The following is a 50,884-nucleotide window of genomic DNA, read 5'->3' as shown; positions in this document are numbered from 1 at the left end:
CGACCGGCTCCGGGCGCGCATCCAACGCATTGATCTCAAAGCAGAACCGATCCCCCCTCATCCGGCCTTCGGCCACCTTCCCCCGCGAGGGGGGAAGGCCGTTTCGCACCGGCACTTCCGGCTGGCTCATCCGCCGGCAAACGAACCGCCACGGTCGTCCCGACGCTCAATCGGCTCTCCACGGCGATCTGGCCGCCGTGGGCCTCGACCAGTCCCCGGCAGATGGCCAGGCCGAGGCCGCTGCCTCCCGTCTCACCGGATCGCGCCGGGTCGGCGCGGTGGAAGCGGCGGAAGAGGGAGGCAAGGTCGGATTCGGAGATGCCGACCCCCGTATCGATCACGGCCAGGACCGCTTCATCACCCTCACGAGTGGTCGTGACCAAGACCCGGCCGCCGGGGCGGTTGTAGAGGATCGCGTTGGCGAGCAGGTTGGAGGCGACCCGCGCCAGGCCGTCTGCGTCTCCCATCACTTCCACAGGCTCGATGGCCGTCTCCACCGTCACGTCGCGGCGTTCGGCCAGGGCGTCGAGCAGTTCAACGGCCTCCTCGACGACGGCGGCCAGGTCGACGCGCTCCCGCTTCAATTCAAGCTGGCCGGCGTCGGCGCGGGCCAGGGTCAGCAGGTCGTCGACGACTCGCTTCATCCGCCCGGCGGCACGGCCGCAGGCCGCCAGCGCCTCGCGGTACTCGGCCGTCTCGCGAGGCCGCGACAGGGCCAGCTCCACGTGCGTCAGGATCACTGAGAGCGGCGTGCGCAGCTCGTGGGAGGCGTCGGCCGTGAACTGGGCCTGTTGCTCGAACGACGTCTCCAGACGGCCGAGCATCTCGTTGAGGATCGTGGCCAGCCCCTCCAGTTCAGCGTCGACGCCCGCGGAGTCGATCCGCTCGGAGAGCCGCCGCGCGGTGATCCGGTCGAGCGTCGCACTCATCGCGCCGATCGGCCGTACCGCACGCGATGAGAGCCACCAGCCGCCGACCAATCCCGCCGCGAAGACGGCCAGCCCCGTTAGCGCCAATCGCAGGCCCAGCAGTCGAAGCCCCGCCAACTCCCGGTCGATCGAGCGGCCGACGAGGATCCGCGAGCGTTCGGGCCCGCGCAGCGACAGTTCGTGGAGCATCCCGCGCTGGCGGGCTCGCCACTCGTGGTGGGGACGCATCGTCTCGTCGGGAGGGGCGTCGACGTCGGGGGGATCGGCGAGAAGGATGCTGCCGTCAAACCTTCGGATCACGAAGTAAGGCTCACGGCCGGGCTCGGCGTATCGCGCCGTCAACGAGGCCGGCAGCCGCAATCCTCCCAGAGGCCCTCCGCGCAGGGCGCCCGTCCGCAGCACGCCCTCCAGCACGCGGGCCCCGGAGAGCAACTCGGCGTCGATCTCGTCGAACTTCGCCCGACGCGCCAGGAGGTAGAACGACGTGCCGAAGCCCGCCACCACGACCAGCAGGATCAAGGCGTGCCAGGCCTGGAGCCGCCAACGGAGCGATCGCGACCGCATCAGCGCTCCTCGTGTTCGATCATGTATCCCTGGCCGCGACGCGTGACGATCAGGTCGCGGCCCAGCTTCTTGCGGAGGTGAGAGACGTGGACCTCGACGACGTTGGAGAGCGTGTCGTCGTCGTCGCCGAAGAGGCCGTCGTAGATCGTCGAGCGTGAGACCAGCCGGCCCCGGTGATGGGCCAGCAGTTCCAGCAAGGCGAACTCGCGGGCCGTCAGCGGCACGGGGACGCCGGCGCGGGTCACGGTCTTCGTGGCCACGTCGATCGCCACGTCGCCGATCGCGATCACCGCGTCGGCCAGGCCGACCGAGCGGCGGATCAAGGCGCGAAGCCTCGCCAGCAGTTCGGCCAGCTCGAACGGCTTGACCAGGTAGTCGTCAGCGCCGGCGTCGAGCCCCTCCACCCGATCGCCGACGCCGTCACGCGCCGTGAGGATCAGCACGGGCGTCTTCCGGAGGACGCGGAGCCGCCGGAGGACCGCCAGGCCAGGGAGGCGCGGGAGCATCAGGTCGAGGACGATCGCGTCGTACTCGGAGGCGGTCGCCTTCTCCAGCCCCTCGGCCCCGTCGGCCGCCCAGTCCGTGGCGTAGCCCCCTTCGCGGAGCGCCTGGACCAGGCCCCGCGCCAGGTCGGGCTCATCCTCGATCACCAGCACGCGCACGTCGGATCGCCCCCCCGGTTCGTCGGTTCGCCGATCCGATCATCGGGCCTCGACGACCGTCGATCAATCGACCACCCGGAGGACGTCGTTCTTCTTGAACACCATGACCCGACCACGACCGCCGGCGGCGCCGAACTCGACGTGCAGGTCGACGGTCACGCCCAGCGAGGCGTCTTTGGGCACGGCGACCTCGGCGAGGATCACGTCTCCCTGGCGCTCGATCTTCGATGCCTCATAGGGCCCGAACTGGACCCAGCTCGGCTTGCCCGGGGGGAGCCCGCCGCGGGCCGTCTGGGGGTCCATCATGATCCGGATCGTGTGGGACTCGCCGCGCTTGACCGTCCCGGGCGTGACCGACCGCACCCCGGCGTCGACCCGGCTGACGCCCTCCGCGTTGTCCTCAATGGCGCCCGAGGGCATCCGCGCGAGGTGCCGATTGTTCGACGGCTCCGGAACGCCGGCGTAGCCGCCGATGAGGTAGGGGAACCGACCCGGCGTAACGTGGTAGTGGTAGCCCCGCGAAGGGTCCTCATGCCCGTTGCAGACGTCGAGCGCCCGGTCGCCCGTCAGGTCGCGGGCCATCTTGCCGGCTTCCTCGTAAGGCCCGTGGAGCGGGAAGCCGTCAAAGGCGAAACCCAGGATCGGCGAGTGGCCGCGGCCCTCGTCGGCGAAGGGGGTCTTCACGCAGCTCGGGTACTTGTGGTAGTGGTACACACCCTCCTGCTGGGGATGGCCGCAGCAGGCGTCGAGCCAGATCTCCGAATACCCCGCCAGCGCGTTCATCCCGCCGGCCTCGAACGGATTGAAGAAGACGACCCCGTTGATGGCCATCCCGATCTCGCCCCCCGGGACCCGCGTGATTCTCGACGCCCTCTTCGGTTCGAGCGGAAAGGCGAAGTGGAAGTCCTGGACCTCGATCCGGTTCGGGTTCCGGCTGTTGGGGAAGATCGCCGTGGGATGGTCCGGGTAGCCCTGGCTGTCCACCCGGAGGAACCGCCCGTCGTGGCGGATTTTCAGGTTGGCGATCCCGTCCTTGTTCGAGTCCTGCATGTGGTACGAGAAGAGGTCGACGTAGAGGTCGCCGTCCTTGTAGTAGTACGTCGGCGACTCCCCGCGACGGAGATACCACCTGCCGCCGACGGGCTCCATCCCGTCGGAGGAGGCGACGGTCGGCGACGGTCGTGCGGGAAGACCATCGCCGCCGAGGGCCTGCACGCCCGTCGCGACCAGGGTGATGATCCAGAACCAGGCGCCCAGGCGCGGGAGCGTGCGGTCGTTCATGGGATCCCTACACAGTAAACATCGATGATTTGTTGATTTGTTCGTAAAATCTCGTCAAGGGCGAGCGGGTCACTCGGGCCGCCTCGGACGCTGTGGGATCGTCTCGTCGTCTCCTCGCGACCGGCGGCCCTGGGGGCCTCGGGGAGGGCCCTCGCCGCCGGGCGCGCCGCCGCCTCCTTCAGGTCCCCGGCGCATCGACTCCTCGCACTGCGCGATCTGGTCGCGGGTCAGGATGGAGCCGAGCCTCGTCCGCACGTCGGCCCCCAGGGCCTGGAGTTTCATCTCCTGGTCGGGAGTGAGTCGGACGTCCTGCCGGACGAAAGGGGGCAACACATCGCCGAGCCGAGGCTCCGGTCCGCCGGGACCAGGGCCGACCCCCTCGCCACCTGGCCCTCTCGGGCCGCCGAAGCCTGGCCCTCCTGGGCCGCCAGGGCCGCGACGCCCGGCACCCATGCGCGGACCTCCGCGACCGGAGCCCGCGTCGGCCGCCGGCCGCAGCTCGGAGCGGTCGATGCGGCCGTCGCCATCGCGGTCGAGGGTCTGGAGAGACTCGGAAGCTTTGCGAATCTCCTCGGCGGAGAGGACGCCGTCGCCGTTCAGGTCCAGGGCCTCCGCCAGCGGGGACCGTTGTTCGTCCATCCGACCGCCGCCAGGGGGACCGTCCGGCGGCCCTCCGCCGAAACGAGGGCCGGCCGGCCTCTGTGCGAAGGCCGCGGCCGAGGCGAGCAGCGACAAGAAAGCAGCGAACGTCAGGGCTCGCAGCAATGCGCGAAGCTTCATCGTGGCGTCTCCTGATCCGATTCCCGGCCCTCAGCGTCGGGTCGAGATCATCCTAGGAGAACCAACCTTAAGGGAACGTGAAGGGCAGGGGGCCGCCGCGCATTTTTTTGGCAAACGCGACGGCCTCCTGTTTCATTCGATCAACCGACCCAGTTCGACGGGATGATCTCGTCGCGAGTCTGGAGGTGGGCGGTCAGGTCGTGGGCAGCCAGGCCGTCGCGGAGGGCGAGGAAGCCGGCCTGGGCGGCGACGACGTCCGGGAAGCTGAGCCAGCCGACGAACTGGCCGTCCTCGATCCGCGTCCGCGCCGCCAGCACGCTCGACTGGCCGACGCCGTTGAACGTGTCGATGACGTGGCGAAGCGTGTCGCCCAGGTGCGCGTACTCGGCCGAGCGCGTCACCAGCGAGCGCCGGGGCCACGAGACGACCATGCAGACGCTGAGCGTCGGCCCCTCGTCACTCGGAGCGCCGACCGCCTCGGCGACCTCGAACCGGATCCAGATCAACTCGACCTCGACCGTCTGGAAGATCCCCGGCGGCTCGGCCTGCGCGGGCTCGGTCTCGGGCTCGGCTTCCACGTCCGTATCAGCCTCGGCGGTCGTCGCGCCGCCTCCGCCACCGAACGGGAATCGTCCCTGGCTGAAGAAGGAGCCCGAATCCGTCGTCGGCCGCGGCGTCCAGGGTTGAGCCGTGGAAATCCCGCTCGCAGCGACCTCCGACGTGGACTTGAGCACCTCATAGGCGCGGGCGACCATGCGGAAGGCCCACTCGTCGCCGCCGAGATCGGGGTGATGCTTCTTGGACTTCTCGCGGAAAGCCTCGTGGATCTCGTCCTGCGAGGCCGTGGGCGAAACCCCCAGCACGCCGCGGGGGTCGAACGGAAAATGGTGGATCATGGGAGCCTTCGTGATGGAACCGACCCTCGGGAAACCGTCGTCGGCGCGAGAATCGCCACGTACCTTGCAGCAATCCCCACGCCAGTCATTCGTCGCCGGATCGGAATCTTAAGATTCTCGGCGCGACGCCTCCCCCGTGATCGGTCCTCGCGGCGGTGCTATCCTGCGGGTCGGGCCGCCGAAGCCGGCGGTTCCACCGAACCCTCACAGGGAGGCATCCGCCATGCGGATCCATTATCAGGCCTGGTGGGCGGCGACGGTCGCCGCCCTTGCGATCGCCGCGCCGACGGCGAAGGCCGACGTGAAGACGGCCGACGTCGCCTCAGGGCCGATCGTCGTCGCGGCCGACGCCCCGCCCGCCGAGAAGCGAGCGGCCGAGGAGTTGCGGGACGCCTTCGCGCAGGTCGCCGGCAAACGTCCCGAGATCGTCGCAACGCCCCCCGCCGCCGGCTCACCGGCCGTGCTCGTGGGCAAGGCGTCGGGGCTGAAGACGGACGGCCTCGGTCCGGAGGACTTCACGATCCGCGTCGCCGACGGCCGCATCGCCGTCGCCGGCGGTTCCCCGCGCGGGACGCTTTACGGCGTCTATTCCTTGCTGGAAGACGAGTTCGGCGTCCGCTTCCTCACGGCCGCCTGCACGAGCATCCCCGCCGTCGACCCTTCGCGGACGATCGCCGACGGCGAGCGAACGTTCCGTCCCCGGTTCTCCTGGCGGTATTCGTACTACCGGGCCAACATGGACCACCCCGAGCTGGCCGCCCGCCTGCGCAACAACGCCGTCGTCGGCGATCCCGCGCTGGGGGGGAAGTCGTCGTGGGAATTGATCTCGCACACGGTCAGCAACTGGATCCCCGTCGCCAGGCTGGGGAAGTCTCACCCCGAGCTGTTCAGCCTCGTCGACGGCAAGCGGCGAGCGAACATGACCGAGGACCACTTCGGCGAAGGGGGGACGCAACCCTGCTTCACCAACCCCGAGGTCAAGCGGCGGATCATCGAGGGCGTGCTGGCCGAGCTTGAGAAGAAGAACCAGACCGACGGCGTCGTCTCGATCAGCCAGAACGACAACCAGCAGTATTGCCGATGCGCCGACTGCGCGGCGATCGACGACCGCGAAGGTTCGCACATGGGTTCGTTGCTGGCCCTGCTGAACGAGGCCGGCGAGGCCGTGGCGAAGGTCCGGCCGGGGGTCTGCGTGGGGACGCTCGCCTACCAGCACACCCGCAAGCCGCCGAAGACGATGAAGCCCGGCCCCAACGTCGCGATCCAGCTCTGCTCGATCGAGGCCTGCCAGGTCCACCCGCTCGACGACCCCTCGTGCGAGCGCAATCGGGAGTTCTGCTCCGACCTCGACGGCTGGTGCAAGATCAGCGACAAGGTCTACGTCTGGAACTACAACGTCGATTTCGCCAGCTACAACCTGCCGTGCCCGAACCTTGAGATCATCGGCGCGAACGTGAAGTACCTGGCCCGCAACGGCGTCCGGGGCGTCTTCATGCAGGCCTCCGGCGACGGCCGTAACACCGAGCTTTGCGACCTGCGGAACGACCTGATTTCGCGGATGCTCTGGGATCCGTCCCAGGACGACCGTCGCGTGATCGACGAGTTCGTCGACCGCTACTACGGCGCGGCGGCCGGCGACGTGAAGGCGTACCTGCGACTGATCGTCGAGACGCCCCGCGCCAAGGGAGTACACCGACACTGCTTCGGCACGGCGGCCGACTATGGGTTCGACGAGTCGACGGGCCGCGAGGCGCTCGCCCTGCTCGAAGCCGGCATGAAGAAGGCCGAGTCTCCGACCGTCCGCGACCGCGTGGAGAAGCTGACGATCGGCCCCCGGACGATCCTGCTGGAGAAGCCCTTCGCCCGCTGGATCCGCGGCCATCAACGCGAGATCGGCGACGGGTTGCTCAAGGAGGCCCCGCCGGAGGCGTATCGCGGCTGCGAAGAGCAAATCCGCGAGCTGTTCCGCCTCTACGACCGCCACGGCGTCGACCGCTTCTCGGAGCGGATCTCCGCCGCCACGCTGAAGGCGACCCTCCCGGCCTCGGTGGTCGAGCCGATCAAGGAGGAATGAATCCTCCGCGCGCGATCGGAGCCCGCCGTGAGGCGGGCTCCGTCGATGGTTGCGGAAGAGAGGCGGTCCGCCAGAGTCAGCTGACCATGGTGCTCTGGTTGAAGATCGCGCCGTTCGGCCCGTAGATGTCGGCGTCCGAGAAGTAGTGGCCCGGCGACTTGCGGATCGCGGCCTCGCCGTTGAGAACCTTGTAGCTCAGGTAGCTGACGACGGTCGAACGGATGTCGCTGTACAGCGCCTTGTTGTCGGCCGGCGCGTAATACTGGAGAGCATCGTTCACGTAGCTCACCAGGCCGTCGGTGCGCGAGTACGGAATCCGGCCGACCTGCTTGCTGACCTGGCTGCTCAGGTGGCTGTAGTCGGCGTCGGTCCCCTGGCTGCGGCCGAAAGCGGTCGTCGCCTTGTGGATGTTCACCAGAATGTTGTTATACGCCCGGGTCGTCAGAATGGCCTGCGGCGGGACGTACGTTTGCTCGCCGCCGGGGAGCGTCACGACGATCCCGGACGCGTGATGCGCCCCATTCAGGACCAGCCGGTCTTCGAGACGACCGTCGACCGTAGGCACGAACGCGTGCTTCTTCGTGTTCATCAGATGTAACTCCTGAGCTGTCGAACGAGGTCGGTGTCACGAGCGTCCAGCGATGGCGTGATCGTCGATGACGCCGAAGAGAGTTGCTGTCTCCTAGGAAACTCGCAGGCTCCCCGTTCGCTAGATTCATGCCAAACCCGTCAAGCCCGCAGCCCCCCCCACTTTGAACCTGCGGGAATCCACAGAATATCAAAGCCGGGAGGAACCGAAAGGACCTTCTGGCAACATCCTTAGAATTCTTACAACCTCTCGAATCAATTCAGACCCTATGGCCGTCCGCATTTCGACGAATCTCGGCGCATCCTTGCGCAGGGCGAGGAAGCGAGTGGAACAAGGAGGAGGAGGCCGGAAGCCGTGGGCGATGGGCGTTGTGCGGGACGTCCATGTATACTGTCTGAGATCCGGCCCCTGGGCCGGGTGAGGGGAGATCGGCTCCGCACCGAGAATCGATCCGTCGGATGCGCGTTTCACTCCGATCGTCCGTCGGGAAAGGTATGGAGCCAGGGGAGCGAGGGACGTGGTGGACTATTCGACCTGGTCGCGGCGGGTCGTCGACCTGGCCGGAGCATTAACGAGGCTGGGGGCGGCGGCGGAAGCGGCCGGGATGCCCTCGGCGGCCTCGGCGACGTGGCACGCGAACCTCTACCAGAAGCTGGCGCCCCAGGCGTCGGACGCGCCCTACCTGATCGTGGCTGTGGCCGGCGGGGCGAACATGGGGAAGAGCACCCTGTTCAATCACCTGGTCGGCTTCCCCGCCAGCCGCGTTCACCACAACGCGGCCGAGACCAAGCACCCCGTCGCGCTTCTGCCTGCGGGCTTCCCCGCGCGTCACGACCTGGCGAAGGTCTTCCCCGGGTTCTCGCTCCACCCCTGGACGTCCGAGGACGACGCCGTCGCCGAGGGCTTCCCCGACGGCCTGGTCTGGCGCGAGGATCCCTCCGGGGCGCAGCCCGCGAACCTCGTCCTGCTGGACACCCCGGACGTCGACGCCGCCCTGCCGAACAACTGGCGGCTGGCCGAGATGATCGCCCACGGGGCCGACGTGATCATCGCGCTCCTGACCCAGCAGAAGTACAACGACGAGAAGATCCGCCGCTTCTTTCGGGTCGCCGCCGAGGCCGACAAAACCGTGCTGGCGGTCGTCAACATGGTCGACTGGCCCGAGGACCGCGAGCACTGCCGGGGATGGCTGGAGACCTTCCGCAAGGGGACCGGCGCCGAGCCGCTGCACGCCTATGCCGTTCCTCGCGACCGCAACGCCGTCCGCGATAACCAGTTGACCATCCATCCGCTGACCCCGCGGGCCACCGACCCCCGCGCCGACCTCGCCGAGCTTCAGTTCGCCGAGATCAAGATCCGATCGCTGCGCGGGGCGCTCCGCCAGGCCCTCGACCCCGACGCCGGCATCCCCGCCTATCTCCGCGACCTGGAAAAAGCCTCGGACGAGAGCCGCCAGGCCCGCGCGGTGATCCATCAGAAGGTGCAGACGCGGATCGACCTGCCCCGGCCCCCGGCGCACATCGTCGGCGACGAGATCTGGCGGTGGTTGGAGCCGCGCCGGACGTGGTTCGACCGCAAGGTCCACGGCGCTTACGGCGCGCTCGGCCGGGCGGTCTCGAAGTGGATCCCCGGGAGCGTCGAGCCGGCCGAGGACGAGGCGCGGTTCCTCGCCGAGGAGAAGACCCAGCTCAACCGGGCGTTGGAGACGATCTACGACGACCTGGAAGCGGTGTACCGCGTCGGCGCCCCGGCCCTCCGCAAGGAGCTAGAGCCCCTCATCGCCGGCGACCAGCGACGGCGGGCCTTCGAGGAGCTTCAGCGCCGGCTCGACGCCGCGCCGCTGGCCACGGCGTCTTACCGCGCGGTGATCGCCAGGCGGCTGGAGTCGTTCGAGGCGGAGCACCCCAAGATGATGCGGGCGATCGAGTGGGGCCTGGTGGCGACCGCCGTGGCGCGGCCGGCGTTGACGATCGGCATGTTCGGCGCGGCCGACATCGCGGCGGGGACCGTCTTCCAGGCCGGCGGCCACGCGATCGGCCAGGTCTTCTTCGACGTCGCCGCCGGCTCCGCGCTGACGGCCGGCGGCGAAGGCGCCATCGCCCGCCTCAGCGGCCCCGCGCGAGCCCTGATCGGCGACCTCTTCGCCGCCTTCTACCGCGAACGCGCCGAGCTGCTCGCCCGCGTCGTCGACGACTGCGTCGTCGGCCGCCACCTCGACCACATCGACCGCCTCGCCAGTCTCGGCCGCAGCCCGGACTTCCAAACCGCCTACCGCCTCGCCGCCGAACTCTCCCGCGAGCTGGCGGCCCTGGATGAGCCCGTGCCGGCGACCGAAGGCGTGGCGTGAAAACCAACTTCGACTGAATCAGCAAAAGCGCACTTCAACGCACATCTGGATTGCCATTCAGGCAACCACCGCCTACACTTCTTCGAAAGCGCAGTGCAATACACTTTTCCCCACGAGACGTTCAGCGTGGGTTGAGAAGTAAATAAAAGCGCATAGCAGTACGCACGCCGACAGAGGAAAAGCCCAGACGTGTCTCGCTCAATACCGCTGGAACACATTTCCAGGCAGTGTTGGGGTGCCATGGCCACGCTTGCGTGGCCATGCGATCGGCGATGGTCGTGCAACCGTCCCACGGCGGTTCATGGCCACGCAAGCGTGGCCTTGGTACCCAGGTCCGACCCTCTTTGACGGTGTCGAGCGGGGGGTGTCAGAATCCATGACGAACCACGAAATAGGGGAGAGGCTCCGCCAGCGGCGGAAGAACCTGCGCCTGCGTCAAAGGGACCTCGCCGAACTCGCCGGGGTGACGCTGCGAGGCCTGACCGACCTCGAGAACGGCCGGGCGAATCCGACGATCAACCAGCTTGCCAAGATCGCGGATGTCCTGGGCCTGGAACTGCAACTGGCGGAAAAGTCGATCGATGCGTCAAGCTAACGTGTACTGCCGGGGAGTGTTCGCGGGCGTGCTGACCAAGGGCCACGCCGGCGTCTACCGCTTCCAGTACGCGCCGGGCTATCTGGTCGATCCCAGGCTCCCCGCCATCAGTCTCTCCTTCCCCAAGCGGGAAGCCCCCTTCGAGTCATCGATCCTCTTCCCGTTCTTTTTCGGATTGATGGCGGAAGGAGAGGACAAGGCGTTCCAGTGTCGAGCCCTGAAGATCGACGAGGACGACCATTTCACGCGGCTCCTGAAGACCTGCGAGGTGGAGACGATCGGAGGCGTTACGGTCGAGGAGGTGGCCTCGTCATGACGCGGTGCCCGGGCTGTCTCAAGGCCGATCAGGCGACCTTCTGCGCCCCGTGTCGCAAACGACTCTTCGACGGCAAGAAAGTCCCCTTCGAGCTACCCTTCTCGCGCCCGGATTACGATCGAGCGAAGCGCGAGGACGTTTCCGGACGGATGTCGATATCGGGCGTCCAGACCAAGATTCCGCTCGCCCTGAGAGACGGCAAACTGGAGATGGCGGCGGCGGGTGGACAGTATATCCTCAAGCCCAGGCCGCATGGGTCGTTCGATCGGCTGGACATGGTCCCGATCAATGAGCACCTGACGATGCAGATCGCCCGCCGGGTGTTCAAGATCGCCGTGGCGGAGAACGCGCTGGTATCCTTCAGCGATGGGGAGGTCGCGTACCTCGTACGCCGTTTCGACGTCCAGGCTGATGGCAGTCGCTTGCTCCAAGAGGATTTCGCCCAGATCGCGTCCAGGTCCGAGGAGACTCACGGCAAGAACTACAAGTACGACTTCTCCTACGAGGAAATCGGCCGACTGATCCGACGCTACGTCCCCACGTCCAAGGTGGATCTGGAACGGTATTTCGCGCTGGTGGCCTTCAACTACCTCGTCCATAACGGCGACGCCCATGCGAAGAACTTCTCGCTCATCAGGAGCAACCTGACCGGCGCGTACGCCCTGACTCCGGCTTACGACCTGCTGAACACGCGGTTGCACCTGCCGGGGGAGTCGCAAACCGCCCTCGATCTGTTCGCGGATGGATTTGAGACGGAGAGCTACAAGGCGAACGGCTTTTACGCCTACGATGACTTCGTGGAGTTCGCCCGGAGGCTCGATCTCGTCGAGACCCGTTCCAGGCGCATCCTCGAAGCCTTCATCGCCAAAAGGCCCGACGTGTTTTCCCTCATCGATTCCTCGCGGCTTTCGGACGAGTGCAAGGAATCGTACAGGAAGCATGTCGACGATCGAACCAAGGCCTTTTCCTATTCTTACTCCGATTCGCGAAGATAGGTGACCCTGCCAATGGCCGACCGATTCACCAAGGCGGATTGGGAGCGCGAGCATCTGCTCGCCGGCTTCGATCGTCTGCACCAACGGCTGACGGCCTGGGCGAAGGACGCGCCGGTTTGGCCGCCCTTTGAAGAGGCGAAGGGGCTGGTCGCTCGGCTGGACGCTCGGCTGTGCGTGCCGGAGATCGACCTCGACCGCGCGCTGGTGGTCGGGTTCATGGGCGGGTCGGGGACGGGGAAGAGCACGCTCTTCAATGCGCTGCTGGGAAGGCGGGTCAGCCGGGCGGGGAAGGAGTTCCGGCCGATGACGCGACGAGCGGTCGTCGCCTGCCATCCCGACGTCGACCCTTCGTTCCTCGGGCTGGGCGAGGACTCCATTGAGATCCATCGCCTGAACATCCCCTTGCTCGAACAGATGATCCTGATCGACTGCCCTGACCCGGACACGCAGGACCCGGAAGACGGGCAGGGGGGTGAGCGGCATCTGGACATCCTCCGCGCGGTGATGCCCCACTGCGACGTGATGGTCCACACGGCGACCTCGCAGAAGTACAAGTCGCACGTCGTCGGCCAGGAGCTGAAGCGGAACGCGCCGGGGCGGCAGATCCTGTTCGTCCAGACGCACGCGTCGGTCGACCACGACAACCGGCCCGACCTCCGCCGCTACCTGGATACGCTCGGCCTGCGCGTGCCGGAGGTCTTCCGCCTGGACGCCGCCGAGGCCCTCAAGGCCCAGGAGCGCGGCGAGCCCGTTGACGCAGACTTCGCCAAGTTCCGCGACCTGCTGGAGCACGAACTGGCCAGCCGCGCCCGGCACCGGATCCGACGCGCCAACCTGCTGGGCCTCTACGGCTGGCTGCTGGGGGCGATCCGCACGCCCGTCGACGCCGGCATGGCGAAGGTAGCCAAGCTGGAATCCGCCATGGCCCACGAGCGCGCCCGGCTCTCCGCCAAGATCGCCGCCAAGATGTCCGAGCGGATCGACGCCAACCGCCGGCTCTGGCGGTCCCGGGTCCTGCGGCAACTCAACCAGACGTGGGGCGCGGGCCCGCTGGCCTCGCTGATCGGCCTCTGGTCGGCGGCCGGGACGCTGATCCGATCGTTGATCCTCCTCCGCGCCCGGACGCCCACGCAGGCGATCCTCGCGGGCGGCTGGACGGCCGTGTCGATGGTCGGCGAGAAATGGCGCGAGAGCCGCGCCGCCGCCGCGCTGACGGCCGAGGCCGACCTCGGCCTGACCGAAGGCGACCTCGCCCACGCGCGGACGGTCCTGCAAGGCTACGAGAACGAGGCCCAGATCCGCCCCGCCCCCGGCGACGACGGCGGCGACTTCTCCGCCGAGCAGCTCGCCACAGTCGCCGTCGACGTCTACCGCCGGCTCGACGCCGAGATCAATGAGGTCGTCGAGAAGCGCGTGGCCCGCCTGGCCGGCAAAACCACGCACCTCGTCTTCGAAGTCCTCTTCGCCCTGCTCCCGGCCTGGCTCGTCCTGCACATGGCCAAGAATTTCTTCTATGACCACATGATCCAGGGTTCGCAGTTGCTCGGCCTGGACTTCGTCTTCCAGGCGCTCTTCTGGTGCCTCCTGTGGGGCGTGGCGATCGGCGCGATCCTGCTGCACCGGCTCAACCGGGGGCTCGACCAGGACCTGAAGGCCGTCGTCGAGCGCCTGGCGAAGGCCCCGCTGCTGGACTCCCTCTGCCGAGACGCCGCCGAGGCCTGCGCCTCGGTCCGGACCCACGCCGAGGCCCTCTCCGCCCTCGACCGCGACCTGACCGACCTGGAACGCCGCGTGGGAGGCGTCGTCGACCTGGGCCTGGGCGCCCTCCGCGTCGAACAGCCCCCCGCGGAGGCGCTGGTCTTGCGCAAAGCGGCGCTGATCTCAGAGCCGGCTTCCTGAGCCGTCATCCCCGCGCCGCCACCTGACAACCCGCCACTTTTCTTGAGCCCACTCACACACCGGACGAGGAGCTGACCTGGGTGCCATGGCCACGCTTGCGTGGCCATGCGATCGGCGACGGTCTCGCGGTCCTCCCACACCGGTTCATGGCCACGCAAGCGTGGCCATGGCACCCGCGCTGATCTCGGAGCCGTCCTGAACCGTCACCCCCGCGCCGCTCCGGTAAAGCCGCCGGCGACGAAGCCGGCGGCCAGCGCACCGATCTGCCACGAACGCTCGACGGTCGAGGTGTCGTTCCACGTCGGCCCCCAGAGGGCGAGCATGATCGGAACCGCGAGGAACGAACCGACGACCGCCCCCCGGAACATCGGCGCGAGGTCCCATCCCCGCGCCTGCTCCAACCGACGGACCACCCACCCCGCCGACACCCCCAGCAGCAGACTGATCGCGCCGCCGATCAGGAACTCGCCCAGCCCCACGAACCAGGGCGACGCCAGGCCGGCGAGCGGCCCCAGTGGTCGGAACCGTCCCAGCGCGATCCACCGCGCGATCATCCCCGAGACCGGCACGGTGACGATGGCCGTCGCATAGTGGAAGCCCTCCATCCGACGACGACGGATCACCCCCTCGAAGAAGATCCAGAGCATCACCGCCAGCAGCGGCCCGAACGCCCCCACGTACCCCGGGTTCCGCCCTCGCAGGAACGCCAGTCCGAACGCCACGAGTCCGACCCCGGCCATCGCCGCGCCGATCCCCATCCGCTCGGGCTCCTTCGACGGCCGCTTCCGGGAACTCACCCTGGGCATCTCGTCTCTCCGCCACTCTGACATCCGTCGTGGAGCATCACTCTACTCCCCTCGTCCGACATCCGTCAACGGACGCTCGGAATCGTCGACCGCGATCGACTGGACCATTGCGGCAGCGGGCTGGGCGCGATATTACGAAACGGAATTTCGTATCACCGGCCTGAGCCTCCCTCTCCGGAAGGGCTTCGTCATGCGTCGAGTCCGCGGGTTCACGTTGATCGAGTTGCTCGTCGTGATCGCCATCATCGCGGTGTTGATCGCCTTGCTGTTGCCGGCGGTGCAGGCGGCGCGAGAGGCGGCGCGGCGGATCTCTTGCGTGAACAACCTGAAGCAGATCGGCCTGGCGTTCCACGGCTATCACGATGCCCACACCAAGCTGCCGATGGGCTACGTCTTCGCGACGAATTACAGCCGAGGGGGGTTTGGCTGGGGGGCGATGATCCTGCCGGGGGTGGAGCAGCGGGCCCTCTTCGATTCGGCGAATTACAGCCTGCCGCTCTGGAACGGGGTGAACTCGACGACGGCGACGACTCCGATCTCGTTCTACCTCTGCCCGTCGGACGAGACCTCGCCGGGGAAGTTCCTGGAGCGCGACGGCTTCCGCTACGCCGATTCCAGCTACGTCGCCTCGTTCGGCCCCGGGAGCATGGACGCCGACCCGACGGACCGTCGGGGCCTCTTCCAGCGCAACACGGTGGTGAGCTTCAGCGACGTGACCGACGGCCTCTCGCAAACGCTCGCGGCCTCCGAGCGGCACAACGGGACGTTCGCCGTGGAGATCGGCTCGCACGACCACTTCGACGCCGAGACCGTCTGGATCGGCGCCGTGAAGGAGGAACCGGACGACGACCACGCCCACACGACGCTCTTCCAGTCCAGCCACGTCCCCAATTCCCGCGACATGAACGACCAGGACGCCGCCTGTCGACACCCCGGCGGCATCAACATGCTCTTCGGCGACGGCTCCGTCCGGTTCCTCAAGGCGTCGATCAACCTGTCCATCTACCAGGCCCTCTCCAGCCGAGCGGGGGGCGAGGTCGTCGGGGCCGACGCCTACTGACGTGAAGCGACGGATCTCGGAATTCCGAAGCGGGGTTCAATAATCGCGCCGCGGCGACGAAGCCACGAGCAAAAGGAGGGTGCGATGATGAATCCCCCAACGTACGCGGCATCCGATCGACGAGATCAGATACTCACGCGGGCTCTGGCAGTGATCCTCTTCGGCCTGGCGGGGCTGATGGGGTTGATTCTGGCCGTCGGCACGGCTGCGTCGCTGGCCTCGGGCCGGTGGGGGATCCTGACGGCCGTCGCCGTGGTCGGCCCGATTCTGGTCCTTGCCTTCTGGGTCGCCAGGCTCCTCTGGGCGAACCGCCCGATCCCGGTTCCGCCGTGGGTCGTCGGCGTCTTGTTGATGATCTGCCTGCCGATCGCCGCCGTCCAGTTCGCCATGGCGGATCAGTGGCTCGTAGCGACCTTCATCCTCATCTACGGAGTCCCGGCGCTGCCGCCGATGTTCGCCATGGTTTCACGCAAGACCGCCAAGCCCAAGCCCAAGCCGAAGGTGTTCGACGACCTCGCGTGAGCGCTCAGGCGTCAGAGACTCGTTCCAGCACGGCCCAGTAGTCAGGCAGGCCGTCCTCGACGTCGCGGCGGGCTTCGCGAGCCTCGCGATAGGCGGGCAGGAGCGAGACGACGAAGGCGGGGAGGACCATAGCGAGGCTGACGGGGAGCGCCGTAACGCGCCACTCGCGCCAGCCCATCAGGGCCAGGCCGATCATGCCGGCGATCGCCCCCAGGCTGCCGATCGGCAGCAGGAACCGCCGCATGATTCCGTCGAGCCAGACCGCCGCGCCGGCGACCCGCCCGCGCAGGCGGTCCTCGACGATCCCCTCGGGATAATCGGCCACGAAAAGCCGGAGCCGGTACGTCCCGGGCGGTACGTCGGCGTACTCGCCCATGTGCGGGTGTTTGGCCAGGAACGAACCGTCGTCGCGGAAGCCGTACTCAATCCCGGCGAAGAACAAGCGGTTGCGGACGATCAGTCGGTCCGCCTCGTCCACAAGCCGGAGGAAGTCGGCGACATCCTCCGGCGGCTCCTCGCCGACGCAGAGGCCCAGCGAGTACGAGCCGTTCCCGCCGGGCTCCAGCCGGAAGAGCCTCCCCTCACGGGCCGCCTCCTCCAGAGTTTGCGCCGCCTCGCCGCGGGTCCTCTCGTCGAAATCCTCCGGAAGGGCCTGAGGATCGAACAGAAGCATGCCGGCGGCGTCGGTGCCGCCCTTGAGAATGTGGATCATCGACCACCCTTCGGCCCACGGCTCTCCGCCTGGGCGAACCACTCGCCCAGGGCGAGGCGAAAGCCAGGGACGACCTCGCCGCCCTCGAGCACGTCGGCCGCCGTCAGCACCACCGCCGGCGCTGTGGGCGAGCCGTACACGCGAACCTCGCGCTTGCGAGGGTCGACGAGCCAGACCAACCGCACGCCGGTTCGGAAATACTCGTCGAGCCTTCGAGCCATTTCGCCCGGGGTGTTCGTCCTTTTGAGAACCTGAACCGCCAGGTCCGGGGCCACTGTGAGGCATTCGCCCCGGGCGTTCGATCTGGGATTACGTTCCCAGGAGATGAAGGACAGGTCCGGCTGTCGGACCTGTTGACGCCCTAGACGAACCGGCCCGTTGGGGCCCATGACCATCCCGAGGTCATGCTTCAGGACGTGGCCGTACAGGTAACAGCACAGGAGGGCTGTCCAGCACGACTCCTCCGAACCCGTCGCCTTCTCAACCAGGACGCCGTCGATAAGTTCATACAACCGATCGTCACGCCTCTCCGCCGCAATCCGGTCCCGCTCCGTCGCCATGCCCGGAAATGGATCCAGGCGCACGCGCTCAGCGGGAATATCGCCGAGGCGCTTCAGCAGGTCGGCGACGGTCGCGAATCGCGGCGTCGTCTTCTTCGAGGTGGAGACCGGCATGGGCGTTCCTCCGGGCGACGGACGGGGAGTCCCTGGATTCTGGCCCGGAACCGCCATGATGGCAAGTCGTCCCTTCTCCCCTCGGGAGAAGGTGCCGCGCAGCGGCGGATGAGGGTCACCGGAGCGCGGAGGGCATGTCGGCCTTGCTAGCGGCAAACCCAGGCCATGCGTCCAGGTCCGACGACCCTCACCCGGCCCTTCGGGCCACCCTCTCCCGGCGGGAGAGGGAACCAGAGGTCGCAGCTTGCAAGACTCACCCAAACCAGGGGCGTTCGCGCTTCTGGCTGCGTTTCAGGGCCTTGACGGCGATGCTGACGTCGTCGGCGACCTGGAAGTCGAACATGCCGGCGATGATGAAGTCGGCCCCGTGGGAGTAGGCGAACTGGAAGCCGACCTGGGGCGTCAGAGCGCCGGCGGCCATGACCTTGAAGGCGAGCCAGGGCTTATTGGCGGCCTTCATGACCTCCTCGGTGCGGGTCGGGCTGACGCAGAAGATGTTGTCGTGGTACTTGTCGTGGTCCTGGCTGTATTCGCGATACCAGCACCACTCGTCGCGAGCCTCCGGCGGCGAGGCCGACCAGTAGGCGTCGGGGTGGAACGTCTTGACGTAATAGTCGGGGTTCCAGCCTTCCTTCTCGCTGGCGATCGTCGTCTCCAGCGAGTGGCTCCCCACGCCGGCGGGAACGCCCGCCGCCTTGATCATCTCGACGTACTTCGCCACCACGTCGAGCTTGCCGTTCATCACGCAGCGGTCGGTGAACATGCCGTGGGTGTAAAGCGCGGCCACGCCCCGACCCACCATCTCCTGAATCTGGTCCTTCACCCTGACCGGGTCGTTGAAATCGGCGTCGACGCAGAGGATCGCCTGCATCTTGCCGCCGTGTTCTCGGTTGTACTTTTCGATATAAGGATAGCAGCCCGTGTTGAACTGGACGGTGTTGATGCCGGACCTCTCGGCCAGGGCCAGCGTCTCGAAGATCCGGTCGTCGGTGTTGTACTCGCGGAGCAGCCGCGAGACGTAGAGCAAATCGCGGCTGTGCGCGAAGCCGCCGACGAGGTTCCCCCCCATGATCAGCCGGCTGATCTCCAGCTTGCCGAGCCGGCCGCGGGGCAGGGGATCCCCCTTGTAGACGGGCCGCGCCGGCGCGTCGACCTTCCCCTCGTCGACCGCCGCCCCCAGGATCGTCTCCTCACGACTCAGCGCCGCCCCGGCGCCAGCCGCCCCCAGGAGCGTCGCATTCAAAAATCGCCGCCGATCGGTGCGGTCCGCCATGGTCGGACCTCCATGCTGCAAGCGGGTGGGGACGAGCCCCCGGCGCAGCCTCGCGTCGCGAAAAGCCCGTTTCCCACAGCATGCACCATGCGACTTCACCAATCAAGACGGTTTTGTCAGAAACAATCGACACAACTCACCAGTGATTCGCTGGAGGGGTTTTGTAGGGCGTATGCCGGTAGTACTTGGGCCGGCTGTCCAGGCGCACGTGCAGCCAGGAAACGCCGAGTCCGGCGGTGCTCAGCCACAACGGCACCTCCCCCAGCCTCTCCAGGACGCTCGCGCCGACCTGTCGCCAGAGTTCGTCGACCTGCGAGTCGTCGGCGGCCTTCATGAACCTCGCGAGGTGGGCGAAGTCGCGGCCCGACCTTGGGCAAGGAACGATGAGTAGGGAATCTCCTCCAAGGTTTGAGAAGGCGACGACGCTACAGTCGCTGGTGAGGTGCTCGGCGAAGGGACTGGGATCCGGAGTCAGCCTGCGGAGGAGAGGGCTCTCAACCAACACACACTCAAAGGGTCGCGAAGACGTCGTCGCCGTTACGGGTGGGCACTCCCAGCAGTACGCATCCATGGGCACGCTTCGGAGCGCCCCAATCCACGCCTCACGAAACGCCTTCTCGTTGGAAAGCCGCGTCAGCATGTCGCCGAAGGACAGGTCGACGCCGTCCTGGCCTGTGATCCGCCAGCGTACCAGATCCGCTCTGGGGCTCTCGCTCTCCAGTCGCCACACGATTTCATCTCCCCGCGCGACGCGCCCGGGCGCGGGCGAGAGTCCCCCAAACGTCCAGCGGGATCAACTCGCCGCGCTCGATTTGCTCGAGTCCAATCCGCACCTCTTGCCGGAGACGCTCAAGACACGCTTCGCGGAGGCGGTCGCGGTCTTGGGAAGGCTCTCCATCATTCTTATCCGGCGTCGGGGAGGCGGTCACCAGGTTCGCTCCGATGCAGGAGGACCGTTCCGGCGAGGAGAAATCGGACGATGTCGCCGTGTCGTCCTACTATACCCTCGTGAGCGCCGCCTTCGGCGGTCTCGCCGACGGCCGTCCTTGATGCGCCTTCGTATTTATTCGCACACTTGACGGCGACCGTTCGTACACCTACTAGATTACTACGGTAGCGGGTCGAGCATAGGGAAGGGAGGAGGCGAAAGGATGGCGGAACGACAAACACTGCCGGTGCTGCCTTTGCGGGGCACCGTGATTTATCCGGGGCTGACGGTGCCGATCGGAGTGGGTCGGCCTGGTACGCTGCATGCGATCGAGGCGGCGCTGAAGGAGAACCGGGAGGTCTTCGCGGTCGCCCAGCGCGAGAACGTCGACGAGCCGACGACCGACCAGCTTTACACGATGGGCGTGGTCGGGAAGATCGGCCAGGTCCAGCGCGGGCTGGGGGGCGTCCAGCTCTTGCTCCAGGGCGAGCACCGCGCCGTCGTGCTCAACTATCACGACGATCAGGACTATCTCACCGCCGACCTCATGCCGATCGCCGAGGTCCCGCCTCTCGACGAGAACGACGCCGCGTTCGCCGCGTTGTACAAGGAAACCCGCGAGCGGGCGATGGAGCTGGGCGAGCGTCGCGGCCTTCCCGACGAGGTGCTGCACCAGGTTCTCGACTCGGTCACCGAGCCCGGCCGGTTCGCCGACCTCGTGGCCGGCTACGTCGAGCTGCCTGTGGCCGACAAGCAGTTGCTGCTGGAGACCCTCGGCGTCGAGGAGCGGCTGCGCCGTGTCCTCATCCAGATGCAGCGCCAGATCGGCATGCTCGCCGCGCAGGCCGAGATCAAGTCGCAGGTGCAGGAAGAGCTGGGCGAACGCCAGCGCGAGATGTTCCTGCGCGAACAGCTCAAGGCCATCCAGAAGGAGCTGGGCGACGACGACCAGTCGCGTGAGATGATCGAGCTGCGCGAGAAGCTCGGCAAGCTGGAACTCCCCAAGGAGGGCCGCGCCGAGGTCGAGCGCGAGCTGGGCCGACTGGAGCGCTCAGGCCGCGAGTCGATGGAAGCGCAGGTCATCCGCACCTACCTGGAGTGGATCGCCGAGCTCCCCTGGAACACGCGGTCGGACGACGACCTGGACCTCAAGCACGCCACCGAGGTTCTCGACAACGACCACTACGGGCTGGAGGACGTCAAGGACCGCGTCCTGGAGTTCCTGGCCGTGCGCCAGCTCCGCGCCAAGAAGGTGGCCGAGGAGGTCGAGACGTCCGGCGAGTGCGCCGCGTCGAAGCTGAAGGACGCCAAGGAGACCGCCACGCCGTCGCTGGCCGCGAAGGTCGACGACGACAAGACGATCACCGACGGCAAGGAGGCGAAGGCCAAGGCGATGGCCCGCGGCCCGATCCTGCTGTTCGTCGGCCCGCCGGGCGTGGGAAAGACGTCGATCGCCAAGTCGATCGCCCGGGCGCTGGGGCGGAAGTACGTCCGCGTCGCACTCGGCGGCATCCGCGACGAGGCCGACATCCGCGGCCACCGTCGAACGTATGTCGGCGCCATGCCGGGCCGGATCATCCAGGGCCTCAAGCAAGCCGGGACCAAGAACCCCGTCTTCCTGCTCGACGAGGTCGACAAGCTGGGGATCTCCCACCAGGGCGACCCCGCCAGCGCGCTGCTGGAAGTCCTTGACCCGGCGCAGAACGATACGTTCACCGACAACTACATGAACATCCCGTTCGACCTGAGCGAGGTGCTCTTCGTGGCCACGGCGAACTTCATCCAGAACATCCCCGGCCCGCTTCTGGACCGGATGGAGGTGGTGGACTTCGCAGGCTACACCGAGCGCGAGAAGGCCGAGATCGCCAAGACGTACCTGATCCCCCGGCAGCTTGAGGAATCGGGCCTGATGGACTCCGGCGTGACGTTCAGCGAAAAGGCCGTGGCGGCGGTCGTCAGCGAGTACACCCGCGAGAGCGGCGTCCGCCAGCTGGAACGCCAGATCGGCGCCGTGACCCGCAAGCTGGCGCGAAAGCTCGCCGCCGGCCAGACCGTCGACCTGACCATCGACGCGGACGACGTCCACGACCTGCTGGGTCGGCCCCGGGTTCACCCGGAGCACGTCAGCGAGGGGCCGGAAGTCGGCGTGGCCACGGGCATGTACTACACCCCGGCCGGCGGCGACATCATGTTCGTCGAGGCCGCCGTCCGCCGGCTCCAGTCCGGTCGCAAGCCCGAAGAGGGCGACGGGACCTACGCGGGCCCCGGCAGCGTCGGCCTGATCCTGACCGGCCAGCTCGGCGACGTAATGAAGGAATCGGCGCGGGCCGCCGTGACCTACGCCGCGACCAACGCGCGGGCCCTGAAGATCCCCGACGACCGGACGGGCCCGATCGAGGTCCACATCCACGTACCTGCGGGCGCCATCCCCAAGGACGGCCCCTCGGCGGGCGTGGCGATGGCCTCGGCGATCGTCTCGGCCCTGACCAACCGCCCGGTGCGCAGCGACGTCGCCATGACGGGTGAGATCACCCTGCGAGGCCGCGTCCTGCCGATCGGCGGCGTGAAGGAAAAAGTCCTCGGCGCCCACCGCGCCGGGGTCAAGGAGATCATCCTCCCCAAGAAGAACGAGGCCGACCTCGAAGACATCCCGGCCGACGTCCGTGAGGCCTTGGTTTTCCACTGCGTCTCGAACCTCGACGAGGTCTTCGCCATCGTCTTCGAGCCGTCGTCCTCGCCAGTCGAGCCTCGGGTCCTGGAACCCGTGGGCTGATTCCAGACGCTTCCGATCGTGAAGATGCCAAACCGGGCGAGAGCAGGGAATCCTACCTGCTTCGTCCGGTTTTTTCGTTCGCAGATTCAAATAAGCGGTTTTTGCATATCCAAACTACTATCTTGGATTCTGGGCCAGGGCCTGCTACTCTCCGGGGCATCCCAATTCCCTCGCATCCTTTCCGGAGACAGATCATGATCCGCATCGTCGGGACGTCATTCGTATTGGCCCTCGTCCTGGCCGCCCCCTCGGTCTCTCAGGCTGCACTGATCACGTACTTTGCGACCCTGAGCGGGCCGGCCGAGAGCCCGCCGAACGCGTCGCCCGGCACGGGCTTCGCTCAGGTGGATTTCGACCTGGCCGCCCACTCCCTCCACATCTCCGTCACCTTCAGCGGGCTGTTGGGCACCACGACGGCCTCGCACATCCACGCCGCGACGACCGTGCCGGGAACCGGGACGGCGATCGTCGCCACCCAGGTTCCGACGTTCAGCGGCTTCCCCCTGGGCGTGACGTCCGGCACCTACGACCAGACGTTCGACACCAGCCTCGCCTCGTTCTACAACCCCGCCTACGTCACGGCCAACGGCAATACCGTCCCCCTCGCGGAAGCGGCGTTCGCGACCGCCCTGGCGGAAGGCCGCGCCTATCTGAACATCCACACGACGTTCGCCCCGGGCGGCGAAATCCGAGGCTTCCTCGCGCCTATCCCTGAGCCCTCAAGCATCGCCCTGCTGGGGTGCGGCGCGATCGGCGTCCTGGCCCTCAGCCGTCGCCGCAAGGCCCGCGCATAAGCGTCTAAAACGACCGAAACCGTCCATCAGTCGAGCCGGATGGGAACGGGCCCAGCCCGACCGATCCGGCTCTCTCGTTTCGAAGTCGTTCTGGATCAAGCTTGGCTCTTGGAGACCTCCTCGCCGCGATTCGCGTCCTACGCTTTGAGCAGGACCGTGCGCGATGCGGTCGCGGTCGAAGGTTCATTCGAAGAGACGCTTGTACCATGATGAAAGCCATCTTTCGATCACTCGCGGTCGCCGTCGTGATCCTCGGTTCGGCGAGCGACGTTGCGCTCGCCTGCACGCGGTGCGTGTATCTCGGCCCCGATCACGGGGTGCTCGTGGCCCGGTCGTTCGACTGGATGGAGGACACCCGGACGAACCTCTACGCGCTGCCTCGGGGCGTGAAGCGGGACGGGGCGGCCGGGTCGAACTCGTTCTCGTGGACGAGCAAGTACGGCAGCGTGGTCGCCACGATGTACGAGATCGCGAGCGTCGACGGCATGAACGAGAAGGGGCTCGTCGCCAACATCCTGTACCTGGCCGAGTCCGACTACGGCAAGGCCGACGGCTCGAAGCCGACCCTCTCGATCAGCCTGTGGACCCAGTACGTGCTCGACCAGTTCGGGACCGTCGCCGAGGCCGTGGAAGCCCTCCGCAAGGAGCCCTTCCGGGTCGTCGCCCCGATCCTGCCCAACGGCAGCCCGGCGACCGGCCACCTGGCGATCACCGACCCGACCGGGGACACCGCGGTCTTCGAGTACATCGGCGGCGTCCTCAAGATCCACCACGGCCGGGAGTACCCGGTGATGACCAACTCGCCGACGTTCGACAGGCAGCTCGCGATCAACGGCTACTGGGACGCGATCGGCGGCGACGTCATGCTGCCGGGCGGGATCCGCGCCGCCGACCGTTTCGTGCGGGCGTCGTACTTCATCAAGACGATCCCGCCGATCTCCGATGAATCGCGGGCGCTCGCGACGATCTTCAGCGTGATCCGGAGCGTCTCGGTCCCGCTGGGGATCACCACGCCGGGAGAGCCGAACATCGCCAGCACGGTCTGGCGGACGGTCCACGACGCGAAGGACCGAACCCTCTACTTCGACTCCGCCACCAGCCCGACGGTGTTCTGGGTGAAGCTCTCGGAAATCGACTTCGCGGAGGGCTCTCCCGTCAAGAAGCTCACACTGTCCGATGGGACCACGTACAACGGCGACGCCTCGACCTCGTTCCGCAGGTCGGAGCCGTTCACGTTCCTCCCCGCCAAGGTCGACTGAGCGCCGTCCGTCCGATTCAAGAGCGGGCGCGGAACCAGTCGTAGACGTGGGAGCAGTCGCCGAACGTCTTGCGGGCGGGGAGCCCGCCGGGGCCGACGTGGTCGAAGTGGTCGCGGACGACGGCCAGCCGGGTTGGGTCGACGATGTGGCCCGGCTGGCGGCCGGCGGCGACGGTGGGGAGTCCGTCGCCGGCCTGGTTCCAGCCGATGAGCATCCAGCCCCGGGGCGTCAGCAGTCGTCGGATCGTCTCGATCGTCTCGGCCTGCTCGACCTCGGAGTCGATCCCGAAGCCGAACGGGCCGTTGGCCAGGACGACGTCGATCGAGGCGGGGTCGAAATGCTTGTCGGCCTCGCGAACGTCACCCAGGACGTGGCGGCCGGGCCGGGCCAGCGGGACCACGTCCGGGTTGAAGTCGATCGTCCAGTACTCGCAGGTCTCAGGATAGAACGTGTGGTAGTGCTGCGTGTAGGTCTCGACCCCCACATCCAGCACGCGCCGGGGGTCGAGGGCGACCACGGCGGGAAGGATGGACTTCTCCATATAGACGCGGTCGGGGAAGTCGGCGACCGAATCTCTCCGCAGCAGGCTGATCCCGCGATTGCGCAGGCCCTGCGGGATGAGCGAGCGGACTCCCGGCATGCGGCTGATGCGCCGAAGGATCTGATAAGCGCCCATCCGCACTCCCCCTGGACTTCAATCTGCACCGTCGCCCTGTCGACGAGATTCACGAACCCTCGCTCACTCGGCCGCCGGGACGGGCTTGCCGTCCTTCCATTCCACGCGAAGGCGAGCCAGGCTCCAGGTTTTGCCCTTCGTGTCGTTCCCCTGATAGAAGAGATATGTCGACCCGTCGTCGTCGACGAAGACGCCGGGGTGGCCGGACTCGGAGGAGTTCCACGAGCCGGGCGGGCCGTTGGGGAGGAAGGGCTTGTCGCTCAGGCGCTGGAAGTGGACGGCGTCGTCGCTGACGGCGACGCCGATCTGCTGGGGGGCGTTGTTGAACGCGCCGGCGTAGAACATGAAGACCTTGCCGTCACGGGTGCAGAGCGACGCGGCCTCGATGCACTTGCCCTCCCAGGGAAGTTCCGGCTTCAGGAGCGGGCCGTCGACGCTGAGGTCGGTCCAGCCGCCGCTGCCGAACGAATCCGGGCCGGCAGAGGTCGCCACTCCGAGCATCTGAATCTTCATCTCGGGGTCGCGGGTCGCGTAGTAGAGGAAGTACTTCCCCTTCCACTCGAACAGCTCCGCGTCAATCGCCCGGCCGACGCTCCAGGCCCCGGTGGGGTGGAACACGGGGTTGCTCTTGTCGCGGTCGAAGTGGACGCCGTCTTCGGAGACGGCGTGGCAGATGGCGTCGCGGGCGCCGTTGCCGTACGTCTGGTAGAACAGGTGGAGCCGGTCGCCAACCACCCGCGCCCCCGGCGCGCAGATCCCGTTGCGCTCGACCTCCTGCTCGGGGAGGATCTCGCCGACCTTCTTCCAGCTCTTGAGGTCGTCGCTCTTCGCCACGCCGATCGACCACCCCAGCGCGAACCCCTGGGGGCCGGCCTTCATCCCGGGGAGCGAGTAGTACATCCAGTACGCCCCCCGGAACTTCACGACCGAGGGATCCTTGGCGTACGGCTTACCCAACCGCGAGTCGTCCGAGAAGACGATCGGCGACCCCGGAGCAGGGGCCTTGCCGTCCTCGGCGAAAGCCCGCCCCGCCGCCGCGACGAAGGTCAGGGCGACAATCAAACGCCGCGTCGTCATGATCGACATCATCTTCCTCGAACAAGTCCATAACGACCTTCCCCCCTCGCGGGGGAAGGTGGCCGGGAACCGGCCGGATGAGGGGGGGATCGGCGTCGCGTTCAAGGCGAGCATTCGATGGCTATCGAATCCCTGGAGGGGAAGACGGATTTCCCTGAAGGTCCCCGCAATTCGTGGCTGTCAGGAACGTGCCGGTCGTCAACCTCAGGCGAGGGGATCGTCCGCTTTCGAGGCTGGCTTATCCCGGTCCCTACGCCACATCCAATACTCTCTTAGGCCCAACATCGTCCCGACATTCATCACCGAGGGACCCAGGAATGCACCGAGCCTCTTGGAACCGCCCAAGACATCCACAGCAATAAGGCACGCGGCCCCGAGGACAGCGCCAAAAAGGGTCCAACCGATCATGCGAAGGATCAAGACCCTGATCGGCATCACGTCCACCTCGTCAAGCCAGGAGATCGTCCGTGATCGACCTCGTCTTGATCGTCCTTCGAGACCGCAAGCCCATTCGACTCAGGAACGCCGCCGCCGTCAGGCCGCAGAAGGCCATCGGCAGAACCTTGGATGAGAGAATCGAGGGACCGCCGATGGTCTCCGCCGCCCCCTGAAGCAGGGCGCAGCCCAACCCGCACGCGATGCCGACGACGGCCGCACAGGCCACTCTGTACTCAGGTGCGATATAGCCCGAAGTCGGCCCGGTCGTCTTCATCGGCGGCCCCTCATGGGTTCTCAGCTCTCCGCGCCGATCGGCCGGACCCAGATGTTGCGGAAGCGGACGGGGTTGCCGTGGTCCTGAAGGACGATCGGGCCCTTGGGACCGTGCTTCTGGTAGCGGCCGAGGGCCCGGAAGGCGACGGAGCCGATGATCTCCGCGTTGTTCTGGACGACCACGCCGTTGACGATCACCGTGACGTGCGCGGGCTTGTCCACCGAGCCGTCGTCCTTGAACTTGGGGGCGGTGAAGAGGATGTCGTAGCTCTGCCACTCGCCGGGCGGGCGCAGGGCGTTGACCAGAGGCGGGTGCTGGCCGTAGACCGCGCCGGCGTGGCCGTCGGCGTAGGTCGGGTTGTTGAAGTTGTCGAGCACCTGGATCTCATACCGGCCGAAGATCAGGACGCCGCTGTTGCCGCGACCCTGGTCGTTCCCCTTCGGCGGATTGGGCGCGGTCCATTCGAGGTGGATCTGGCAGTCGCCGAACTCCTCGCGCGAGACCAACGAGCCGACCCCCTTCTTGGTCGCGACGGCCGAGCCGTCGACGACCTCCCAGGTCGCGTCGCCGTGGTCGCCGCGCCATTTCGAGAGGTCCTTGCCGTCGAACAGGACGACGGCGTCCGACGGGGCCTGTCCCACGGTGGCGCCCGGGGTGACGACCGGCGGATGGGGACGGTCGGCGTCGTGGACCCGCCACTTGTCCCCGGGGAGATAGGGCGTGTCCTTGTAGCCGGGCTTCTTGCCCTCTTCAATGGCGAGGGCGCCGGCGACGAACGTCGTGGCGACGAGGGGCAGGGCGAGCAGGCGGCGGGGAGGCATGGCGGAGAGTTCTCCGGTCGGTGAGGGTCTGCCAGATCGTTTCTGGGGCGATCGAATCCCCCGGATCAGACGGCTCAAGCATAAGGGGGGAGTCGACCGACTGCAATTTCGACGCCCCTCTCGACCCGCAGCTCATTCCGCGACCGGGAGGACCTCGACCCGGCCGTCGGCGTACATGCGTCTGATGCGGCGGCCCCCGTCGCCGGCCGGATCGTTCGGATCAGGCTGCAATGGAACGACCGAGATCTCCATCACCTCCCAAACCACCGTCGTTCTTCGCCACCATGACACCCCCGCCATGACGACGGCCGCAAGCGCCACCAAGCCGAGCAGCGTCCTCAATCGCGGTCGGAAGACTCGCATGGTCGGTCTCCAAAACGGATCGCGCTTTCGCCGGCGCTGTTGTCGAGGCGTGATCGCACAGGCCGGCTCCAAGCATAAGTCGGAATCCGACCCGCCGCAATTTCCCCGACCCGCCGACTCGCAAAGCCGCTCATCAACCGACGCCCCCACGGCTTCGTTCGCGCGCCTTTTCGTGGCTCCCGACTCCCCGTCGACGACCGATGCGGCCAAAGCCATCACCCCTCCCACGCCCCCGATGCGCCGCCCGCCGCCTTCACGATCGGCTTCGCTTTTGGGTTCGCTCGCCGTCGCATGGAGCCCGAGAACTCAACACAAAACACGCTCGTCAAACCACTTCCGCCGATTCCAAATTTTGGCTCCGTTTGACGAGAAATGGACCGCCGCTCCCACTCAACCGACCGCGGATCTGGGGCGGGCGTCGCGCCGACGTCGCCGCGGCCATACCGTCGGCCGCGATCTCGCAGCCGGCGAGCATCGGGTTCGTTCGCGCAGGTTTTCAACCTGCACGCGCCCGCCGCCGTAATCCAACCGAGATGCCAAAGAGCCTTCGCAGCCTGACTCTCTATTTGAAGTTTACCCTCCGATTGCTTTTCCTTTCCGGCGATCGCCGTGATTTCGGGGAGGCTCGCTGAAACTCGTTTCGGGAGGGGGAGAGGGCCGCACAGGACCCGCACGAAGGGATCGTCGAAACGATCATCCGTGAACCCATCGGCAACCCCGATCCGTGGCGATCACGACGACGTCGCCGCGAGCCGCTCCGTCACGCCAGATCTCCTCAACCCGCCACGTCGGCAGCGACGCGCCAGAGGCGTCCACCAACCGTAGATAGCCCGCGCGACGCCATGCGGAGCGTCATAAGCGGATCACGCGCGCCGAGTTCAATCGCAACCTGCGCGCACCACGCCATGGTCCGGCTGAAGGGCTCGTCCTGGACCTGCTCAAGATCTCGTGTTCAATGATCACGTTCGACGCGAGGCCCTGCCGTGGTCGAAGGCGCCGCGCGAGGTGGTTCTGGACAACGCCGCCTTCCACGCCAGCGGGGTGGTCCGGGCGGCGCGGAAGGCCTTGGCCGACGCGGGGATCGACCTGTGCTTTTTGCCGCTGTACTCGCCGGAGTGGATTGAACCGGGTCGAGCCCGTCTTTCGCGAGGTGAAGCACCAAGAGATCCCGGCCAGGAGCTACACCACGCGATCGGGGCTCAGGACCGCCGTCGAACAGGGCTTCGCCAGGTACGGCCGATCACTCATCGTGAAAGTCACAAGCATCAACGTCCTTCTGCTCAGCTTAAGATCTGGTGCGAGGTGCCTGTAAGCCTCGGGCTCGCCAAGTTACTTTTTGAACGTTTTCCGAAATTCTTCTGGACGGAGGTGAGTTCGGCGATTCTACTAGGCAGCGTCTTTTCGCCTATCTAGGATCACATCCTCATATCCCATTTAGACCGTGCGTGTCCAATCGTTGCGAGCCTGCTACGAGGGGTCGTACAATGACGAGTGCAAATGCGATCGTCGAATTAATGAAGGTCCCGCCCGAAGACCATGATCTCGCTTGGCTCAAGAGGAGCCTTCAGGCGGCCGTACAACTCGAATTCGCCACGATCCCCCCCTACCTCACGGCGCTGTGGTCGATCAAGGATCTCGACGGCGATGTGGCCCAGACGATCCTGGGGATCGCGATCGACGAGATGCGGCACATGGGGATCGTCTGCAACCTGTTGGCCGGGCTCGGCGAGCGTCCCAGAATGGCCGAGCCCGACGTCGTGCCCGCGTACCCGACATACTTGCCGGGCGGTGTCCATCCCGACCTCTGGGTCACGTTGAGCGGCTTGTCCAAGACCTCGGCCGAACTCTTCACGCATATCGAGCTGCCGGAGAATCCGCTGGCGCTCGTCGACGAGACATTCCCCACCATTGGCGAGTTCTACGACGCGATCTCGGCCGCATTCACCAGGCTGGCGCCGGTCCTTTCCGATGCCAATCAGGTCGAATCGGCGACCCTCGATCTGACGAAATTGACCCAGCCCGATGAGATCGCGTCGGCGATCGCCTTGATCAAACATCAGGGAGAAGGGTCGGATGATTCGCCCGACAGCCCCGATCCCTCGACCTTCGCCCACTATTATCTGTTCAAGGAAATTGCGACTGGGCGCCATCTGGTGAAGGACGCAGCCACTGGAATATTCTCGTTCACCGGCGATCCAGTCGCCATGCCCGACAGCTATCCCGTGGCCGAGATCCCCCAGGGCGGTTATCTGAAGGCCGACGTTACCGCCGACGTCTGGGAAAAGCTGGACGCCTTCGACCACAAATATTCGGACATGCTGCGGACGCTCGAATCGGCCTGGTCGTGGACGCCGGGCGACCCGTCGCCGAGCGCCCGGCTCTCGGCAGCGGTCAGGCTCATGAGGAAGCTGGAGGAGCTCGCGGTCGACATCGTCAGCATCCCGATTCCCAACGGCCAGGGGAATTACGGGCCCTGTTTCCGGCTTGTCGACGCCTGATCGGACCGACTCGCGGTCCGATCAGGGCCGCCCTTCGATGTGACTAGGGGGTCTGGAAATCGGCGACGATGCCATTGAGCTGGGACCCGTTCGACTGGGCGGCGGGTCCCATGCCGAACTTCGCGAAGGCTTTCCAGACGCCCACTCTGGCCGCGTCGTGCTCCGGGGGCGAGAGCTTGCCCGCGACGAGTTGATTGTCGAGCGCGGTCAGGATCGAGTCGCGCATTTCGAGGAAGCTGGGATTGGGCGGGGCCAGCTTCAGCGCGTCGACCACGAGTTGAAGGCCGAGCGAGTCGCCGATGTTGCGATTCATCTCCCTCAGAGTCGCGCACCAGATCTCGCCGACGTTGTGCTCGTCCCTGGGCTGGCCGGAATTCGGATCGGCGGCGTAGCGCCCTGCGCCAAGCTTGCCGAAGTGATCGGGGAAGGCGCTGTCGTAGGGAAAACCGCGAATTCCCTGGGCTCGGCCGACCACCCAGTCGCCGACCACGTCCTTCTTCAGGATCGTGCAGGCGATGTAGTCGCCCCAACCCTCTCCCATCCCGATGCTCTGGGGCGCCTCCAGGGCCGACGTGTTCTGAGGCCCGGCGACGAGCCGGTTAGTCACCCCATGAGTGAATTCGTGGAAGACGACCGAAGCGTCGAAAGCCGTGTGTCGATTCGTCGAGCTGACCAGCCCCATGTTCATGATCGGGTTCGTCCCCTCGACCGGCGTAATCATGTTGGCGGTCCCCCGCACAACTCCACTGTGAGCGCGGGCATCGACGGGGTCGCCTCCGATTCCCCCGCGACCGAACTTGTCGGTTTGGAAATTCCCATCGGCTTCGCGGAAATGAAGCAGATAGAAAAAGTCGTGGATGAAGCAGTTGAGATAGAAGATGTTTAGAACTTTCTGCTCGTCGCCCGTGGGGCTGGCGGGGTCGAATACGACGTCTCCGCCCTGGGGTAAGCCCTGGAACGATGGGCCGTTGACTCCAAGATGAGCGCGGACGCAGTTTCCGATCGTGCGGTCGGACGCGACCCAGGGATCCGGAAAGCCGTTGGGAAGACTTCCGGGCGGTGGAGCAGGGAGCGTCAAGTCGGCCAGAGGAATTGGTAACGTCTTCATCTGACGTGGCGTCGATCCATCCGGGAACACGACGTTCGCCCGAAAGAGGGACTTGACCAGGTCCTTGCAGTAGAGGATCTCCCCGTTGTCGGCGTCGACGATCGTGCGGAATTGCCCTTCGTAGCCCGGCATGGTGACGATGATCTCCCAGCCGAGCAGCAACCCGGTCGCCGCGGGGAACCAGATGAGGTTCGCCTTGAATTCACTGCCGAAGGGCCCGGCTTCGAGCACGCAAGGATGATCCGCTCGCGACGCGAACATCGCGGTCACCTTGGGCTGAAATCCCTGCACGTCGACCTTGGGATGATCCATGGCCTCGCCGAATTGATCCTTCTCGCCCATTTCGTCCGGGGTGGGCTCCGCAACGTGCTGAGCGGCCTTGAGCACGGCTTCTTGAACACTCAACCGGGGAGCGACCGGCAAGGGCTGATCGACCGTGATCGTATCGCCCACGGTGTCGGTCAGCGTATCGTTCGGGGAAAATCGGACGGTCTGCGCCGCCTGGAAGATCGGGATCCCCTTGTAATGCTGCTGGAGGTAGACCGCGGTCGCGCCGGTGCTCGTCTTTTGGACGTTCGGGTCGGGGACGTACTCCGTCGCCTGCGTCGGGGCGAAGCCCAGCGCCGGGCCGATGTCCTGGACGTAATCGAGCGCTCGCTTGATGTACTGGTCCTTGGTCGGCGTTTGGCCGGTGGCGACGATTTTCGACGGATTGCCCGTTTCATGGCTGAAGGACTCGATCGCTATAGCCTGGTTGACGGGCATGGCGTTCGAGATATCGGCGGCCTTGGCGTGGAGGTCTTGCCTCCGTGCTTCCGTGAGTCGAGTTGCAAGTCGATTTCGCAGGTCGATTTCCCGTCCCATGACACTGGTCCCCTTCAGAAGAAGACGACCCGGGAGATCGCGATTGAAAACATGGGAATCGCCATTCCCGGACCTGGTGAATCCTTGGATCGTCTCCAAGTCCTCGATGCCGCGAAGCGAGCCGTCGAAACGGATCGGGGCGCGGTCCGCGAACCGGCCCGCTCGACGACGACGGAGAGTCAGCCTGGATCCTGGCGACCCAAGAGGCGTGCGAAGAGGGCGGGCGCATCTCCCCAGTCCGAGAACGCTGGGGTGATCCCCGGTCCGGCTCCGAACCGAATGGCGGTCATTCCGAACGCCCTGGATTGCTCAAGGTGTGCGATCGTCTCGGTCACGAACGCGCACTCGGATAGCTGCGCCTCGACGCCCGATCGTTCGAGCGCCAGTTCGAAAATGCGGCGGTCGGGCTTGTTCACGCCCGCCCTGGTCGAGAGCGTCACGCGCTTCGCGAACGGCTCGAAGAAGCCGGCCAAACCGGTCGCCGCGAGGATGCCCCGATACTGCTCCTCCCTGGCGGAGATCGTCGCCTCGTTCACGGGCGGACCGGCGGCGAGGAAATCGGAGACGAGGCCGAGGGTTAACCGTTGTCCGCTCTCGGTGTCAAGCTGGCCGATCGCCTGAAGCGCCTGGATCGAGCCCGGAAACGGGGTCATGTCGTGGATTAGCGTCTCGCCCAGATCGAAAAATGCAATCCTGAACATGCGGTATCTGTCCCAAAAGATCGGAAAGCACTCGCGTGGGTCGTACTGGTGGTGACCGGCGTCCCGTCAGACATGTACACGGGCGCGGCCCCCTGGCCGATGTGATCGATAGCGTCGACTAAAGCCGTCGAGCTGATGGCGAGCCAGCAGTCGACCACCGCTTTGTTGTACGTGGCCCTCCCGCCTGCGCTTTCACGAAACCGTTGTAGTCGGCGATGTTCGTGGAGGTCGCGTCACGGATGCCGCTGGCGACGAAGACGAAACGGAAATGGTCGCCCGCCTTGAGTCCCGCCGGGGTCTGGAGCAAGAGGGACGACTGAGTCCAGAGGTCGACCCCGATCCGCCCGCCTTCCCGAAGAACGCCCCGCGGCTTGCAGGCCATGAACCGGTTTCGTGGATTTTAGAATCTCGGGGAGCCGACATTCAAGTGACTTCCGGTCTTATCGACTGTTTTTTCAGCATATGGCGATTTTTGGAATTCGCCTCCGCGTTTCCAAGAGCGCTCGGTGCGACTTGCGAGTCCATGACGATCGCGCACCGACAGGAGGTCGAGATAGGGATTTGGCGGGGTGTGCGTGCGCATGCCGCGGCGCGAGGTCAATGGGAGCGCTCTTGCGTCCCGCCCTTGTCCTTCATCAGCCCCTGGAATCCGCGGATCGTGTCCCTGGCGCGGTTCTTCATGGTCCGTCGGATCATCAGGGCGTTCAGGATGGCGCCGCGCCATCCCTTCGGGTTGTAGAAACCCCGGAGGACGACGTGCGTCCGCGATCCTTCCGCAGGTTCGACGATGATCTCCGTCAGGAAGTCATCGATCAGTCGACTCAGCCCCCAGGAGTCGGCCGTGAACGCGACCGTGGATCGCCGGAATGGGACGTGGTCGATCACCTTCTCGACGCACCAGCCCCGTTGCGGGCCTGTCGGGATGATGCACTTGTATTCCACGCCAGGCTCGCGCCGGCCGACGCCGGACAGGAACTCGACCTGACGGACGACGGGATGATACTTGGGGATGAGCGAGAGATCGTCGAGGGCCGCCCACGTCGCTTCAAGCGACGCGTTCACGACCCCGTCCACCTCCCATTGAAGCCGTTGAGTCGATGCCATGTGAGCGATGCATCCTCCTGTGGCCGACCCTCTCGCGCCTCCAGCGGTTGACGCTGAGATTACATAGAACGCCTGGCGGCGAGACGACCGCTTCAGCGTGAGGTTACGACGCCTCGCCCCGCGCTTCGGGGCCGTACCATAGGCCCAGGCCTTCTCGGCTGCGGTACGACTCAGGGCCTCGGATCACGAATCGGAACAGGACGGACAGGGCCCGTCGAAACGTCATCGTGCTCACCTTGCGGTTGGACGTCAGGACCGTCTGCCGAGGGATCACGAACCGTCCCCGCCGCTTGAGCGCCTTGACGAAGGCCGCGTCTTCGGCCGCGAAATACCGCTCGCAGAACCCGCCGACGGCCTCGAACTCGACGAACGAGATCATCGCCTCCCTCCGCCTTTCGCCGCCCGCCGACCTGTGACCTCGACGTCGCCGGAAACCACATGCCGCGGGCCGGGTCGGCCGCGGCGCGAGGCTGGGCGATTCGCTCACTGCGGCTTGACCACCTGTTGCATGCCGTTCTTATTGACGAGTTTCATGGACGTATCATCTCCTCGCGCGAGGATCTGAACGTGGGTCGGATTCGATGCGCCGCCCAGGCTGACCCCCGACCCGTCCTCGGTCGCCGCGATCTTGACGTTGGGAGCGCCCTTTGAGTCGATAAGTCGCAGAAGCACCGTCTCCGGATAGCCCGTCGTGCCGTCCGGCATCTTGACGTTCGGGTCCGCCGGGAAGATCTTGATCATCGCACGGACGCGCCCCTGTTCGTCGACGATCTCCAGCCCCCGGGCGCGGAGCACCGGCGCGACGTCTTGCGTCGAACTGGCCCCGACCAGGACCGACGTCAGGATGAGCAGGTTGAGCACCGTCAGCCCGATGGTGAATCGTGAAGTCTTCATGGTGCGTGAGCCTCGCGGATGGCCTCTGATGTGGTAGGTGACTCGGTCGCCGCTCCGATCGAGAAAGCTCGGCGGATCGAGCCGCCGAGGCGAATGAGGATGTCGAGAAGCGCCGTGGCAAGAGGTTAGGCTCCGGCTTTCGGATGTAGGAGCCATCCGATCGAAGCGGCAACGAACGCCGCGACGACTCCGACCAACAACGCCCTGGGCAGGGGCGACCAGGGGACGAGCGACGCCGTCAGCGCCCCCACCGCGATGCCACACATCACCAGGACGACGACTCGGCGATCGGGATTCATAGGACGCCTCCGAACCGCATGACACCGATGACAGACGTGGCACGAGATTTAGACGACGGCACAAACCTGGCGGCTCTGGACCGCACCTCGGCGTCCTGATCGGCCACGATCAAGGCGCCTTGCTCAGTTGGACCTCGCCGAACGTCATGAAGAGTCGCACCGCCCCCGCCGGCCCGCGATACGCGCCTTGCGCTCCGGCCAGCATGCAGGCCAACGCCGCTAGATCTCAGCACTGATTTTCCGGGCACTCCAGCTTCGGCCTCGTGAGCACATCGTAGCCGTGTTCTTCCCCGTAGGATCGAACTTTCCGGGCATGCTCGGTCAACGACGCCTCGATCGAAGGATTGGCCCAGCCCCATAGCCAGGTCCCATCCTGGGTGTTGTAGCTGCCGACAAACTGCACCGGAGCCGTGGCGATCATCCCCTTTGGCGAGGTGAAGACGATCGTCCCCTCGCTTTGATCGACGCTCCAGGCGGCCTGCCCGATCTGCCACATCCCGTCATGGGCGGCCGTCAGGGCTTGCAACCCGGCCGTCGCCTTTTCGATCTGAGGTTGGAGATCCGCCGGATAGGCGACCTTCTGCTTCCCGCGACCAAAGACCTGATCGAAAAGACCCATCGTTCCACCCCTGACCAGCATCGCCTCAGTCGATTCGACAGCATCGACTCCCCATGAGATTGATGGAATCGATGGATGGCGCTTCCACCCGGCCGAGCAGAATGACGCGCGCCAGGGACGACGTCAAGGGTGGGGGGCAGGCTCGATTGAACGCGAGTCTGGGCTCGTCTTACGCGACGGGCGTCTTCGGGCGGATCTCGAATAGCGAGCGGGACCGAAAGAAGCAGTCGTCGAACTCCATGAAGAAGTTGACCTGTCCCAGGAGCACGGGGACGGCATCAGTTCGAGCCCAGGCGAAGATGAGCCGAACCGGGGGGAACTTCCCGACCTGGACGGTCGCGACCAGCGCCCTGGCTTCGCACGTCGCGAGATTGCCGCTCAGTGTTACGGGCGTCGCCTGCTGCTCCCAGACCGCGCCGAGTTGCTCGCCGATCGAATAGGGCAACACATTGACGGTCGCGCCGGTGTCCAGAAGGCCCGACACAGCGACCGGGTTCGGCCCGATCAACGTCATGGGAAGCATCGGCGCCAGACTGGCCGCGCCCAGGCTCGTATCCCGCTCGACGAACGGATACGGCTCCGCGGCGATCGTCACGGCCGTGCCTTTTCGGCTTCGAGGACGTCGAGGAGCACCGCCGCGGCCTGATGGGCGTCGAAAGGCGACCACACGGGGTACTTCGCCTCGGACGCCAAATGAGCGGAGTCGTCGGCCTCGGCCAACTCGGCCGCGAGCACCTGGATGAGCCGGAGCTTCTCCGTACGCGACAGGCTGCGGGCGGCAGGCAGCAGTTCCGCGAGCGACATCACATCCCCCTGACGAAGCCCGTTTTCGACGTGACCGCTTTACCGATCTGTATGGCGAGTTCGCCCGCCATCCAACATATCCGGCACGTCAGACAAAGCCCAGTCCATGAATGGCCCCATCGGCGTCGATGTCCTCCTGCTTGGCCCACCGAAAGTCGACCCTCCAGGATCGGTCCCCATGGAGGTATTTCCGGAACGCTGACCGGACGACATCCAGGCCCAACAGCCCATCGCCCGCGTGCCATCCGCCCTCGGCCTGATCGTCGCGATAGCCAAGCCAATAGCTGCCCGAAGCCTCCTCGTTCGCCGCACAGTAAATGTAGGTGTGTGGCGCTTCGTCGAGCACCGCGTAGAGGATACCTTCCACGAGATTGGCAAGGATCACCTCCTCGGTGGGCTCGGGGAAGACGCGAGACTGCTGCACTCGGGGGTCGACCACCGCGAAATCCATGCTCGCCCTCTCTCAGAGCGAAGCTCCAGCCGCTTGACTTTGATTTGACAGAGTCGACTCCGTCCAATCCCGAGTCGAATTCTGTCTAACGCCAGGGGGACGGTTGAAATCAATGGATGCACGCGACAAGGACCATGCCGCGCGGTATTGGCAGCGTCAAGGGCCCAAGACATGGATAGATCGAGTCAGTTCGAAGAACAAGGGGGCCGCCTCAGGGGGCTCATCACTCGAAGTGGTTGAGCACTTCCTGGACGAGATCCAGGCCGACCCGAGCATCTGGACGCGCCGGCTTCAACACGCCGAGGAATGACCCGGCTCATCGCTCGAAATGGATTGGCCTCATGAGGTCGACGAACGCGACGGTCGGGTCCGCCGCGACGTCGATATAGACTCAGACGGAGCGACCTCCGGATCCGCCGGACGCCGCGGGGCGAGGCGTACGACCGGCCAATCGCCCAGGGCGTCGCGCTCGCGCAGATCGGCCACCATCGCCTGGATGTCGTAGCCGAACGATCGCGCGTAGGCTTCTCTCGCCGATCGTACTTCACGCTAGACGTCGTCAGTCATCGCTGGGCCCTCCGGCCGGCAATTCCTCGGGCGTGCAAATCAGCGGCGCTTCGAAACCGCTCTCCCGGCAGCTCGCCTCGATCCGTGGCCGCAGGATCACGTTGGCGATATGGGTGCAGTTCCAGGTGAGGAGATAATCCATGCCATGCACAGCCGCGATCGCGATGTGCAAGGCGTCCGCCGCAGCCCGCTCCGGCAGCGGCACTCCTCGCACAAGCGCCTCGGCCAAGACGGCTGCTTCGGAGGTCTGCTCCAGGAGGAGGATGCCGGCTAGCGCCGCCAGGCGATCCGCCGCGGCTTGCGGGTCGCCCGCCTGACATTCCTGCACGACCAGGCGCGACGAAAACAACTTCGAACTCGCCTCGATGGGACCACCACTCCCGCGTGAACTACTGGTGCGCAGCCCGAACCAGATCCCGACTCGGCCAGGCCGTCAGATAGCTGGGCACCATCGTCTCGACGTACACGCGGGGCTGGGACATGCCATCGACTCGGAAGACCGGATCGGTCGGTCCTTCTACCTGGAGATGGAACCGCCGCCATTCAGCATGCCCACCCGGCCCCGCAAAGCCCAGCACGACCGAAATGACTCGGCCATACAAGCCGAGGGATCATGGATTCAAGCGAGAGCCCGACTTAACCATGTCACCCAAAACAACCATCTTAGGTGCGTCGCCACCGACGTCCCGACGTCAGCCCGTGGCCACCGACGTCACCTGTGGCCACCGACGTTACTTGCCCATCCCGCAGGCCCTTCTTGGGTGCGTGGCCGTCCGACCCCCGCCCCCCCTACTACTGGGCTGGGCCCTGCGGAGTTGTAGCACGGCTACGAAGCACGCCCAAGTCCGCCAACCAGTATTCGATGACCTCGGGAAGCATGATCGGCCAGAGAAATAAACCGTGGACGACCGTTGTTAGGCGTGGCCATTGCACTTCGTCCTCCGGCTTGGACGTGAGTCGGGAGTAAAGCTCGTAGAGGAAATAGAGCAATCCCGATGCTGCGCCGACGACTCCCCAGGTGGCCAGGGCGGACCGCCAAGGCAGGACGAACAGCATGATGAAACCGATGGCGAAACAGGCGAGCAATCCGAAATTTCGCCAACCTCGAATCGGACCACTGAACAGCGAAAAGAAGGTGGTCCAACCAGCGGCGATCATGAGGATGGCGAGCCAATAAATGCTGATGAGTTCCATCGCGGAATCAAACCTCTATCGCTACCGCCTGACTTTGATTCGACCGAAACGACTCCCACCAACCCCAAGGCTTATTCCGTCTGAAGCCGATGGGCGGAATCGCCGGATGAAGACCCCACCCGACGAGGAGCATGACGCGTGACGAGGGCGATGTCAATGCTCCAAAGCATGGACACATCGAGCCATACGGACGAAACCTCGAAGGGCCTCGGGGCTCGCGCGGGGCCTCATCCCTCGTGGCGGTTGAGCACTTCCTGGATGTGGGGGCGAAGCATCTTGGGTGCGTGGCCACCGACCTCCCCCCTGGCCACCGACGCCACCTGGTGCGTGGCCACCGACCTCACCCCCCGAGCATCTGGACGCGCCGGCTTCAACAAGACGAGGAATGAGCGATCACCCCTTGTGTCGACGCTCACTCGGGGTCGCCGTTCGCGAGCGGGTCTGATACGACGAGTCCCGGCACCGCCGCGAAGTCCTTGATGTTGTGGGTGAGCAACTCCCGCCCGAACACCAGCGCCGTCGCCGCGACCAGCGCGTCCCCCAGCGACATCTTGCGAGTCTGCCGTATCGCGACGGCCCGCGGCACCACTGAGTCGCTCAACGACAGAACCTCCGCCGCCGCGAAGAACGCCTCGAAGTGCGCCCGATCAGCGGCCGAGAGTTTGTGGTAGCCCAGGACCTCTACGACGCTGACGGCCGAGACTGCCAGAGAGTGGGCGGCGATGAATCGACGAAGCCCAGGGTATTCAGGTCGAGCGGCGTAGATGATCAAATTGCTGTCGAGGATCATTCATCACGGCCGGGCAGGGGGCGTTCGGCCCGGACCTCGCGCTGCCACTCGTCGGGCTCACTGAAGCCCGAGGGGCCGCCGGCCGCCGCGAGTGCCTCAAGCGCCGCCGCCATCGCCGGGCCGCCGTTCGTCGTCGGGACGGGCACCAGGAGCGTGACATACACCGGGACGTCCCCGGGCGGGAGCGGTGGTGGACCGTCGCCCCAATCGAGCTTGCCGTCGCGCAGGATAGCCGGATAGGTCGGCAGCACGGGCTAGGCCCTCCGATGATCTTGGGTCGAATTGATATCGTATCCGGCCCCGGTTACGGCACGCAATGCTTGTCGCAAGCCACCCATTTGAACCAGGTCGATCAGGATATTCCCACAAGGCCCGAGAGCACCCAATACCATCATTGGGGGTGCGTGAGACGCAAAATCACCCGACGTCGATGCAGCCTCAGACGGAGCGACCTCCGGATCCGCCGGATGCCGCGGGGCGAGGCGTACGACCGGCCAATCGCCCTGGGCGTCGCATGCTCGCGGATCAGCGCAAGGTCAGGCGTCCGAGGCGAGCACATCGGGGACGGAGAGATTGAGGTCGCGATAACGCTGGCGAAACTCGCCCCGCGTCAGGCCCGGCTGGACTTCACCCGGGGACTCCAGGACGTAGAGGACGTCGCGAGGCTCGACCCGAGCGTTCACGAGTTGTCCCTCGAAGATGGCGAGGTCGCCGAAGGACAGGGCCACCACGGCGGCCTGCAAGAACTCGGCAGGAGGTCGCTGCTGCAACGAGTCGGTCGATGCTTCGGGGATTGTGGCCAGACCGTCGAGCACGATCGCACGATGATCCGCTGCGAAGACAGCCTCCACTGCACAGCGAATCGCATCGGAAACAGGCATGGATTCTCTCCCTACCTGATATGGCCTAACACCGAAGCCGTCCCCGTGGCCACCGACGTCCCAGCGACATCTTGCGAGCCCGTGTGCTCGTACCTCAGCGCTTGTACTCGGTCTCGTCCTTCAGTTTCTCGACCTGGGCTGCAATGGTTCGATAGATTGGTACGACATCGACGTCACGCCCGTCCTCGACGCGTTTCGAGATCATGGTCGTCGGAAAGACGATTACGCTCGTGTTCGGATATTGCAGGGCAAGATCTCGCCCGTATTCGTCTTCCACAACAACCCACTTGAGCGGCGTCTTGGTCGCGAAGACCTGACCGAGCACCGCGCCCAGGCATTGCAACTCGTACGTCTGGCGCGGGGCGAGCACCTCATCATCGACCAGACGTTGAAGCCAATTCAGGTCGCCTTCATCGTGGTTCAGCACTGCGCTCGGATAGCGAGTTCTGAGAAGTTGGAGGACTGTAGCCTCTTGTTCCGCCAGATGATCCAGGTCGGCTTGGCCCGGGCTGGTAATCTTCTGTTCCACAGGCGCCCCCCTTGTGTTCCTGGGGGCCGCATTCGGAGCGGAATCCGAGCATCCCGCCAGTAGCAGGAATAAGAGAGATAGCCGTGAGCGGTTCAACATCTCTATCCGCCGTCGGATAATTGGCGACTCCACACGACGAGGAGCATCACGCGCGGCCAGGGCGACGTCAAGAACCTGAGGCAGGGAGACATCGAGCCAACCGATCAGAACCTCGAAGGAACTCACGCCCCCCGAAAGCTCATCCCTCGAAGTGGTTGAGCACTTCCTGGATGTGGGGGGCGAAGAGGCGGGGTTCCAGCAAGAAGGCGTCGTGGCCCTTGTCGGAGTGGACGGTGATCCAGATGACGGGGACGTCGGCCATCTTGAGGAGGCGGACGAGCTTCTCCTGGTTCGGTCGGCTGAAGGTGTGGTCGTTGTCGATGCTGAAGACCAGGAACTCCTGACCCAGGCAGCGGCGGAAGAGGTCGACGTAGTCGCGCGCGTCGGCTTCCTTGACCAGGTTGAACCATTGCCAGGCGTCGAGGATCCGCAGGTAGCTGTTGGCGTCGAACCGCTTCACGAACTTCTGGCCCTGGTGGAGCATGTACGACTCCACCGGGTGGTTCATCTCGTACCAGCCGTGGGGCGGCTTGTGGCTGACGACCTCGGCGCGGGCGCGCATGCGCAGGGCGTCGGGCGAGATGAACGCCTTGTGGGCGATCCGACGCGCCAGCGCCAGGCCGACGTCGGGGCGAGCGCCGTCGTAGTAGTCGCCGCCGTGGAAGTTGGGGTCGGCCTCGATGGCCGTGACCTGCTCGAAGTTGAGGATCCGCTGGTCGATCGTGATGTCGACGCCCGTCGTGATCGGCAGCACGAACCGGACCCGCTCCGGGTGGATCGCCGCCGTCAGGAGCGCGAGATATCCCCCCAGCGAAGGCCCGACCACCGCGTGGAGCTTGTCCACGCCCAGATAGTCCAGCAGCTTCATCTGCGACTCGACGATGTCGCGCATCCGGAGGACGGGGAACGACGAACCCCACGGCCGGTCGGTCGCCGGGTTGATCGAGGCCGGGCCCGTCGAGCCGTAGCAGCCGCCGAGATAGTTGGCGCAGACGACGCAGAAGCGGTCGGTGTCGAGCGCCTTGCCGGGGCCGATGAAGGCGTCCCACCAGCCCTCGTGCATCTCGTCGGTCCAGCGGCCGTCGGTGCCGGGGACGTCGGGATTCCAGCCGGCCGCGTGCTGGCTGCCGGTCATCGCGTGGTACAGCAGCACCACGTTCGATTTGTCGGCGTTCATCCGGCCGTAGACCTCGTACGCCAGCGTGAATCGCGACAACGGCGGCCCCACGCACAAGGGCAGGGGGGCCGCGGGGTCGTCGAACTCGAAGAACTGCGTGCGGATCTCGGCGAGAGCTTGGCTCATGGGGTCGGGACGATCGGAGGCGCGAGAATCGGGATTGCCAACAGGGTCGAGCGTACACATGGCACCCAGGTCAGACGTTCATCCGATGACGGTTTCCGTGGGCCGGCCCATCCCCTTCGCCGGGGGAAAGGCTCGGCCCGGCCTACAGTCAAGAGCAGGCGGCGTCCAGCGCCTGGTCGATGTCGGCGAGGATGTCGTCGATGTGCTCGATGCCGACCGACAGCCGGACGAGGTCGGGGGTGATGCCGGCCTCGGCCTGCTGGGCCTCGTCGAGCTGGGAGTGGGTCGTGGTGGCCGGGTGGATGGCCAGGCTCTTGGCGTCGCCGACGTTCGCCAGGTGGGAGAAGAGCTTCAGCGAGTCGATGAACTTCGACCCCGCCGCGGCCCCACCGCGAATGCCGAAGACGACCATCGAGCCCCCCTTGCCCCGGAGGTACTTCTTGTTCAGGTCGTACATCGGGTCGGACTCAAGCCCCGGGAAGCGGACCCACGTCGCCTTGGAGTGGGCCGAAAGGTGCTTGGCCACGGCCAGGGCGTTCTCGCAGTGCCGCTCCATCCGCAGGGGAAGCGTCTCAATCCCCTGGAGGAACATCCACGAGTTGTCCGGCGCGATGCAGGCGCCCAGGTTCCGCAACGGCACCGTCCGCATCCGGAGGATGTACGCCAACGGTGCCAGCGGCTCGGGGAGGTCCATCCCCCAGCGCAGGCCGTGGTAGCTGGTGTCGGCCGTGGTGAACAGCGGGTGCTTGCCGGCCGCCCAGTTGAACCGACCCGAATCGACGACGATGCCGCCGATCCCGGTCCCGTGGCCGCCGAACCACTTGGTCAGCGAGTGGACCACCACGTCCGCGCCGTGATCCAGCGGACGGGTCAGATACGGGGTGGAGAAGGTGGCGTCGACCACCAGCGGCAGGCCGTGAGCGTGCGCGACCTTGGCGACGGCCTCCAGGTCGGTGACCTCCAGCGCCGGGTTGGAGACGGTCTCGCAGAAGAGAGCCCGCGTGTTGCCGTCGATCGCCTTGGCGAAGTTCTCGGGGTCGTTGGAGTCGACGAACTTCGCCTGGATCCCCAGGGTCGGCAGGATGTCGTGGAACTGGGTGTAGGTGCCGCCGTAGAGGTTCCGGGCGGAGACGATGTTGTCGCCGGCCTGGGCCAGGTTGATGATCGAGTAGAAGATCCCCGCCGTCCCCGAGGCGACGGCCAGGCCCGCCGGAGCGGGGGCCCCCTCGAGCATCGCCACGCGCTTCTCCAGCACGTCGGTCGTGGGGTTCATCAACCGAGTGTAGATGTTGCCCAGTTCCTTCAGCGCGAAGAGGTTCTGGGCGTGCTCGGCGCTCTTGAAGACGTAGGAACTGGTACGGTAGATCGGCACCCCTCGCGAGAGGGTGGCAGGATCAGGTGCGGTCCCGCCGTGAAGGCAGATCGTCTCGAGTTTCATGAAATCGACCATAGAAGAGGCGAGGATGGATGCGGCCGAACGCCCGGTTCCGGGCGGGGTCCGAAAGGCGAGGCGTATTCCTCGCGACGGACCGCGAACCATGAATTAGAGCCTAACCCGGGGCCAGGTTCCAGAGGGATCCCGCTTGAAAAGCCACGCAAGGGGCCTCCAGGAAAAGCAACACGACGTTGACCGAGCGCGCCAGAGGGAATTCGATTTGATCGCGGCGGCGTCCCGCGTGTAAGATTCTTTCCGAATCACTCCGGCTTGAAGCCGCAGACTAAACGACCTTAACCTTGGAGATCGGCGAATCGCGATCTCCCCAGGGTTCTGTGTCGATCCGCTCGTCAACGTCAGGCGCGGCCCCTCTCCAGGCTAGCCGAACCGAATCGATCCGCCGGCACTCCAGGAGAAATGCATGCTCGTATTGGACGTTCAGGGTTTCCCCGGCTCCGTCGGAGGATACGCCCCGATCGAATACATGAGCATTCTGGCGGCTCGGGTCTTCGGCGCGGAGTTGGTCGTGGTGCGCCGCGAACGACGGAAGCCGGCCTTACTGGCCGAGGCGATCCTGGCTCAGCTCGGTCGACGCCCCCGCGGCTCGGAACCGTGCCTGGTCGTGGCCCCCTGGCCGAGCGACCTGGACGAGGTGATCAAGATCCGGGACTGGCGATCACGCCTGGGCCCGATCGTCGGCTGGGTCATCGATTCATTCGCACATGAATGCGGCTCGAACGCAACGCGGCGGCTGCACGCCTACGATCACGTTTTCTCCAGCCACCTTGAAGACGTCGATTATCTCCGTCGCCAGTCGCTCGCCCGCACAAGCTGGCTGCCGGTCGGCTCGGACGTCCTGGGACTGGGGAGCGACCGGAGCGATCGCCCCTTCGACATCCTGCGCGTGGGTCGTCAGCCCGACGAATGGGACGACGACGCCGTCACCGCCGAATCCTGCCGCCGCCGGAACCTGAGCTTCCACGGCCGTTTCCCCAACGGCCGCGACGTCGTGGAGAACCAGCGGATCCTCCACGACTACTATTCTCGGGCCAAGTTCTGCATGGCCTTCTGCAACCTCGCCGCCCCGGCTCCCTACACGCATCATCGGCGGGCCTACCTGACCGCACGCTGGGTCGACGCGATCTCCAGCGGGGCCGTCGTGGCGGGGATCCGCCCCAGCGAGCCGGACACGGACCGCTTGCTCTGGCCGGAGGCGACCCTGGAACTGGGCACGATCAAGCGCGAGGAAGGCCTGGACCTCCTGGTCGACGCCGTGCAGGACTGGACGCCCGAACGCGCCGTGCTGAACCGCGCGATGGCCCTGCAAAGGCTCGACTGGCGGCTGCGGTTCAAGGAGATCGCCGACCTCCTGGGCGTGGACCCGCCGATCCTGCGCAGCGAACTGGAGCAGATCCGCCGCGCCGCCGGCGACAACGTCGTCAGCCCGCGGCTGGCGCACTGAGACCGTCGTCGTCAGCCCGCTCCACCGTCGCCAAGGCGGCTCCGCGCTTGTTCCAGAATCTCCCGCGAGCCGGCCCGGCCGGGGACGTGTTCGACCGCCCAGGAGGCGAGGCGGGCCGCGGCGCGCAAATCGTCGGGGGCGGTCTCGGAACGTAACGCCAACGGCCGCGCCACGTCGTCGAACGCCTCGGCCAGCGCCGTCGCGTAGCAGGGGGCGGCGGTCCTCGGATCGTCGGCCGCGGCGAGGGCGAGCGTCAGCGCGCGTCGACCGGCCGCGACGGCCTCGGAGGCGTCGGCGGGGGCCTTCGGCGAGCGGGCGAACTCGGCGAGCGTGGAGATCAGGGCGGTCCGCAGCCAGACCTGTTCCGGGCGTTCAGCGGCGAGTCGTTCGTACAAGGCGATCGCGCGGCGGTAGTCGTCGCGGGCCCGAGGAGACCCCAGCGCGTCGCGGCAGAAGGCGGCCTGGCGAAGAGCCTTGGGGACGACTTCGTGGGATTCGTCGGACATCCTGGGGATGCGGTCGTAGAAGGCGACCGCGCGCTGGAGCGTCCAGGCGAGGCCGTCTCCCCCATTCTCGACCGCGGCGCGAGTGATGAGGTCGAACTCGCCGAGGGCGTACTCGATGGCCAGCTGCTCTTCCAGCAGGGCGGCGGCCGTGCGACGGTTGGACGCCCAGAGGACGGCCGTCGCCGCGGCCAGGGCGAAAATCAGCGCCGCGGCCCCGCCGATGAGAAACGGGCGGCGGCGTCGCGACCACTTCACCAGGCGGTCGCCCAGCCCGGGACGGCGGGCGAGGATCGGCCGGTCGTCAAGAAACCGACGGAGGTCGTCGGCCATCGCGGCGGCCGAGGCGTAGCGCGCGGCGGGCTCCTTCTCCATCGCCTTCAGGACGATCGTCTCCAGGTCGCGGGGAAGGGCCGGATCGAACCGTCGGGGGGACGGCGGGTCCTCGTTGAGAATCCGCCGGACCAGCTCCTGACGGTCGTCGGCGTCGAACGCCGGGCGCAGGGCCAGCAGCTCGTAGAGCGTCGCGCCCAGGCCGTAGACGTCGGCGGCCGGGCCGACTCCTCCTCGGGCCGCGCGGACCTGTTCGGGGCTCATGTAGCGGAGCGTGCCCAGGAGATCGCCGGTCTGGGTCAAATCGGCGGCGTCCTCGTGGTGGAGGCGGGCCAGGCCGAAGTCGGCGACCCACAGCTCGCCGCGACCGTCGATCAGGAGGTTGCCCGGCTTCACGTCGCGGTGGACCACCCCCATGACGTGCGCGTGGGCGAGGGCCTCGGCCGCTTGCAGTCCCAACCGGGCGGCCTCGCGGGCGCGCGAGCGGGCCGAAGACGAGGAGGAGGCCGGGCGCTCGCGACGCGCTTCGGCCAGCTCGCCGATCAGGCGGGTGAGCGGCCTCCCCTCAATGAGCTGCATGGCGTAGAACCGCGTGCCGCGGTCGGCGCCGACGTCGAACACCGGGACGATATGCGGGTGTTGCAAGAGCGCCGCGGCCTGGGCCTCGATCCGAAACCGCTGGATCTGCCGGGGATCGGTCGTCGCCGATGCGGGGAGAACCTTCAACGCCACGCGCCGGCCCAGCTCGCGCTGCTCGGCCTCGTAAACGACCCCCATGCCCCCTCGGCCGATCTCGCGGATCAGGCGATAGCCGCCCAGCTCGGCGACCGGAGGGACGGCCGGATCGAGCCCCCGCGCCGCGGCGTCCACCAGGTCCATCCCCGCCAGACACGCCCCCAGCGGGCCGGCGATCGACGGGTGTCGCGCCAGGAATTCAGGCCGCGACGGGGCGGCGCCCCCGTCCGCCAGGGCCGCATATTCCTCGATCGCCGCGACGACCCGCGCATCGACCGATCGGGGCGCGTCCGTCGCCGTGGTCGCCGAATCAACGCCGCCCAACCGATCACGGGCGTCGAAATTCACCACGTTCAGGGCCCTCCGCTCCGCCTCGCTCGACTCCGAGGCGTCGGCAATCTTCCTCTTTGGTCACGGAAAAGCCAAGATCGCGCCGCGCCGTTTCGAGTTTCGATGTGCATTGGAGGATGCAGATCGCAAAGATGGATCCTATTGATTTAGATGGGCCCCGAATGCGCAATCTGATCTGCAGCCCCTCGGAACCGAAGCAAAGGCGAAGGCGCCCCCAAGCTGCGAAGGAGCGAAGGACCCTTGCTAAGCTTGATAACCCCTCATAACCCATCCGTCGGCGACGCGGGTTCGACGTTCCGCTGGACCCCGGCCGCCGTCCTGGTTCTGGCCCTGACCGTTCGGGTCGCCTGGGGACTGAGCCTCCCGGTCGTCCCCCTGTCGGACTGCATGGCCTACGACCTTCAGGCCCACAACCTGGCGAACGGAGTCTGCTACGGGTTCGAAGCCTCCCGGCCCTCGGCCTACTGGCCGGTGGGGACCTCGGCGGTCTACGCCGCCCTGTACACGATCTTCGGCTTCCACTACGGGCCGATCGTGGTGATGAACATCCTGATCGGCGTCGCGACGACCTGGCTGGTCATGGCGACCACGCGCGACTGGTTCGGCCCCCGCGCCGCCCTGGCGGCGGGGCTGCTGACGGCGCTCTGGCCGGGTCAGATCCAGTTCACCACAATCCTGGCCAGCGAGCTGCTCTTCAACCTGTTCGTCCTGCTGGCCGTCTACGTGGAGGGCCGAAACGCCTGGCCGGCGACGGCGCGCGCCGTCGCGACCGGGGCGTCGCTCGCCTGCGCCAGCTACATCCGGCCCCTCGCCCTGCCGTTGCCGGCCCTGTTCTGGTTCCGCCGCCTGGTCGACCCGCAGGAGCGTCGCCAGGGGGTGGCCTCGAACACGATCGAGGCGGCCGGCGTGCTGCTCGTCATGGCCGTCCTGATCGCCCCCTGGACCGTTCGGAACTACCGGACGTTCGGCTACCCGGTGTTGATCTCAACCAACGGCGGGGCCAACTTCTGGATGGGGAACAACCCGGAGTCCGACGGAGGCTACATGCCGCTTCCGAAGTGGGCCGAGGACATCTCCAACGAGGCCGAGGCCGACCGAGCCCTGAAACGCGCAGCCTGGCGATTCATCATGGAGAATCCCAGGGTGTTCTTCCTGGGCCTCTTCCGTAAGGCCTTCTCGACGTACTCGCGAGAGAGCATCGGCGTGGCCTGGAACGAGGACGGGCTCAAACAGGTCTTCGGCGCGTGGATTCTCACCCCCATGAAGCTGGTCAGCGCCCTGTACTTCGCCGGGGCGATGCTCGCGGCCTTCGCCGGCGCCTACCTCGCCCGCCGAGGACGGAGCTTCCTGGCCTGGGCGACGCTTCCCCCGGTGATGCTCTGGGCCTTCTTCGCCGCCATCCACATCGTGATCGTGGGGGGGGACCGCTACCACTATCCCAGCCTCCCCATGATCGCCTCGCTGGCCGGGCTCGGACTCGTCGCCCAGGCCGTCGATCGCCGCTCGACGAAGTCCGACCAGACGGCGGTGGGATCGCCGACGTTCCTCTCGGCCCTGCGATCCACGTCCGACGCGGGCCGATTCGGCGGCTGATCGCTCGACGGCATCGGACTCGCGACGCCCTCGATCGACCTGGTAGAGTGGTTCGAGACGTTGAGCCGGCCGGCTCCATTGCTTCGGCCGGCTCAACGTCGCACGCACAGCCTACCCCAGCCAACCGCCCGTAAGCTCTCCCGCGCCCCCTCCCGGTGGGAGAAGGAGTCTCCGCCGATGTCCGACGCCCAGCCCCGTCCTCACGCTCGCACCCAGGCCGTCTGGGCGGGCGAAGGGGGCGTGTTCATGGGACGCGCCACGCAGGTCCCGGTCGTTCACAGCGTCTCGTTCGGCTACGACGATCTCGACGAGTGGCGGGCGGCGGCGCTGGGGGAAATCCCCGGCCACATCTACGGCCGGAACACCAACCCTACGGTCGCCGTCTTCGAGGAGAAGGTCCGCGTCCTGGAGAACGCCGAGGCCGCCACCAGCTTCTCCACCGGCATGGCCGCCATCAGCGACACGCTGTTCACCCTGCTGGAGCCCGGCCAGCGCGTCGTCTCGGTGGTCGACACCTACGGCGGCACCAACCGGATGTTCAGCGAGTTCCTCCCTCGCGTGGGCGTGAAGGTCAAGCTCTGCCCGACCGCCGACCAGGCCGCCATCGAATCGGCGATCGACGAGGGCCTGCGAGTCCTCTACCTGGAGAGCCCGACCAACCCCACCTGTAAGGTGCTGGATCTCGCCCGGCTGGCGGCGAGGGCCCGCGCGAAGGGGGCGATCGTGGTGGTCGACAACACCTTCGCCACGCCGATCAACCAGCACCCGCTGGAGCTGGGCGCGCACCTGGTGATCCACAGCGCCACCAAGTTCCTCGGCGGCCACGCCGACGCTCTGGGAGGCGTCGTCGCCGGTGAGAAGGGGCTCGTCGAATCGATCTTCCGCCGTCGCGAGATCACCGGCGCAACCCTCCACCCGGAGGCAGCCTACCTCTTGCTCCGCGGCATGAAGACCCTGGCCCTGCGCGTCGAGCGGCAGAACGCCAACGCGCTGACGATCGCCCGCTGGCTGAAGGGTCGGCCGGAGGTCGAGGCCGTCTTCTACCCGGGCCTGGAGGACCACCCCGGTCACGACGTGGCCAGGCGCCAGATGCCGGGCGGCTTCGGCGGCGTCCTGAGCTTCCAGCCCCGAGGCGGGTTCGAGTCGGTCCGCAAACTCCTGCCTCGTCTCCGCTGGGCCCACCGCGCGGCGAACCTCGGAGCCGTGGAGACCGTCGTCGCGCCCCCGGCCGTCGGCTCGCACGTCGAACTCACCGCCGCCGAACGCGCCGCGCTGGGCATCCCCGAGGCGCTGGTGCGCTACTCCTGCGGCATCGAGGACGCCAACGACCTGATCGCCGACCTGGAGCAAGCCCTGGCGGGGATCGGCTGAATATCCGCAGTGACTCTTC

51 protein-coding genes are annotated in these 50,884 nt (G+C 66.5%); 16 read left to right on the top strand and 35 right to left on the bottom strand.

Annotated features, from left to right (window positions below):
* Nucleotides 1-35: 35 nt before the first annotated feature.
* From G5C50_RS28725 to G5C50_RS28705, 5 genes are all read right to left on the bottom strand, one after another.
* Nucleotides 36-1,493 carry a sensor histidine kinase gene (locus G5C50_RS28725; RefSeq protein WP_165074644.1) on the bottom strand — a complete coding sequence of 486 codons (1,458 nt, stop codon included), beginning with the start codon at nucleotides 1,491-1,493 and terminating at the stop codon, nucleotides 36-38.
* A complete protein-coding gene (locus G5C50_RS28720; protein WP_165074642.1) occupies nucleotides 1,493-2,155 on the bottom strand; it encodes a response regulator transcription factor in 663 nt (220 codons plus the stop codon). The genes G5C50_RS28725 and G5C50_RS28720 overlap by 1 nt, the downstream gene beginning before the upstream one ends.
* 63 nt (nucleotides 2,156-2,218) lie before the next feature.
* Nucleotides 2,219-3,436: a YHYH protein gene (locus tag G5C50_RS28715; protein WP_206107899.1), complete on the bottom strand. Its 1,218-nt coding sequence runs from the start codon at nucleotides 3,434-3,436 to the stop codon at nucleotides 2,219-2,221.
* A gap of 69 nt (nucleotides 3,437-3,505) precedes the next feature.
* The gene (locus G5C50_RS28710; protein ID WP_165074640.1) at nucleotides 3,506-4,216 is read right to left on the bottom strand and encodes an EF-hand domain-containing protein; all 711 of its coding nucleotides are present in this window, start codon (nucleotides 4,214-4,216) and stop codon (nucleotides 3,506-3,508) included.
* Between the two features lie 140 nt (nucleotides 4,217-4,356).
* A complete protein-coding gene (locus tag G5C50_RS28705) occupies nucleotides 4,357-5,112 on the bottom strand; it encodes a J domain-containing protein (protein ID WP_165074638.1) in 756 nt (251 codons plus the stop codon).
* Between the two features lie 223 nt (nucleotides 5,113-5,335).
* On the opposite strand from G5C50_RS28705, the gene G5C50_RS28700 reads away from it, so the two are divergent.
* Complete coding sequence (locus G5C50_RS28700) at nucleotides 5,336-7,186, top strand: DUF4838 domain-containing protein (protein ID WP_165074636.1); 1,851 nt, start codon at nucleotides 5,336-5,338, stop codon at nucleotides 7,184-7,186.
* A gap of 76 nt (nucleotides 7,187-7,262) precedes the next feature.
* Here the strand turns inward: G5C50_RS28700 and G5C50_RS28695 are convergent, their stop codons facing one another.
* Complete coding sequence (locus tag G5C50_RS28695) at nucleotides 7,263-7,775, bottom strand: hypothetical protein (protein WP_165074634.1); 513 nt, start codon at nucleotides 7,773-7,775, stop codon at nucleotides 7,263-7,265.
* A 517-nt stretch (nucleotides 7,776-8,292) separates the two neighbouring features.
* Here G5C50_RS28695 and G5C50_RS28690 point away from each other — a divergent pair.
* The 5 genes from G5C50_RS28690 to G5C50_RS28670 all read left to right on the top strand — a co-directional run bounded on the left by G5C50_RS28690 (nucleotide 8,293) and on the right by G5C50_RS28670 (nucleotide 13,927).
* Nucleotides 8,293-10,122 carry a GTPase gene (locus G5C50_RS28690; RefSeq protein WP_165074632.1) on the top strand — a complete coding sequence of 610 codons (1,830 nt, stop codon included), beginning with the start codon at nucleotides 8,293-8,295 and terminating at the stop codon, nucleotides 10,120-10,122.
* Nucleotides 10,123-10,498: 376 nt separating this feature from the next.
* A complete protein-coding gene (locus G5C50_RS28685; RefSeq protein WP_165074630.1) occupies nucleotides 10,499-10,717 on the top strand; it encodes a helix-turn-helix domain-containing protein in 219 nt (72 codons plus the stop codon).
* Nucleotides 10,704-11,033, top strand: coding sequence for a HipA N-terminal domain-containing protein (locus G5C50_RS28680; RefSeq protein WP_165074628.1), 330 nt, complete (start codon nucleotides 10,704-10,706; stop codon nucleotides 11,031-11,033). The genes G5C50_RS28685 and G5C50_RS28680 overlap by 14 nt, the downstream gene beginning before the upstream one ends.
* Complete coding sequence (locus G5C50_RS28675; RefSeq protein WP_165074626.1) at nucleotides 11,030-12,028, top strand: HipA domain-containing protein; 999 nt, start codon at nucleotides 11,030-11,032, stop codon at nucleotides 12,026-12,028. Before G5C50_RS28680 ends, G5C50_RS28675 begins: the two co-directional genes overlap by 4 nt.
* Nucleotides 12,029-12,040: 12 nt before the next feature.
* Complete coding sequence (locus tag G5C50_RS28670; protein WP_165074624.1) at nucleotides 12,041-13,927, top strand: GTPase family protein; 1,887 nt, start codon at nucleotides 12,041-12,043, stop codon at nucleotides 13,925-13,927.
* 203 nt (nucleotides 13,928-14,130) lie between these two features.
* Here the strand turns inward: G5C50_RS28670 and G5C50_RS28665 are convergent, their stop codons facing one another.
* On the bottom strand, nucleotides 14,131-14,724 hold the full coding sequence (locus tag G5C50_RS28665; RefSeq protein WP_165074622.1) for a hypothetical protein: 594 nt from the start codon (nucleotides 14,722-14,724) through the stop codon (nucleotides 14,131-14,133).
* 199 nt (nucleotides 14,725-14,923) lie between these two features.
* Between G5C50_RS28665 and G5C50_RS28660 the strand changes: the two genes are divergently transcribed.
* Nucleotides 14,924-15,793: a DUF1559 domain-containing protein gene (locus tag G5C50_RS28660; protein WP_165074620.1), complete on the top strand. Its 870-nt coding sequence runs from the start codon at nucleotides 14,924-14,926 to the stop codon at nucleotides 15,791-15,793.
* Nucleotides 15,794-15,880: 87 nt separating this feature from the next.
* On the top strand, nucleotides 15,881-16,315 hold the full coding sequence (locus G5C50_RS28655; RefSeq protein WP_206107898.1) for a hypothetical protein: 435 nt from the start codon (nucleotides 15,881-15,883) through the stop codon (nucleotides 16,313-16,315).
* Between the two features lie 4 nt (nucleotides 16,316-16,319).
* On the opposite strand, the gene G5C50_RS28650 is transcribed toward G5C50_RS28655, so the two are convergent.
* From G5C50_RS28650 to G5C50_RS28635, 4 genes are all read right to left on the bottom strand, one after another.
* Nucleotides 16,320-17,027, bottom strand: coding sequence for a hypothetical protein (locus G5C50_RS28650; protein ID WP_165074616.1), 708 nt, complete (start codon nucleotides 17,025-17,027; stop codon nucleotides 16,320-16,322).
* Nucleotides 17,024-17,701, bottom strand: coding sequence for a Uma2 family endonuclease (locus tag G5C50_RS28645; RefSeq protein WP_165074614.1), 678 nt, complete (start codon nucleotides 17,699-17,701; stop codon nucleotides 17,024-17,026). Before G5C50_RS28645 ends, G5C50_RS28650 begins: the two co-directional genes overlap by 4 nt.
* Nucleotides 17,702-17,954: 253 nt before the next feature.
* Nucleotides 17,955-18,974 carry a hypothetical protein gene (locus G5C50_RS28640; protein ID WP_165074612.1) on the bottom strand — a complete coding sequence of 340 codons (1,020 nt, stop codon included), beginning with the start codon at nucleotides 18,972-18,974 and terminating at the stop codon, nucleotides 17,955-17,957.
* A 136-nt stretch (nucleotides 18,975-19,110) separates the two neighbouring features.
* Nucleotides 19,111-19,704, bottom strand: coding sequence for a DUF6940 family protein (locus G5C50_RS28635; RefSeq protein WP_165074610.1), 594 nt, complete (start codon nucleotides 19,702-19,704; stop codon nucleotides 19,111-19,113).
* A gap of 421 nt (nucleotides 19,705-20,125) precedes the next feature.
* On the opposite strand from G5C50_RS28635, the gene lon reads away from it, so the two are divergent.
* The 3 genes from lon (at nucleotide 20,126) to G5C50_RS28620 (ending at nucleotide 24,728) form a co-directional block, all read left to right on the top strand.
* Nucleotides 20,126-22,675 (top strand): endopeptidase La, encoded by a 2,550-nt coding sequence (lon, locus tag G5C50_RS28630; RefSeq protein ID WP_165074608.1) that lies wholly within the window; start codon nucleotides 20,126-20,128, stop codon nucleotides 22,673-22,675.
* Nucleotides 22,676-22,869: 194 nt separating this feature from the next.
* Nucleotides 22,870-23,469, top strand: a complete 600-nt coding sequence (locus G5C50_RS28625) for a CHRD domain-containing protein (protein WP_165074606.1) — start codon at nucleotides 22,870-22,872, stop codon at nucleotides 23,467-23,469.
* Nucleotides 23,470-23,675: 206 nt separating this feature from the next.
* Nucleotides 23,676-24,728, top strand: a complete 1,053-nt coding sequence (locus G5C50_RS28620; protein ID WP_206107897.1) for a linear amide C-N hydrolase — start codon at nucleotides 23,676-23,678, stop codon at nucleotides 24,726-24,728.
* A gap of 16 nt (nucleotides 24,729-24,744) precedes the next feature.
* Here the strand turns inward: G5C50_RS28620 and G5C50_RS28615 are convergent, their stop codons facing one another.
* The 5 genes from G5C50_RS28615 to G5C50_RS28595 all read right to left on the bottom strand — a co-directional run bounded on the left by G5C50_RS28615 (nucleotide 24,745) and on the right by G5C50_RS28595 (nucleotide 28,377).
* On the bottom strand, nucleotides 24,745-25,404 hold the full coding sequence (locus tag G5C50_RS28615; RefSeq protein ID WP_165074604.1) for a class I SAM-dependent methyltransferase: 660 nt from the start codon (nucleotides 25,402-25,404) through the stop codon (nucleotides 24,745-24,747).
* A 63-nt stretch (nucleotides 25,405-25,467) separates the two neighbouring features.
* Nucleotides 25,468-26,490: a family 43 glycosylhydrolase gene (locus tag G5C50_RS28610; RefSeq protein ID WP_206107896.1), complete on the bottom strand. Its 1,023-nt coding sequence runs from the start codon at nucleotides 26,488-26,490 to the stop codon at nucleotides 25,468-25,470.
* Between the two features lie 439 nt (nucleotides 26,491-26,929).
* Nucleotides 26,930-27,193, bottom strand: coding sequence for a hypothetical protein (locus tag G5C50_RS28605; RefSeq protein WP_165074600.1), 264 nt, complete (start codon nucleotides 27,191-27,193; stop codon nucleotides 26,930-26,932).
* Between the two features lie 20 nt (nucleotides 27,194-27,213).
* Nucleotides 27,214-28,014, bottom strand: coding sequence for a 3-keto-disaccharide hydrolase (locus G5C50_RS28600; protein ID WP_165074598.1), 801 nt, complete (start codon nucleotides 28,012-28,014; stop codon nucleotides 27,214-27,216).
* A 132-nt stretch (nucleotides 28,015-28,146) separates the two neighbouring features.
* Nucleotides 28,147-28,377, bottom strand: a complete 231-nt coding sequence (locus G5C50_RS28595; RefSeq protein ID WP_165074596.1) for a hypothetical protein — start codon at nucleotides 28,375-28,377, stop codon at nucleotides 28,147-28,149.
* Between the two features lie 948 nt (nucleotides 28,378-29,325).
* Between G5C50_RS28595 and G5C50_RS33345 the strand changes: the two genes are divergently transcribed.
* Nucleotides 29,326-29,790, top strand: a complete 465-nt coding sequence (locus G5C50_RS33345) for a transposase (RefSeq protein ID WP_407673614.1) — start codon at nucleotides 29,326-29,328, stop codon at nucleotides 29,788-29,790.
* Between the two features lie 71 nt (nucleotides 29,791-29,861).
* Nucleotides 29,862-30,875 carry a ferritin-like domain-containing protein gene (locus tag G5C50_RS28590; RefSeq protein WP_165074594.1) on the top strand — a complete coding sequence of 338 codons (1,014 nt, stop codon included), beginning with the start codon at nucleotides 29,862-29,864 and terminating at the stop codon, nucleotides 30,873-30,875.
* Nucleotides 30,876-30,918: 43 nt separating this feature from the next.
* On the opposite strand, the gene G5C50_RS28585 is transcribed toward G5C50_RS28590, so the two are convergent.
* The 18 genes from G5C50_RS28585 to G5C50_RS28500 all read right to left on the bottom strand — a co-directional run bounded on the left by G5C50_RS28585 (nucleotide 30,919) and on the right by G5C50_RS28500 (nucleotide 44,520).
* Complete coding sequence (locus G5C50_RS28585; protein ID WP_165074592.1) at nucleotides 30,919-32,847, bottom strand: M36 family metallopeptidase; 1,929 nt, start codon at nucleotides 32,845-32,847, stop codon at nucleotides 30,919-30,921.
* 179 nt (nucleotides 32,848-33,026) lie between these two features.
* Nucleotides 33,027-33,548 carry an HAD-IA family hydrolase gene (locus G5C50_RS28580; protein ID WP_165074590.1) on the bottom strand — a complete coding sequence of 174 codons (522 nt, stop codon included), beginning with the start codon at nucleotides 33,546-33,548 and terminating at the stop codon, nucleotides 33,027-33,029.
* A gap of 597 nt (nucleotides 33,549-34,145) precedes the next feature.
* Entirely contained in the window at nucleotides 34,146-34,652 is a 507-nt protein-coding gene (locus G5C50_RS28575) for an SRPBCC family protein (RefSeq protein WP_165074588.1), read from the bottom strand.
* A gap of 103 nt (nucleotides 34,653-34,755) precedes the next feature.
* Nucleotides 34,756-35,031 carry a hypothetical protein gene (locus G5C50_RS28570; protein WP_165074587.1) on the bottom strand — a complete coding sequence of 92 codons (276 nt, stop codon included), beginning with the start codon at nucleotides 35,029-35,031 and terminating at the stop codon, nucleotides 34,756-34,758.
* 104 nt (nucleotides 35,032-35,135) lie between these two features.
* Nucleotides 35,136-35,546, bottom strand: a complete 411-nt coding sequence (locus G5C50_RS28565; RefSeq protein WP_165074586.1) for a hypothetical protein — start codon at nucleotides 35,544-35,546, stop codon at nucleotides 35,136-35,138.
* Nucleotides 35,547-35,671: 125 nt separating this feature from the next.
* Entirely contained in the window at nucleotides 35,672-35,845 is a 174-nt protein-coding gene (locus tag G5C50_RS28560; RefSeq protein ID WP_165074584.1) for a hypothetical protein, read from the bottom strand.
* Between the two features lie 226 nt (nucleotides 35,846-36,071).
* A complete protein-coding gene (locus G5C50_RS28555; RefSeq protein WP_206107895.1) occupies nucleotides 36,072-36,464 on the bottom strand; it encodes a DUF6882 domain-containing protein in 393 nt (130 codons plus the stop codon).
* A 169-nt stretch (nucleotides 36,465-36,633) separates the two neighbouring features.
* Nucleotides 36,634-37,059, bottom strand: coding sequence for an aspartyl protease family protein (locus G5C50_RS28550; RefSeq protein WP_206107894.1), 426 nt, complete (start codon nucleotides 37,057-37,059; stop codon nucleotides 36,634-36,636).
* Complete coding sequence (locus G5C50_RS28545; RefSeq protein ID WP_165074582.1) at nucleotides 37,056-37,268, bottom strand: hypothetical protein; 213 nt, start codon at nucleotides 37,266-37,268, stop codon at nucleotides 37,056-37,058. The genes G5C50_RS28550 and G5C50_RS28545 overlap by 4 nt, the downstream gene beginning before the upstream one ends.
* An 88-nt stretch (nucleotides 37,269-37,356) precedes the next feature.
* On the bottom strand, nucleotides 37,357-37,719 hold the full coding sequence (locus G5C50_RS28540; RefSeq protein ID WP_165074580.1) for a hypothetical protein: 363 nt from the start codon (nucleotides 37,717-37,719) through the stop codon (nucleotides 37,357-37,359).
* 559 nt (nucleotides 37,720-38,278) lie between these two features.
* Nucleotides 38,279-38,635 carry a PIN domain-containing protein gene (locus G5C50_RS28535; protein WP_206107893.1) on the bottom strand — a complete coding sequence of 119 codons (357 nt, stop codon included), beginning with the start codon at nucleotides 38,633-38,635 and terminating at the stop codon, nucleotides 38,279-38,281.
* Nucleotides 38,636-39,078: 443 nt separating this feature from the next.
* On the bottom strand, nucleotides 39,079-39,480 hold the full coding sequence (locus G5C50_RS28530; protein ID WP_165074578.1) for a hypothetical protein: 402 nt from the start codon (nucleotides 39,478-39,480) through the stop codon (nucleotides 39,079-39,081).
* Nucleotides 39,481-39,892: 412 nt separating this feature from the next.
* On the bottom strand, nucleotides 39,893-40,270 hold the full coding sequence (locus G5C50_RS28525) for a PIN domain-containing protein (protein WP_165074576.1): 378 nt from the start codon (nucleotides 40,268-40,270) through the stop codon (nucleotides 39,893-39,895).
* Complete coding sequence (locus G5C50_RS28520) at nucleotides 40,267-40,521, bottom strand: hypothetical protein (RefSeq protein WP_165074574.1); 255 nt, start codon at nucleotides 40,519-40,521, stop codon at nucleotides 40,267-40,269. Before G5C50_RS28520 ends, G5C50_RS28525 begins: the two co-directional genes overlap by 4 nt.
* A 285-nt stretch (nucleotides 40,522-40,806) precedes the next feature.
* Complete coding sequence (locus G5C50_RS28515; RefSeq protein WP_165074572.1) at nucleotides 40,807-41,151, bottom strand: hypothetical protein; 345 nt, start codon at nucleotides 41,149-41,151, stop codon at nucleotides 40,807-40,809.
* A gap of 94 nt (nucleotides 41,152-41,245) precedes the next feature.
* Nucleotides 41,246-41,680, bottom strand: coding sequence for a DUF3806 domain-containing protein (locus tag G5C50_RS28510; protein ID WP_206107892.1), 435 nt, complete (start codon nucleotides 41,678-41,680; stop codon nucleotides 41,246-41,248).
* Between the two features lie 238 nt (nucleotides 41,681-41,918).
* Nucleotides 41,919-43,082 carry a homoserine O-acetyltransferase MetX gene (metX, locus tag G5C50_RS28505; RefSeq protein ID WP_165074570.1) on the bottom strand — a complete coding sequence of 388 codons (1,164 nt, stop codon included), beginning with the start codon at nucleotides 43,080-43,082 and terminating at the stop codon, nucleotides 41,919-41,921.
* A 148-nt stretch (nucleotides 43,083-43,230) separates the two neighbouring features.
* On the bottom strand, nucleotides 43,231-44,520 hold the full coding sequence (locus G5C50_RS28500; protein ID WP_165074568.1) for an O-acetylhomoserine aminocarboxypropyltransferase/cysteine synthase family protein: 1,290 nt from the start codon (nucleotides 44,518-44,520) through the stop codon (nucleotides 43,231-43,233).
* A 418-nt stretch (nucleotides 44,521-44,938) separates the two neighbouring features.
* On the opposite strand from G5C50_RS28500, the gene G5C50_RS28495 reads away from it, so the two are divergent.
* Nucleotides 44,939-45,979: a hypothetical protein gene (locus G5C50_RS28495; RefSeq protein ID WP_165074566.1), complete on the top strand. Its 1,041-nt coding sequence runs from the start codon at nucleotides 44,939-44,941 to the stop codon at nucleotides 45,977-45,979.
* An 11-nt stretch (nucleotides 45,980-45,990) separates the two neighbouring features.
* On the opposite strand, the gene G5C50_RS28490 is transcribed toward G5C50_RS28495, so the two are convergent.
* Nucleotides 45,991-47,901, bottom strand: a complete 1,911-nt coding sequence (locus tag G5C50_RS28490; RefSeq protein ID WP_165074564.1) for a serine/threonine-protein kinase — start codon at nucleotides 47,899-47,901, stop codon at nucleotides 45,991-45,993.
* A 240-nt stretch (nucleotides 47,902-48,141) separates the two neighbouring features.
* Between G5C50_RS28490 and G5C50_RS28485 the strand changes: the two genes are divergently transcribed.
* Together G5C50_RS28485 and G5C50_RS28480 are read left to right on the top strand one after the other, a co-directional pair.
* Entirely contained in the window at nucleotides 48,142-49,494 is a 1,353-nt protein-coding gene (locus G5C50_RS28485; protein ID WP_165074562.1) for a glycosyltransferase family 39 protein, read from the top strand.
* Nucleotides 49,495-49,671: 177 nt separating this feature from the next.
* The gene (locus G5C50_RS28480; RefSeq protein ID WP_165074560.1) at nucleotides 49,672-50,865 is read left to right on the top strand and encodes a cystathionine gamma-synthase family protein; all 1,194 of its coding nucleotides are present in this window, start codon (nucleotides 49,672-49,674) and stop codon (nucleotides 50,863-50,865) included.
* The last annotated feature ends 19 nt before the right edge of the window (nucleotides 50,866-50,884 follow it).

This window comes from Paludisphaera rhizosphaerae (assembly GCF_011065895.1).
GTDB lineage: Bacteria > Planctomycetota > Planctomycetia > Isosphaerales > Isosphaeraceae > Paludisphaera > Paludisphaera rhizosphaerae.
The sequence above is the reverse complement of the archived record's forward strand: the minus strand, read 5'-3'. Positions and strand labels throughout refer to the sequence as shown.

Excerpts from the sequence above, each read along its gene's own strand:
- G5C50_RS28725 (WP_165074644.1), bottom strand. The coding sequence starts at position 1,493 with ATGCGGTCGCGATCGCTCCGTTGGCGGCTCCAGGCCTGGCACGCCTTG.
- G5C50_RS28715 (WP_206107899.1), bottom strand. The coding sequence starts at position 3,436 with ATGAACGACCGCACGCTCCCGCGCCTGGGCGCCTGGTTCTGGATCATC.
- G5C50_RS28710 (WP_165074640.1), bottom strand. The coding sequence starts at position 4,216 with ATGAAGCTTCGCGCATTGCTGCGAGCCCTGACGTTCGCTGCTTTCTTG.
- G5C50_RS28705 (WP_165074638.1), bottom strand. The coding sequence starts at position 5,112 with ATGATCCACCATTTTCCGTTCGACCCCCGCGGCGTGCTGGGGGTTTCG.
- G5C50_RS28700 (WP_165074636.1), top strand. The coding sequence starts at position 5,336 with ATGCGGATCCATTATCAGGCCTGGTGGGCGGCGACGGTCGCCGCCCTT.
- G5C50_RS28695 (WP_165074634.1), bottom strand. The coding sequence starts at position 7,775 with ATGAACACGAAGAAGCACGCGTTCGTGCCTACGGTCGACGGTCGTCTC.
- G5C50_RS28685 (WP_165074630.1), top strand. The coding sequence starts at position 10,499 with ATGACGAACCACGAAATAGGGGAGAGGCTCCGCCAGCGGCGGAAGAAC.
- G5C50_RS28680 (WP_165074628.1), top strand. The coding sequence starts at position 10,704 with ATGCGTCAAGCTAACGTGTACTGCCGGGGAGTGTTCGCGGGCGTGCTG.
- G5C50_RS28675 (WP_165074626.1), top strand. The coding sequence starts at position 11,030 with ATGACGCGGTGCCCGGGCTGTCTCAAGGCCGATCAGGCGACCTTCTGC.
- G5C50_RS28670 (WP_165074624.1), top strand. The coding sequence starts at position 12,041 with ATGGCCGACCGATTCACCAAGGCGGATTGGGAGCGCGAGCATCTGCTC.
- G5C50_RS28660 (WP_165074620.1), top strand. The coding sequence starts at position 14,924 with ATGCGTCGAGTCCGCGGGTTCACGTTGATCGAGTTGCTCGTCGTGATC.
- G5C50_RS28655 (WP_206107898.1), top strand. The coding sequence starts at position 15,881 with ATGAATCCCCCAACGTACGCGGCATCCGATCGACGAGATCAGATACTC.
- G5C50_RS28650 (WP_165074616.1), bottom strand. The coding sequence starts at position 17,027 with ATGATCCACATTCTCAAGGGCGGCACCGACGCCGCCGGCATGCTTCTG.
- G5C50_RS28645 (WP_165074614.1), bottom strand. The coding sequence starts at position 17,701 with ATGCCGGTCTCCACCTCGAAGAAGACGACGCCGCGATTCGCGACCGTC.
- G5C50_RS28640 (WP_165074612.1), bottom strand. The coding sequence starts at position 18,974 with ATGGCGGACCGCACCGATCGGCGGCGATTTTTGAATGCGACGCTCCTG.
- lon (WP_165074608.1), top strand. The coding sequence starts at position 20,126 with ATGGCGGAACGACAAACACTGCCGGTGCTGCCTTTGCGGGGCACCGTG.
- G5C50_RS28625 (WP_165074606.1), top strand. The coding sequence starts at position 22,870 with ATGATCCGCATCGTCGGGACGTCATTCGTATTGGCCCTCGTCCTGGCC.
- G5C50_RS28620 (WP_206107897.1), top strand. The coding sequence starts at position 23,676 with ATGATGAAAGCCATCTTTCGATCACTCGCGGTCGCCGTCGTGATCCTC.
- G5C50_RS28615 (WP_165074604.1), bottom strand. The coding sequence starts at position 25,404 with ATGGGCGCTTATCAGATCCTTCGGCGCATCAGCCGCATGCCGGGAGTC.
- G5C50_RS28610 (WP_206107896.1), bottom strand. The coding sequence starts at position 26,490 with ATGTCGATCATGACGACGCGGCGTTTGATTGTCGCCCTGACCTTCGTC.
- G5C50_RS28605 (WP_165074600.1), bottom strand. The coding sequence starts at position 27,193 with ATGAAGACGACCGGGCCGACTTCGGGCTATATCGCACCTGAGTACAGA.
- G5C50_RS28600 (WP_165074598.1), bottom strand. The coding sequence starts at position 28,014 with ATGCCTCCCCGCCGCCTGCTCGCCCTGCCCCTCGTCGCCACGACGTTC.
- G5C50_RS28595 (WP_165074596.1), bottom strand. The coding sequence starts at position 28,377 with ATGCGAGTCTTCCGACCGCGATTGAGGACGCTGCTCGGCTTGGTGGCG.
- G5C50_RS28590 (WP_165074594.1), top strand. The coding sequence starts at position 29,862 with ATGACGAGTGCAAATGCGATCGTCGAATTAATGAAGGTCCCGCCCGAA.
- G5C50_RS28585 (WP_165074592.1), bottom strand. The coding sequence starts at position 32,847 with ATGGGACGGGAAATCGACCTGCGAAATCGACTTGCAACTCGACTCACG.
- G5C50_RS28580 (WP_165074590.1), bottom strand. The coding sequence starts at position 33,548 with ATGTTCAGGATTGCATTTTTCGATCTGGGCGAGACGCTAATCCACGAC.
- G5C50_RS28575 (WP_165074588.1), bottom strand. The coding sequence starts at position 34,652 with ATGGCATCGACTCAACGGCTTCAATGGGAGGTGGACGGGGTCGTGAAC.
- G5C50_RS28570 (WP_165074587.1), bottom strand. The coding sequence starts at position 35,031 with ATGATCTCGTTCGTCGAGTTCGAGGCCGTCGGCGGGTTCTGCGAGCGG.
- G5C50_RS28565 (WP_165074586.1), bottom strand. The coding sequence starts at position 35,546 with ATGAAGACTTCACGATTCACCATCGGGCTGACGGTGCTCAACCTGCTC.
- G5C50_RS28560 (WP_165074584.1), bottom strand. The coding sequence starts at position 35,845 with ATGAATCCCGATCGCCGAGTCGTCGTCCTGGTGATGTGTGGCATCGCG.
- G5C50_RS28555 (WP_206107895.1), bottom strand. The coding sequence starts at position 36,464 with ATGGGTCTTTTCGATCAGGTCTTTGGTCGCGGGAAGCAGAAGGTCGCC.
- G5C50_RS28545 (WP_165074582.1), bottom strand. The coding sequence starts at position 37,268 with ATGTCGCTCGCGGAACTGCTGCCTGCCGCCCGCAGCCTGTCGCGTACG.
- G5C50_RS28540 (WP_165074580.1), bottom strand. The coding sequence starts at position 37,719 with ATGGATTTCGCGGTGGTCGACCCCCGAGTGCAGCAGTCTCGCGTCTTC.
- G5C50_RS28530 (WP_165074578.1), bottom strand. The coding sequence starts at position 39,480 with ATGGAACTCATCAGCATTTATTGGCTCGCCATCCTCATGATCGCCGCT.
- G5C50_RS28525 (WP_165074576.1), bottom strand. The coding sequence starts at position 40,270 with ATGATCCTCGACAGCAATTTGATCATCTACGCCGCTCGACCTGAATAC.
- G5C50_RS28515 (WP_165074572.1), bottom strand. The coding sequence starts at position 41,151 with ATGCCTGTTTCCGATGCGATTCGCTGTGCAGTGGAGGCTGTCTTCGCA.
- metX (WP_165074570.1), bottom strand. The coding sequence starts at position 43,082 with ATGAGCCAAGCTCTCGCCGAGATCCGCACGCAGTTCTTCGAGTTCGAC.
- G5C50_RS28500 (WP_165074568.1), bottom strand. The coding sequence starts at position 44,520 with ATGAAACTCGAGACGATCTGCCTTCACGGCGGGACCGCACCTGATCCT.
- G5C50_RS28495 (WP_165074566.1), top strand. The coding sequence starts at position 44,939 with ATGCTCGTATTGGACGTTCAGGGTTTCCCCGGCTCCGTCGGAGGATAC.
- G5C50_RS28480 (WP_165074560.1), top strand. The coding sequence starts at position 49,672 with ATGTCCGACGCCCAGCCCCGTCCTCACGCTCGCACCCAGGCCGTCTGG.